52 protein-coding genes are annotated in these 54,842 nt (G+C 64.8%); 31 read left to right on the top strand and 21 right to left on the bottom strand.

Annotated elements, in window-relative coordinates; genetic code table 11:
- Positions 1 to 158: 158 nt before the first annotated feature.
- The 4 genes from BI327_RS34890 (at position 159) to BI327_RS34875 (ending at position 3,169) form a co-directional block, all read left to right on the top strand.
- Positions 159 to 629, top strand: coding sequence for a chemotaxis protein CheW (locus tag BI327_RS34890; protein WP_076865878.1), 471 nt, complete (start codon positions 159 to 161; stop codon positions 627 to 629).
- Positions 630 to 692: 63 nt separating this feature from the next.
- A complete protein-coding gene (locus BI327_RS34885) occupies positions 693 to 1,058 on the top strand; it encodes a response regulator (protein WP_021081912.1) in 366 nt (121 codons plus the stop codon).
- 75 nt (positions 1,059 to 1,133) lie between these two features.
- Complete coding sequence (locus tag BI327_RS34880) at positions 1,134 to 2,300, top strand: protein-glutamate methylesterase/protein-glutamine glutaminase (RefSeq protein ID WP_076865877.1); 1,167 nt, start codon at positions 1,134 to 1,136, stop codon at positions 2,298 to 2,300.
- The gene (locus BI327_RS34875; RefSeq protein WP_076865876.1) at positions 2,297 to 3,169 is read left to right on the top strand and encodes a CheR family methyltransferase; all 873 of its coding nucleotides are present in this window, start codon (positions 2,297 to 2,299) and stop codon (positions 3,167 to 3,169) included. Before BI327_RS34880 ends, BI327_RS34875 begins: the two co-directional genes overlap by 4 nt.
- 167 nt (positions 3,170 to 3,336) lie before the next feature.
- On the opposite strand, the gene BI327_RS34870 is transcribed toward BI327_RS34875, so the two are convergent.
- From BI327_RS34870 to ctrA, 5 genes are all read right to left on the bottom strand, one after another.
- A complete protein-coding gene (locus BI327_RS34870) occupies positions 3,337 to 4,494 on the bottom strand; it encodes a glutathionylspermidine synthase family protein (RefSeq protein WP_076865875.1) in 1,158 nt (385 codons plus the stop codon).
- 41 nt (positions 4,495 to 4,535) lie between these two features.
- The gene (locus BI327_RS34865) at positions 4,536 to 4,754 is read right to left on the bottom strand and encodes a hypothetical protein (RefSeq protein WP_076865874.1); all 219 of its coding nucleotides are present in this window, start codon (positions 4,752 to 4,754) and stop codon (positions 4,536 to 4,538) included.
- A 116-nt stretch (positions 4,755 to 4,870) separates the two neighbouring features.
- A complete protein-coding gene (locus tag BI327_RS34860; protein ID WP_076865873.1) occupies positions 4,871 to 5,287 on the bottom strand; it encodes a hypothetical protein in 417 nt (138 codons plus the stop codon).
- A gap of 16 nt (positions 5,288 to 5,303) precedes the next feature.
- Positions 5,304 to 5,708, bottom strand: coding sequence for a DUF350 domain-containing protein (locus BI327_RS34855; protein WP_074132099.1), 405 nt, complete (start codon positions 5,706 to 5,708; stop codon positions 5,304 to 5,306).
- Positions 5,709 to 5,853: 145 nt separating this feature from the next.
- Positions 5,854 to 6,555 carry a response regulator transcription factor CtrA gene (ctrA, locus tag BI327_RS34850; protein ID WP_016848562.1) on the bottom strand — a complete coding sequence of 234 codons (702 nt, stop codon included), beginning with the start codon at positions 6,553 to 6,555 and terminating at the stop codon, positions 5,854 to 5,856.
- 367 nt (positions 6,556 to 6,922) lie between these two features.
- Between ctrA and fliI the strand changes: the two genes are divergently transcribed.
- From fliI to BI327_RS34830, 4 genes are all read left to right on the top strand, one after another.
- Positions 6,923 to 8,248 (top strand): flagellar protein export ATPase FliI, encoded by a 1,326-nt coding sequence (gene fliI / locus BI327_RS34845; protein ID WP_076865872.1) that lies wholly within the window; start codon positions 6,923 to 6,925, stop codon positions 8,246 to 8,248.
- A 108-nt stretch (positions 8,249 to 8,356) separates the two neighbouring features.
- Positions 8,357 to 8,776, top strand: coding sequence for a flagellar export protein FliJ (gene fliJ / locus BI327_RS34840; protein WP_016848565.1), 420 nt, complete (start codon positions 8,357 to 8,359; stop codon positions 8,774 to 8,776).
- A gap of 213 nt (positions 8,777 to 8,989) precedes the next feature.
- Positions 8,990 to 9,535, top strand: coding sequence for a sigma-70 family RNA polymerase sigma factor (locus tag BI327_RS34835; RefSeq protein ID WP_016848566.1), 546 nt, complete (start codon positions 8,990 to 8,992; stop codon positions 9,533 to 9,535).
- Positions 9,536 to 9,538: 3 nt separating this feature from the next.
- Positions 9,539 to 10,501 (top strand): anti-sigma factor, encoded by a 963-nt coding sequence (locus tag BI327_RS34830; RefSeq protein WP_076865871.1) that lies wholly within the window; start codon positions 9,539 to 9,541, stop codon positions 10,499 to 10,501.
- A 306-nt stretch (positions 10,502 to 10,807) separates the two neighbouring features.
- On the opposite strand, the gene BI327_RS34825 is transcribed toward BI327_RS34830, so the two are convergent.
- Both BI327_RS34825 and flhA read right to left on the bottom strand, forming a co-directional pair.
- Positions 10,808 to 11,008, bottom strand: coding sequence for a hypothetical protein (locus tag BI327_RS34825; RefSeq protein WP_076865870.1), 201 nt, complete (start codon positions 11,006 to 11,008; stop codon positions 10,808 to 10,810).
- Between the two features lie 320 nt (positions 11,009 to 11,328).
- Entirely contained in the window at positions 11,329 to 13,461 is a 2,133-nt protein-coding gene (gene flhA, locus BI327_RS34820) for a flagellar biosynthesis protein FlhA (RefSeq protein ID WP_076865869.1), read from the bottom strand.
- A gap of 785 nt (positions 13,462 to 14,246) precedes the next feature.
- On the opposite strand from flhA, the gene BI327_RS34815 reads away from it, so the two are divergent.
- Complete coding sequence (locus tag BI327_RS34815) at positions 14,247 to 16,688, top strand: bifunctional diguanylate cyclase/phosphodiesterase (protein WP_245335020.1); 2,442 nt, start codon at positions 14,247 to 14,249, stop codon at positions 16,686 to 16,688.
- 33 nt (positions 16,689 to 16,721) lie between these two features.
- Here BI327_RS34815 and BI327_RS34810 read toward each other — a convergent pair whose 3' ends face one another.
- Together BI327_RS34810 and BI327_RS42485 are read right to left on the bottom strand one after the other, a co-directional pair.
- Entirely contained in the window at positions 16,722 to 17,018 is a 297-nt protein-coding gene (locus BI327_RS34810; RefSeq protein ID WP_076865867.1) for a hypothetical protein, read from the bottom strand.
- Positions 17,019 to 17,122: 104 nt separating this feature from the next.
- Positions 17,123 to 17,332, bottom strand: coding sequence for a hypothetical protein (locus BI327_RS42485; RefSeq protein WP_159450506.1), 210 nt, complete (start codon positions 17,330 to 17,332; stop codon positions 17,123 to 17,125).
- Between the two features lie 258 nt (positions 17,333 to 17,590).
- Here BI327_RS42485 and BI327_RS34805 point away from each other — a divergent pair, with 258 nt between their 5' ends.
- Entirely contained in the window at positions 17,591 to 18,049 is a 459-nt protein-coding gene (locus BI327_RS34805; RefSeq protein ID WP_245335019.1) for a hypothetical protein, read from the top strand.
- Between the two features lie 108 nt (positions 18,050 to 18,157).
- Positions 18,158 to 19,393 carry an MFS transporter gene (locus BI327_RS34800; RefSeq protein ID WP_076865917.1) on the top strand — a complete coding sequence of 412 codons (1,236 nt, stop codon included), beginning with the start codon at positions 18,158 to 18,160 and terminating at the stop codon, positions 19,391 to 19,393.
- A gap of 111 nt (positions 19,394 to 19,504) precedes the next feature.
- Here the strand turns inward: BI327_RS34800 and BI327_RS34795 are convergent, their stop codons facing one another.
- Positions 19,505 to 19,996, bottom strand: a complete 492-nt coding sequence (locus BI327_RS34795) for a MarR family winged helix-turn-helix transcriptional regulator (protein WP_159450505.1) — start codon at positions 19,994 to 19,996, stop codon at positions 19,505 to 19,507.
- Between the two features lie 313 nt (positions 19,997 to 20,309).
- Between BI327_RS34795 and BI327_RS34790 the strand changes: the two genes are divergently transcribed.
- The 3 genes from BI327_RS34790 to BI327_RS34780 all read left to right on the top strand — a co-directional run bounded on the left by BI327_RS34790 (position 20,310) and on the right by BI327_RS34780 (position 24,327).
- Complete coding sequence (locus BI327_RS34790) at positions 20,310 to 21,869, top strand: porin (RefSeq protein ID WP_076865865.1); 1,560 nt, start codon at positions 20,310 to 20,312, stop codon at positions 21,867 to 21,869.
- A 376-nt stretch (positions 21,870 to 22,245) separates the two neighbouring features.
- Entirely contained in the window at positions 22,246 to 22,782 is a 537-nt protein-coding gene (locus tag BI327_RS34785; protein WP_076865864.1) for a MarR family winged helix-turn-helix transcriptional regulator, read from the top strand.
- A gap of 447 nt (positions 22,783 to 23,229) precedes the next feature.
- The gene (locus tag BI327_RS34780) at positions 23,230 to 24,327 is read left to right on the top strand and encodes an alpha/beta hydrolase (RefSeq protein ID WP_076865915.1); all 1,098 of its coding nucleotides are present in this window, start codon (positions 23,230 to 23,232) and stop codon (positions 24,325 to 24,327) included.
- A gap of 39 nt (positions 24,328 to 24,366) precedes the next feature.
- Here BI327_RS34780 and BI327_RS34775 read toward each other — a convergent pair whose 3' ends face one another.
- The 4 genes from BI327_RS34775 to BI327_RS34760 form a co-directional block, all read right to left on the bottom strand.
- Positions 24,367 to 24,771 (bottom strand): DUF4864 domain-containing protein, encoded by a 405-nt coding sequence (locus tag BI327_RS34775; protein WP_076865863.1) that lies wholly within the window; start codon positions 24,769 to 24,771, stop codon positions 24,367 to 24,369.
- Between the two features lie 98 nt (positions 24,772 to 24,869).
- Positions 24,870 to 26,402: a lysozyme inhibitor LprI family protein gene (locus BI327_RS34770; protein WP_143271739.1), complete on the bottom strand. Its 1,533-nt coding sequence runs from the start codon at positions 26,400 to 26,402 to the stop codon at positions 24,870 to 24,872.
- A 169-nt stretch (positions 26,403 to 26,571) separates the two neighbouring features.
- Positions 26,572 to 27,582 (bottom strand): hypothetical protein, encoded by a 1,011-nt coding sequence (locus BI327_RS34765; protein WP_076865861.1) that lies wholly within the window; start codon positions 27,580 to 27,582, stop codon positions 26,572 to 26,574.
- Positions 27,583 to 27,829: 247 nt separating this feature from the next.
- Positions 27,830 to 28,378 (bottom strand): cupin domain-containing protein, encoded by a 549-nt coding sequence (locus BI327_RS34760; RefSeq protein WP_018273259.1) that lies wholly within the window; start codon positions 28,376 to 28,378, stop codon positions 27,830 to 27,832.
- Between the two features lie 149 nt (positions 28,379 to 28,527).
- On the opposite strand from BI327_RS34760, the gene BI327_RS34755 reads away from it, so the two are divergent.
- On the top strand, positions 28,528 to 29,856 hold the full coding sequence (locus BI327_RS34755) for an aspartate aminotransferase family protein (protein ID WP_076865860.1): 1,329 nt from the start codon (positions 28,528 to 28,530) through the stop codon (positions 29,854 to 29,856).
- A gap of 106 nt (positions 29,857 to 29,962) precedes the next feature.
- A complete protein-coding gene (locus BI327_RS34750; RefSeq protein WP_076865859.1) occupies positions 29,963 to 31,228 on the top strand; it encodes a D-amino acid dehydrogenase in 1,266 nt (421 codons plus the stop codon).
- Positions 31,229 to 31,252: 24 nt separating this feature from the next.
- On the opposite strand, the gene BI327_RS34745 is transcribed toward BI327_RS34750, so the two are convergent.
- Entirely contained in the window at positions 31,253 to 34,384 is a 3,132-nt protein-coding gene (locus BI327_RS34745) for a multidrug efflux RND transporter permease subunit (protein WP_076865858.1), read from the bottom strand.
- Positions 34,385 to 35,048: 664 nt separating this feature from the next.
- On the opposite strand from BI327_RS34745, the gene BI327_RS34740 reads away from it, so the two are divergent.
- Both BI327_RS34740 and BI327_RS34735 read left to right on the top strand, forming a co-directional pair.
- Positions 35,049 to 35,447 carry a hypothetical protein gene (locus BI327_RS34740; RefSeq protein ID WP_143271738.1) on the top strand — a complete coding sequence of 133 codons (399 nt, stop codon included), beginning with the start codon at positions 35,049 to 35,051 and terminating at the stop codon, positions 35,445 to 35,447.
- Positions 35,448 to 35,483: 36 nt separating this feature from the next.
- Positions 35,484 to 35,669, top strand: a complete 186-nt coding sequence (locus BI327_RS34735; protein WP_076865856.1) for a hypothetical protein — start codon at positions 35,484 to 35,486, stop codon at positions 35,667 to 35,669.
- A gap of 120 nt (positions 35,670 to 35,789) precedes the next feature.
- Here BI327_RS34735 and BI327_RS34730 read toward each other — a convergent pair whose 3' ends face one another.
- On the bottom strand, positions 35,790 to 36,431 hold the full coding sequence (locus BI327_RS34730; protein WP_076865855.1) for a TetR/AcrR family transcriptional regulator: 642 nt from the start codon (positions 36,429 to 36,431) through the stop codon (positions 35,790 to 35,792).
- Between the two features lie 152 nt (positions 36,432 to 36,583).
- On the opposite strand from BI327_RS34730, the gene BI327_RS34725 reads away from it, so the two are divergent.
- From BI327_RS34725 to BI327_RS34715, 3 genes are read left to right on the top strand one after another with little or no spacing between them, the layout of a single operon-like run.
- Positions 36,584 to 37,090 carry a (2Fe-2S)-binding protein gene (locus BI327_RS34725; RefSeq protein ID WP_076865854.1) on the top strand — a complete coding sequence of 169 codons (507 nt, stop codon included), beginning with the start codon at positions 36,584 to 36,586 and terminating at the stop codon, positions 37,088 to 37,090.
- Positions 37,087 to 38,133 carry an FAD binding domain-containing protein gene (locus BI327_RS34720; RefSeq protein ID WP_076865853.1) on the top strand — a complete coding sequence of 349 codons (1,047 nt, stop codon included), beginning with the start codon at positions 37,087 to 37,089 and terminating at the stop codon, positions 38,131 to 38,133. The genes BI327_RS34725 and BI327_RS34720 overlap by 4 nt, the downstream gene beginning before the upstream one ends.
- A 3-nt stretch (positions 38,134 to 38,136) precedes the next feature.
- Positions 38,137 to 40,407 (top strand): xanthine dehydrogenase family protein molybdopterin-binding subunit, encoded by a 2,271-nt coding sequence (locus BI327_RS34715; protein WP_076865852.1) that lies wholly within the window; start codon positions 38,137 to 38,139, stop codon positions 40,405 to 40,407.
- Positions 40,408 to 40,744: 337 nt separating this feature from the next.
- Here BI327_RS34715 and BI327_RS34710 read toward each other — a convergent pair whose 3' ends face one another.
- Positions 40,745 to 41,392 (bottom strand): cupin domain-containing protein, encoded by a 648-nt coding sequence (locus BI327_RS34710; protein WP_076865851.1) that lies wholly within the window; start codon positions 41,390 to 41,392, stop codon positions 40,745 to 40,747.
- 182 nt (positions 41,393 to 41,574) lie between these two features.
- Between BI327_RS34710 and BI327_RS34705 the strand changes: the two genes are divergently transcribed.
- The 7 genes from BI327_RS34705 (at position 41,575) to BI327_RS34675 (ending at position 49,756) form a co-directional block, all read left to right on the top strand.
- On the top strand, positions 41,575 to 42,339 hold the full coding sequence (locus BI327_RS34705) for an ABC transporter substrate-binding protein (RefSeq protein ID WP_076865850.1): 765 nt from the start codon (positions 41,575 to 41,577) through the stop codon (positions 42,337 to 42,339).
- A 167-nt stretch (positions 42,340 to 42,506) separates the two neighbouring features.
- On the top strand, positions 42,507 to 43,160 hold the full coding sequence (locus BI327_RS34700; RefSeq protein WP_076865849.1) for an amino acid ABC transporter permease: 654 nt from the start codon (positions 42,507 to 42,509) through the stop codon (positions 43,158 to 43,160).
- Positions 43,157 to 43,888, top strand: coding sequence for an amino acid ABC transporter ATP-binding protein (locus BI327_RS34695; RefSeq protein WP_076865848.1), 732 nt, complete (start codon positions 43,157 to 43,159; stop codon positions 43,886 to 43,888). The genes BI327_RS34700 and BI327_RS34695 overlap by 4 nt, the downstream gene beginning before the upstream one ends.
- A 14-nt stretch (positions 43,889 to 43,902) precedes the next feature.
- On the top strand, positions 43,903 to 45,195 hold the full coding sequence (locus BI327_RS34690) for an NAD(P)/FAD-dependent oxidoreductase (RefSeq protein ID WP_076865847.1): 1,293 nt from the start codon (positions 43,903 to 43,905) through the stop codon (positions 45,193 to 45,195).
- Positions 45,196 to 45,274: 79 nt separating this feature from the next.
- A complete protein-coding gene (locus BI327_RS34685; RefSeq protein WP_076865846.1) occupies positions 45,275 to 48,505 on the top strand; it encodes an adenylate/guanylate cyclase domain-containing protein in 3,231 nt (1,076 codons plus the stop codon).
- A 45-nt stretch (positions 48,506 to 48,550) separates the two neighbouring features.
- Positions 48,551 to 49,042 carry a hypothetical protein gene (locus BI327_RS34680; RefSeq protein ID WP_083742317.1) on the top strand — a complete coding sequence of 164 codons (492 nt, stop codon included), beginning with the start codon at positions 48,551 to 48,553 and terminating at the stop codon, positions 49,040 to 49,042.
- 18 nt (positions 49,043 to 49,060) lie between these two features.
- Positions 49,061 to 49,756: a class I SAM-dependent methyltransferase gene (locus tag BI327_RS34675; protein ID WP_076865845.1), complete on the top strand. Its 696-nt coding sequence runs from the start codon at positions 49,061 to 49,063 to the stop codon at positions 49,754 to 49,756.
- A 56-nt stretch (positions 49,757 to 49,812) separates the two neighbouring features.
- On the opposite strand, the gene BI327_RS34670 is transcribed toward BI327_RS34675, so the two are convergent.
- Positions 49,813 to 50,337, bottom strand: a complete 525-nt coding sequence (locus BI327_RS34670) for a MarR family winged helix-turn-helix transcriptional regulator (RefSeq protein ID WP_083742323.1) — start codon at positions 50,335 to 50,337, stop codon at positions 49,813 to 49,815.
- Positions 50,338 to 50,600: 263 nt separating this feature from the next.
- Here BI327_RS34670 and BI327_RS34665 point away from each other — a divergent pair, with 263 nt between their 5' ends.
- The 3 genes from BI327_RS34665 (at position 50,601) to BI327_RS34655 (ending at position 52,537) form a co-directional block, all read left to right on the top strand.
- Positions 50,601 to 50,987: a putative quinol monooxygenase gene (locus tag BI327_RS34665; RefSeq protein ID WP_076865843.1), complete on the top strand. Its 387-nt coding sequence runs from the start codon at positions 50,601 to 50,603 to the stop codon at positions 50,985 to 50,987.
- 106 nt (positions 50,988 to 51,093) lie between these two features.
- On the top strand, positions 51,094 to 51,567 hold the full coding sequence (locus BI327_RS34660) for a cupin domain-containing protein (RefSeq protein WP_076865842.1): 474 nt from the start codon (positions 51,094 to 51,096) through the stop codon (positions 51,565 to 51,567).
- Between the two features lie 34 nt (positions 51,568 to 51,601).
- Complete coding sequence (locus tag BI327_RS34655) at positions 51,602 to 52,537, top strand: glutathione S-transferase family protein (RefSeq protein WP_076865841.1); 936 nt, start codon at positions 51,602 to 51,604, stop codon at positions 52,535 to 52,537.
- A gap of 57 nt (positions 52,538 to 52,594) precedes the next feature.
- Here the strand turns inward: BI327_RS34655 and BI327_RS34650 are convergent, their stop codons facing one another.
- From BI327_RS34650 to BI327_RS34640, 3 genes are read right to left on the bottom strand one after another with little or no spacing between them, the layout of a single operon-like run.
- Positions 52,595 to 53,584, bottom strand: a complete 990-nt coding sequence (locus tag BI327_RS34650) for an alpha/beta hydrolase family protein (RefSeq protein WP_076865840.1) — start codon at positions 53,582 to 53,584, stop codon at positions 52,595 to 52,597.
- A gap of 2 nt (positions 53,585 to 53,586) precedes the next feature.
- Positions 53,587 to 53,979, bottom strand: a complete 393-nt coding sequence (locus BI327_RS34645) for a PaaI family thioesterase (RefSeq protein ID WP_394329906.1) — start codon at positions 53,977 to 53,979, stop codon at positions 53,587 to 53,589.
- A gap of 47 nt (positions 53,980 to 54,026) precedes the next feature.
- A complete protein-coding gene (locus tag BI327_RS34640) occupies positions 54,027 to 54,341 on the bottom strand; it encodes an NIPSNAP family protein (protein ID WP_076865913.1) in 315 nt (104 codons plus the stop codon).
- Positions 54,342 to 54,842: the final 501 nt, after the last annotated feature.

The following is a 54,842-nucleotide window of genomic DNA, read 5'->3' as shown; positions in this document are numbered from 1 at the left end:
GTCGGCGATGGTGTCGCCGGCGGCGATCGAGCGCGGCCGGCAGGCCGGCTTCCACGACTACGTGGCAAAATTTGATCGTCCCGGGCTGATCGCGGCGCTGAAAGAGCAGACCGCCGAGCTGCGCCGGGCCGCATGACACGGGATAAGGACGGGGATTGATGACCAGCAAGACCGAGATGAGCGAAGGCGCGATGGCCGAATACGTCACCGCGGTGATCGGCGGGCAGCTGTTCGGCCTGCCGATCTCGCGGGTGCAGGACGTGTTCATGCCGGAGCGGCTGACGCGGGTGCCGCTGGCCTCGAGCGAGATCGCCGGCGTGCTCAATCTGCGCGGCCGCATCGTCACCGTGGTCGACATGCGGGCCCGACTCGGGCTGCCGAAGGCCGATGACGGCAAGCTGCCGATGGCGGTCGGCGTCGACCAGCGCGGCGAATCCTACGGTCTTCTGATCGACCAGATCGGCGAAGTGCTGCGGCTGCCCGACGACGGCCGCGAGGACAATCCGGTCAACCTCGATCCCCGCATGGCCAAGCTCGCCGGCGGCGTCCACCGCCTCGACGGCCAGCTCATGGTCGTCCTCGATGTCGATCGCGTGCTCGAACTGGTGCCTGATGCCAAAGCGGCCTGAGACGGGCCGCTAGAACTGAAGAACTGAAACATCCCACCGGGGATGAGGAAGTAGAGGTCGCAGATGAGAACCTGTCTTGTTGTCGATGACTCAAGCGTCATTCGCAAGGTCGCCCGCCGCATCCTGGAAGGGCTCGATTTCACGATCGTCGAGGCCGAGGACGGCGCCAAGGCGCTCGAAGCCTGCAAGCGCGCGATGCCGGAAGCCGTGCTGCTCGACTGGAACATGCCGGTCATGGACGGCTACGAGTTTCTCGGCAATCTCCGCCGCATGCCCGGCGGCGATCAGCCCAAGGTCGTGTTCTGCACCACCGAGAATGACGTCGCGCATATCGCGCGCGCGCTGCATGCCGGTGCCAATGAATACATCATGAAGCCGTTCGACCGGGACATCGTCACTGCGAAGTTCCAGGAAGTCGGTCTCATTTAAGTTCCTGTTCGATCCGGCGGCAGAAGCCTTCGGCTCAACGGTTGTTATGCGTCGTGTTGCGTCGCTGGTGAAGTCATGAGTGTTGCGTTGACAAGTACTGCGGTTCCGACATCGACCCGTTCCGACAAGGTGCGGGTGATGGTGGTCGACGATTCCGTGGTGATCCGCGGGATGATCTCGCGCTGGATCGGCGCCGAGCCCGACATGGAGGTGGTGGCTTCGCTGCGTACCGGCCTCGATGCCGTCAACCAGCTCGAGCGCATCAACCCCGACGTCGCGGTGCTCGATATCGAGATGCCCGACCTCGACGGCATCTCGGCGCTGCCGCAGCTCCTGGCGAAGAAGCGCGATCTCATCATCATCATGGCCTCGACGCTGACCCGCCGCAACGCGGAGATCAGCCTGAAGGCGCTGTCGCTCGGCGCGTCCGACTACATCCCGAAGCCGGAGAGCACGCGCGAGGCCACCGCCGCGGAAACCTTCCGCCACGATCTGATCCAGAAGATCCGTCATCTCGGCGCCAAGGCGCGGCGCAACACCGTGCACACGACGGCGAGCCCGCCGCTTGCGCCGGGCCTCGACAGAGCGCGCACGGTGGCTCCTGCCGCCGCGCACGTCGCGCCGGCCCAAATCGCGCGCCGTTCGTTCGGCCTGTTGCAGCCGAAGGTGCTGCTGATCGGCTCGTCGACCGGCGGCCCGCAGGCGCTGATGTCGCTGGTCGCGGAGATCGGCCCGGTGATCGACCGCGTGCCGGTGCTGATCACCCAGCACATGCCGCCGACCTTCACCACCATTCTCGCCGAGCATCTGGCGCGCACCAGCAAGCGGCCGGCGCATGAGGGGATCGACGGCGAGACCATCAAGCCGGGCCAGATCTATCTGGCGCCCGGCGGCCGCCACATGCGCATCGCCCGCCACGGCATCGATGCCACCATCGCGCTCGACGACGGGCCGCCGGTCAATTTCTGCAAGCCCGCGGTGGATCCGATGTTCACCTCGGCGATCGATGTCTGGCAGGGCAGCATCATGTCGGTGATCCTGACCGGCATGGGCTCGGACGGCATGCGCGGCGGCAAGGACATCGTCGCCGCCGGCGGCAGCGTGATCGCCCAGGACGAAGCGACCAGCGTGGTGTGGGGCATGCCCGGCGCCGCGGTCAACGCCGGCATCTGCGCCGCCGTGCTGCCGCTCAATCAGATCGCACCGAAGCTTGTTCGCGTGTTTGCGGGAGACCGTTCGTGACGCCGCTGGACTATGAGTATCTGCGTAAGCTGCTGAAGGAACGTTCCGGCCTCGATCTGTCCGCCGACAAGCAGTATCTCGTCGAGAGCCGCCTGCTGCCCCTGGCGCGCCGGTCGAATCTCGCCGGGATTGCCGCGCTCGTGCTGCGGATGAAGGGCGGCGCCGAGATGCTGACGTCGGAGGTGGTCGAGGCGATGACCACCAACGAGACCTTCTTCTTCCGCGACAAGATTCCGTTCGATCATCTGAAGGAAGCGGTGCTGCCGGCGCTCGCGCAGGCGCGTGCCGGGCGCCGCAGCCTGCGCATCTGGTGCGCGGCATCGTCGACCGGGCAGGAGCCGTATTCGATCGCGATGTTGCTGAAGGAAATGACCGCGCTGTTCACCGGCTGGCGGTTCGAGATCATCGCCACCGACCTCTCGCAGGCGGTGCTGGAAAAATCCAAGGCCGGCCTGTTCAGCCAGTTCGAGGTGCAGCGCGGCCTGCCGATCCAGCTGCTGGTCAAGTATTTCGTGCAGAAGGGCGAGATGTGGCAGCTCAACGCCGATATTCGCGGCATGGTGCAGCACCGCCAGCTCAATCTGCTGCAGGACATCTCGCATCTCGGCACCTTCGACGTGATCTTCTGCCGCAATGTGCTGATCTATTTCGATCAGCAGACCAAGGCCTCGATCTTCGGCAAGATCGCAGGGATGCTCGAGCCCGACGGCGTGCTGGCGCTTGGCGCCGCGGAATCCGTGGTCGGCATCACCAATTTGTTCAGGCCCTATCCCGACCGCCGGGGGCTCTATCAGCCGAGTACTGCGCCAGTCGCACGCGCCGGCGCCGCGCTGCATGTGCTGAAAGCGGTTGCGTCCGCCGCGCGGTGAGTTGGAGTTCCGCGAGGAAAGCGACACCGTCTGTTCCGTCACCCTGAGGAGCCGCGAAGCGGCGTCTCGAAGGGTCGACGGCCACAGGCGGGGCCGTGCATCCTTCGAGGCTCGCAAGGGCTCGCACCTCAGGATGACGGGGATAGAGATGTGCGCGTCTCGGCGAACTACAAAATCGCGTGCGGCAGGAAGCGCGAGGTGTTGCCGGTGATCGGGTTCTCGTCTTCGCGGATCGACAGCCCGCACGGCGTATGGTCCACCAGCCAGCTTCCGAGCACCGGATACTGTCCGGAAAAATTCGGCAGCGGCGCCAGTGCCTGGCGGATGAAACCCTCGGCGCCGTAGGGGCCTTGCTCCGCGACCAGCGTCACCCCTGCGCTGACCAGTTCGACATTGGCGCCCTCGCGCGAGTAGATCGGCTTGCGCACGAACGAGGTGCCGAGTTGCGCGGCCTGCGGGTCGTCCTCGAAATAGGCCGGCAGCAGATTGGGATGGCCCGGAAACATCTCCCACAGCAGCGGCAGGATGCCCTTGTTGGACAGGATCGCCTTCCAGGGCGGCTCGATCCACTGCGTCGGCGCGGTCGAAAGGTTCTTGCCGAATGCGTCGTGAAACATCCACTCCCACGGATAGAGCTTGAACGCGAGCCTGATGGTCCGTTCGTCGAGGTCGACGAACTGACCGTCGTCGCGCAGCCCGATCTCTTCGATGTCGAGCAGCGTGGTCTTCAGCCCGGCCTGCGCCGCGGTGTCCTCGAGATAGGCGAGGGTGCCGGCGTCCTCGGCATTGCCGGTCAGTCCGGTGAGATGCAGCGGCTGGGTGGCGCCGATCGCCTTCCAGGCCTCGATCAGCCGGTCGTGGATCGAGTTGAACTGGTCGGCGCGCTTCGGGATGATGTTGCGTTGGATCGCCTGTTCGAGCCAGGTCCATTGAAACACCGCGGCCTCGAAGATCGAGGTCGGCGTGTCGGCATTGTATTCGAGCAGCTTGGCCGGGCCGTTGCCGTCGAATGTGAGGTCGAGCCGGCCATAGAGGCTCGGGTTCTTGCGGCGCCAGCTCGTCGCGATCAGATCCCAGAACGCCTCCGGTATCTTCAACCGGCGCAGATAGCGCTCGTCCTTGATCGCGCGTCCCGCGAGTTCGAGGCACATCGCGTCGATCTCGCCGGTCGGCGCCTCGATCGAGCGCTCGATCTCGTCCAGCGTGAAGGCGTAATAGGCGCGCTCGTCCCAGTAGCGTTCGCCGTCGATGGTGTGGAAGGTGAAGCCGGCGTTCTCGGCGGTCGCCTGCCAGTCGTCGCGCTCGGGACATGCGATGCGTTGCATGAAGGCACCGTGATCTTCAGGTGACGCGCGTCAGCTCCGGGTCAGCTGCCACCATGCGAGACATCGTCAGCGCCATAGCGGGCGATGCTGCGCGGGATGCCGCCGAAGCCGCCGGAGGGCGACGATTGCACGGGCTTTTTCTTCGGTCGGTGCGCAGCATGGTGGTGACTGCGGGCCTCGCTGGGCGTCAGGCCCATCGACGTCGCGCCGACCGCGATACTTCCCATCAGTTTCAGCCATATCCGGCGCGAGCGCTTCATGGACGTAACCCTTGCCTTGGCCTTGCCATCTGCGAAAGCCGCGGCGAGTTTCCATCAGCTGCGATCGACGGGCAAGCGAAACAGGATGACGCAGCGATGACACGGCGATGTGCCCGTCAGCCACCGCCGAAGCCGAACGCATGCGCGAACGAGCCGAAGCCGCCGCGGCTGACCGACGAGCTCGACGAGGACGAAGAGCCGCTCGACGAGGAGTTGCCGCTGTAGAAGCTGCTGCGCGACGAGCCGCCGCTGCCGCCAGAGCCGGAGGACGAACTGCGCGGCGCGCAATCGGCGCCGGGTTGCAATGGGGCCGGCGCGGGGGCGCCCGGTGCGGTGACGCCCGCAGGCGGCGGCTGGATGGGCTGGCAATTCGTCCGCGGCATCAGCGCGTAGGCGCTGCCGCCGACCGCGAGCGTCCCCATCACGAGCAGCGCGACGTGGTTGGAGCGCTTGGAGGGCGGCTCCGGCCGGGCCGGCACCGCCGTCACGACCGGTCGCCGCTTGCCGAATTCCGGGTTGGGTTTGCGCGCCATGGTTCGGCTCAATGGCTCAGTAGATCATGCAGGCCGCATTCAGCGCGCCTGCGGCCAGCGAGGACAGGCCGAGCCAGATCGCCGCCGCCATTTCACCGGAGGCGATCCGCGCCGACAGGTTCGGCACCGGGATCTTCACGATGTAATAGACGATGATCTGCACGATCAGCGCGATGATGCTCCAGATCAGGCAGTCGATCACATTGGCGGAGTGGGCGATGGCGCTGACCACCGGCAGCACGAAACCGAGCAGGCTGAGGCCCAGTGCGATCGCCGCCGCGGAATCGTTGTCGCGGATCAGCTGGAATTCGTCATGCGGCGTGACGCGGGTGTAGACGAAGAGGTAGGCCACCACGGCGATCAGCGCCGTGCAGAAATAGACCAGGAACGCCGGCAGGCCGGCGAGGGATTGCAGGATCATGTCGGGGCGGTCCGGGAGTTCGTCGGGATTCGCACGACGGAGGATTGCACGTTCCCTTGGTCGGCGCATGCCGGGTAGGGGTTCAATCCCAAACAAAAACCCCGCCATTTGCGGCGGGGTTCAAGTCGTAGCCAAGTAGAGAAGGTCAGGCGGGAATGCGTTCGTCGGCCTCGTGCGGCTCGCGCAGCACGTAGCCGCGGCCCCACACGGTCTCGATGAAATTGCGGCCTTCGGAGGCGTTGGCGAGCTTCTTGCGCAGCTTGCAGATGAAGACGTCGATGATCTTCAACTCCGGCTCGTCCATGCCGCCGTAGAGATGGTTGAGGAACATTTCCTTGGTGAGCGTGGTGCCCTTGCGGAGCGAGAGCAGCTCCAGCATCTGGTATTCCTTGCCCGTCAGGTGCACGCGCTGGCCACCGACCTCGACCGTCTTGGTGTCGAGATTGACCACGAGATCGCCGGTCTGGATGACCGACTGGGCGTGACCCTTGGAGCGGCGGACGATCGCGTGGATGCGGGCGACCAGTTCGTCCTTGTGGAAGGGTTTGGTCATGTAGTCGTCGGCGCCGACGCCGAGACCCTTGACCTTGTCCTCGATGCCGGCGAGGCCGGAGAGGATCAGAATGGGAGTCTTGATTTTCGAGACCCGGAGCTGCTTGAGCACGTCGTAGCCGGACATGTCGGGCAGGTTGAGGTCGAGCAGGATGATGTCGTAGTCGTAAAGCTTGCCGAGATCGACGCCTTCTTCACCGAGGTCCGTCGTATAGACGTTGAAACTCTCGGATTTGAGCATCAATTCGATCGACTGCGCGACGGCGCTATCATCTTCAATCAGCAAAACGCGCATGCCAGTCCCCTATAGTCGCCGCTCCGGGCGTCAGGTCGGCCGCACTTGCGGCACTCACAAAACGCCTTTGAACAACTGATTCGGATCCTGACGAGATATGGTTAACAAAAACTGATTCCTCGACGCAAGCTCTAACCGTGCAATTTTTGTCGAATCGCCCTAAGATATTGCGTAGAAGAAGCTTTTCCTAACCGCGCTCGTTCAGTTTCCACATTAAGAGACGGGCCTAACCGACTCTCGCGACTCGCCCTTCTTCTGATGGGCAAGCGACCTCAGTCACCAAAGACAGTGACGCAATGATTAATGATGCGGGTAAACACGAAGTTAAGCGGCTGGAGCAAAATCGCGGAAACTTAAGGTTTTCGCAATGAAGGCCCTCGCGGAGCAGATCGGCGACATCGACGGCGTCAACATTTATGGCCGCGTGGTCGGCGTCCGCGGGCTGATGGTCGAGATCGCCGGCCCCATTCATGCGATGTCGGTCGGCGCCCGCATCGTGATCGACGTCGGCGCCGGCCGCTTCATCCCGGCCGAGGTGATCGGCTTCTCCGGTGAGAACGCGGTGGTGATGCCGTTCGGCGGGCTCGAGGGTGTCAGACGCGGTTGCCGCGCCGTGATCGCCAATGCCGCTAGCCAGGTGCGGCCGTCGCCGGCCTGGCTCGGCCGCGTCGTCAACGCGATGGGCGAGCCGATCGATGGCAAGGGACCGCTGCCGCAGGGCGCCTCGCCGATGTCCTACCGCAACTCGCCGCCGCCGGCGCATTCGCGCAAGCGGGTCGGTCCGCCGCTCGATCTCGGCGTGCGCGGGCTCAATACCTTCCTGACCTGCTGCCGCGGCCAGCGGCTCGGCATCTTCGCAGGCTCCGGCGTCGGCAAGTCGGTGCTGCTGTCGATGCTGGCGCGCAACGTCGATGCCGCGATCTCGGTGATCGGGCTGATCGGCGAACGCGGCCGCGAGGTGCAGGAATTCCTCCAGGAGGATCTTGGCGAGGAGGGGCTGGCGCGCTCGGTCGTGGTGGTGGCGACTTCGGACGAGCCGGCGCTGATGCGACGCCAGGCGGCGTATCTGACGCTCGCGATCGCGGAGTATTTCCGCGACGAGGACCAGGACGTGCTGTGCCTGATGGACTCGGTGACGCGCTTTGCGATGGCGCAGCGCGAGATCGGCCTCTCGGCGGGCGAGCCGCCGACCGCCAAGGGCTATACGCCGACCGTGTTCACCGAACTGCCGAAGCTCCTGGAGCGGGCAGGGCCGGGCACCGGCGACGGCACCATCACCGCGATCTTCACCGTGCTGGTCGACGGCGACGATCACAATGAGCCGATCGCCGACGCGGTGCGCGGCATCCTCGATGGCCATATCGTGATGCAGCGGGCGATCGCCGAGCGCGGCCGCTATCCCGCCGTCAACATCCTCAAGTCGGTCTCGCGGACCATGCCGCGGTCCGCCGATCCGAACTTCCTGCCCTTCATCAACAAGGCGCGGCAGGTGATGGCGACCTACGCCGACATGGAGGAACTGATCCGGCTCGGCGCCTACCGGCCGGGTTCCAGCGCCGAGGTCGACGAGGCGATCCGCCTCCATGAGCCGCTGGAGGCCTACCTGCGCCAGGCCAAGGAGGAAGCCACCAGCCTCGGCGACGGCTACCGGCAACTCGCTCAAATCCTGTCGGGTTTGGAAACGGAACGCTAACTTTGTCAGGCCATCATCCCCGGCACACCATAGCTATGCCGGCGGGGCCCAGCGGGGAGCCGGTTCTGTCCCGCGTTCAGATTTGGGACTTCTGGGGAGTATGAGTCGATGAAGTCACGTGAAACGCTGATCCGCCTGAAGAAATTTCAGGTCGATGAAAAGCGCCGTCGGGTTACCCAGATCGAAGGCATGATCGCCGACTTCCAGCGCATGTCCGTCGAACTCGAGCGCGAGATCCAGACCGAGCAGGAGCGCGCCGGGATCAACGACCCCACGCACTTCGCCTATCCCACCTATGCCAAGGCCGCGATCCAGCGCCGCGAGAACCTGACCCGCTCGGCCGACGAGCTGCGCGCCCAGCTCGACGACGCCAAGGCGCTGCTGTCGGAAGCTTTCGAGGAATTGAAGAAGGTCGAACTGCTCGACGAGCGCGACCAGGCGCGCGAACGCGCCGAGGAGAGCGCCCGCGAGCAAGCCGACATGGATTCGATCGGCCTGATGCGGGCCCGCCTCGGCGTCATCGCCTGAACCTTCGCTCCCTCCGCTGACCAGATTGAGAGCCCGGGCCGATCGCCCGGGCTTTTTGCTTGGGCGCTGTCCACAAGCCCGCGACGTGCCGGCCTCTTCCCAGCCACTTGGCGGATCGTGCTGTCCCAAAATATGCTACCACCGGTCCAGACCGGATGATCGGCGGCACGGTGGCAATGACGGCATGGGGGATGCAGGCTTGGAGGGCGCAAAGTGCTGACGCCGGCTGAGCTGGTCTGGCTGATCGCCGCCGTCGCCAAGGGGGATGAGGCCGCCTTCGAGCGACTCTACGCCGCGACCCGCGCGAAACTCTTTGGCGTCGTGCTCCGTATCTTGCGGCGACAGGACCTCGCCGAGGAGGTCATTCAGGAGGCTTACGTCAAGATCTGGAACAGCGCCGGGCAGTTCAACCCCGCCCTGTCTTCCCCGATCACGTGGATGACGTCGATCGCGCGCAACCGCGCCATCGATGTGGTGCGCAAGCGCGGCGAGGCCTCGTTGGAGGACGAGCCGGCGGCAATGGAAGTCGCCGCCGACCAGCCCGATCCGCTGGCGCGACGGGAGATGACGGAAGAGTTGAAGCGATTGCTGGAGTGCGTCGGTCGACTGGAGCCGGATCGTCAGAAGCTCGTGCTGCTCGCCTATTACAACGGCTGGAGCCGCGAGCAACTCGCCGCAAAGTTCGAGACACCGGTGAACACGGTGAAGACCTGGCTGCGCCGCAGCCTGATGGATATCCGGGAGTGTCTTGGACTGTGATTGATGGCCTATAGCGAAGACCATATCGCGCTCGCCGCGGAATATGCGCTCGGTACGCTCGAGGCCGACGAGCGCACGCAGGTCGAGACCATGATGGCCGTCGATCACGAGTTCGCCGCGCTGGTGCAGGCCTGGGAGTTCAGGCTCGGGCCGCTGAACCAGATGGTCGGCCTGGTCGAGCCGCGTCCGGTGGTTTGGGAGAACATCAAGGCCGCGATCGGCCATGCCGGCACGCCGCAGGCGCCGCTGGTGCTGCCCGAGACTCCGGCCGCGACGGTGACGCCGCCGCCGATCACCGACGATCCGGAGTTCGGCTCGGCGTTCGATCCGGAGCCTCCGCAGCCGCCCGAGCTCCGGCGGCCGGTCGAGATCCGTCAGTCTGCGGTCCAGCCATCTGTTGGCGGCGGCGACGGCAACGTGATCGCGCTTGCGAGCCGCGTGAAGCGCTGGCGCGGCATCGCGTCGGCCGCGACCGCGATCGCGGCCGCACTGCTGGTGACGATTGGTCTGCAGATCTACAAGCCCGACGCCTTGCCTGATGCGATCCGGCCGAAGCCGCGCATCCAGACCGTGGAAGTGAGGACGCCAGCGCCGGCCTTCACGCCGTCGGCGCAATATGTCGCGCTGTTGCAGGGGCCGAATGGCGGGCCGGCCTTCATCATGACGATCGACGGCGCGACCAAGAACTTCACCGTGCGCAAGGTCGAGGCTGCGTCCGAGCCCGGCAAGAGCTTTGAGCTCTGGCTGATCTCCGACAAGCTGCCGCAACCGCGCTCGCTCGGCGTGATCGGTGCCGATGATTTCACCGCGCGGCCGGTGCTGTCAGGCTACGATCCCGATGTGATCAACGGCGCCACCTACGCCGTGACCGTCGAGCAGGCCGGCGGTTCGCCGAACGGCCAGCCGACCTCGGCGCCGATCTTCACCGGCAAGCTGATCGAGACCGTGCCGCCTGCGTCGCGATAGCGACCGCGTATCATCGTGAGAGACTGTCGGCAGTGATGGCTCCGTCATTGCGAGCGCAGCGAAGCAATCCATCGTTCCGCGTGTCCGGTGACAATGGATTGCTTCGCTGCGCTCGCAATGATGTGGATGGAGTTTGCGCGCTCCAAAGTAAGTGACTTGGCTCCACCACTCGCACAAAAAAGAAAACGCCCGTGGGGAGCGGGCGTTTTCGATAGTCAACTTGGGGGTAGTTGGGGGTCTTAAATATCCACGTAGCGACTTTGGGGGGCTGTAAAGAACACCACGTGAATTCGTGAAACTCTCCTGTTAGCGGACCATCGAGGTGCCTGAGCTCGTGACGGCGACCGGCTTGCCGGCCTTCATCACACGCGCCGTCTGGGTGTAACCCTCGTCCGACGAATTGTGCGCCGAGATGCCGAAACCAGCGACCAGAATACCGGCGACCAACGCCACGACCACAATCTTCAGGTGCGTCGTACGATCAGCGCTGTAGATCGAGTGGTTCATGGAAGTCTCCTGCCGCCTTCCTGCTCTCAGTAAATCTGTCGGTCTGCCTTGTTGCCCGGTTCAACGTCTCGTGCCCAGCTAACGTAGGATTTGCCGATTCCGTTCCGTAGGGGTCATCACAAGGGCGTGATGAGACGTGATCGGTCGCGATCAAAAATGACCCTTTGGTAATCTATGATGCATTAAAGCTCTGTAATATCAGTATCTTGAAGTGGCGCTGGAATGCTGCATCCCAGATGGGGCCGTTCCGGCCTGTTCCACATAAATCAGTTGCCTGTGGCGAGAAAACACAGGCGGAAAACCTAAATGATTTGCGGCCGCTAGACGCTTCCGACCGTCTTCAGCCGGGCCCGCGGATGGATCTCGGCCTGCGACAACACGGTGGTCTGCGAGCGGAACCGTTCCACCAAAGAGCGAACGAACGGCCGGATCGCGGCCGACGTCACCAGCACCGGCGCCTCGCCTTCGCGCGCCGCCTGCTCGAAGGCGTTGCGTACGGCGGTCATGAATTCCGACAGCTTCGAGGGCTGCATTGCGAGGCTGCGGTCGTCGCCCTGGCCTACGATCGACTCGGCGAACGCCTGCTCCCAGCGCGCTGACAGCGCAATCAGCGGCAGATAGCCGTTCGGCGAGGTGTTTTGGGCGCAGATCTGCCGCGCCAGCCGGGCGCGGACGTGCTCGACCATGGTGGCCGGATTGCGCGAGAATGCCAGCGCGTCGGCGATGCCCTCGAGGATGGTCGAGAGGTCGCGGATCGAGATGCGCTCGGCGAGCAGCAGTTGCAGCACGCGCTGAATGCCCGACACGGTGACCTGGCTCGGCACGATGTCCTTGATCAGCTCGCCCTGTTCCTTCGGCAGGTCCTTCAAGAGCTTCTGCACCTCGCCGTAGGACAGCAAGTCCGCCATGTTGGTCTTCAGCAGCTCGGTCAGATGCGTCGACAGCACGGTCGCGGCGTCGACCACGGTGTAGCCCTTCAACGCGGCCTCTTCCTTCAGGCCGGCATCGACCCAGGTCGCAGGCAGGCCGAAGGTCGGCTCGATGGTGTGGATGCCGGGCAGCTGCACCTGGTTGCCGGCGGGGTCCATGACCATGAACTGGCTCGGCCAGATCTTGCCGGTGCCGGCGTCGACTTCCTTGATCTTGATGACGTAGCTGTTGGCCTCGAGCTGGACGTTGTCGAGGATGCGCACCGCCGGCATCACGAAGCCCATCTCGATCGCGAGCGAGCGGCGCAGCGCCTTGATCTGCTCGGTAAGGCGGTCGGTGCCGTCGGGGCCGTTGACCAGCGGCAGCAGGGCATAGCCGAGCTCGATCTTGAGGTCGTCGATCTTCAGCGCCGCTGCGATCGGCTCTTCCGCGGCGGCAGCGGCGGCGGCCGCGGCTGCGGCAGGAGCAGCCGCTGCTGCGGTTTCAGCCGCCTTCGCCGCCCGCTTCTGCTTGCGCGCGTTCCAGGCCAGCATCCCGGCGCCGGAGCCGAGCGCCAGGAACGGCAAGGTCGGAATGCCCGGCAGCAGCGCCAGCACCAGCATGACGCCGGCCGACATGCCGAGCGCCTGCGGATAGCCGGAGAGCTGGCGCATCAGCGCCTTGTCGGCAGCGCCGGTGATGCCGGCCTTGGAGACGAGCAGGCCGGCGGCGGTGGAGACGATCAGCGCCGGCACCTGGGTGACGAGGCCGTCGCCGACCGTCAGCACGGTGTAAGTGCGGGCGGCTTCGCTGAACGAGAGGCCCTGCTGCGCCACGCCGATGATGATGCCGCCGACGATGTTGATGCCGACGATCAGGAGGCCGGCGATGGCGTCGCCGCGGACGAATTTCGAGGCACCGTCCATGGCGCCGAAGAAGCCGCTCTCGTCCTCCAGCGCCTTGCGGCGCTCCTTGGCAGCCTTCTCGTCGATCAGGCCGGCGGACAGGTCGGCGTCGATCGCCATCTGCTTGCCCGGCATCGAGTCCAGTTGGAAGCGCGCCGCGACCTCGGCGATGCGGCCCGAACCCTTGGTGATGACCACGAAGTTCACGATCACCAGGATCGCGAACACGATGATGCCGATCACGAAGTTGCCGCCCATCACGAAATTGCCGAACGCCTCGATGACGTGGCCGGCGGCCGCCGTGCCCTCGTGACCATGGCTCAGGATCAGCCGGGTCGAGGCCATGTTCAGCGACAGCCGCAGCATGGTCGAGATCAGCAGGATGGTCGGGAACGACGAGAATTCCAGCGGCGCCTGGATGAACAGCGAGGTCATCAGGATCAGGATCGAGACCGTGATCGAGACCGCCAGGAAGAGGTCGAGCACGATCGAGGGCAGCGGCAGGATCAGCACCACCAGGATGGTGAGGACGCCGAGCGCCAGCGCGAGATCGCCGCGCTTCAAGACATCGGCAATCTCGCCGAAGCTCGGCAACCCGCCTTTGCCTGCCGTGCCCTGACCCGCCGTGACGTCGACCATGGTAGCCGCTCCCCCTCGCGACTGGCGGCTGCGGCCGCCAAGCGTCTGCGCGACGGCCGCAGGGCCGCCGTTCCGAAAGTGAGGCACCGCGCTGGCGTTCACGGGGATCTCCGCCCGTTAGACGCGTTCGACGACACTCGACTTCACTCGGCAATTCTTGCCGGGTGTATGGTTAGCAAAGGGTTAATACGTGCCCCTTATGGGACCGCGCGGGTCGTCACAGGCGCCGGGCCGGGCGATTTCCGGCCGGAAAGGTAGTCAGGCGACCCCAACCGTCCTGGCAGCGGGGCGCGAGCCTCTGCCGGGCTGGCGATGATCAATGGCGCGCGTGATGCCCAATCGGCTGCGACGGCGCACGTCACCGGTATTCACACACGACTGATCGACGAACTGCGCGAGGGATTGCGCCACGGCCAGGCCGGCTGGGTCCGGGCTGAAACGCCCTGCACAACTTGAAATTGTCAGGCGCTGCTTACGGGCGGCGGAAGGGCGTTGACCTGTCCGATATTTGAGCAGCGGAGATCAAGTCGTTCCGCGTACTTGGCGCGGTTGCAGCATTCACCGATACTATACCAAATCTGACGAAGGACGCCGCACTGCCGCCGTTGTCGCTCCAAGGTTGTCGCGCGATGTGCTAACGAATTTGCCGCGTAATTGTACGTTGGGGTTTTGGTTGGGGACCGATGGCCGCTCGTAAATTGCCGCAAGGGCAGGCCCCCACGCGGGAAGCGCGTCGGCGCTGGAATGAGGAGCGGTCGCTGCGGTGCGCCATCAGGATGGCCCGCATGGGCTACTGGGAATCCCACAGCGCCACCGCGACAGACGTCTGGATCTCGCCTGAGTTCGCCACCTTCTACGAATTCGAGACGGTCGACGGTTTCATCCCGATCGCCACGGTGCGCGAGCGCTATTTGCCGGAAAGCCGGAAGGCTCTCGAGGCGCATTACGCGGCGTGCTGGGCGGAAGGCCAGCCCTATGCGGTGCAGACGCGACTGCGCAAATCCGACGGCAGCCTGCTCGACTGCGTGGTGCATGGCGAGCCGGAATTCGACGCGCGCGGTCAGGTCCGGCGCGTGTCCGGAATTGTCCGCGATGTCACCGAGGAGACCTCCGCGCTGCGGCGCCTGGCGGAGAGCGAGCAACGGCTGGCCGATTTCGTCTCGACCGCCTCGGACTGGTGCTGGGAGAGCGACGCCACCCACCGGCTGCTGCCCTATCCGAGATCGCTTCCCGGCAATGCGGCCTTCCAGACCGTGGCCTCCGGAGGGAAAGCGCGCTGGGAACTGGCTTTTTCACCCGAGGACGCGGAAGGCATGGCGCGGCACCGGGCCGATATGGAGGCGCGCCGCCCTTTCCGCGACTTCACCTATACGCTGGTCGGCCACGACGGGTCGCGCGTCAGTATCTGCACGAGCGGCAAGCCCATCTTCGCCGACGATGGCAGCTTTCTCGGCTATCGCGGCACGGCCAGCGACATCACCCAGCTCAGGGCGGCCAAGGCGTTGCTCGACCAGCGCACCCGCGCGCTGGAGGAAGCCCACCGGCTCGGCAAGATCGGCACCTGGAGCTACCGGCTCGACACCGGCCGCACCACCTGGGCGCCCGAGCTCTACCAGCTGCTCGGCTTCGACCCCGACACGTTCGCGCCGACCGATGAGACCATCAGGCCCCGTTTCCTGGGCGGCGATGCCGACCGCTTCCGCGACGTGCAGAAACGGGTCCTGCGCACCCGCCGGACCGAGGCCACTGACCTGCGCATCCTGCACGCGGACGGCACGGCCCGCGACCTGGCTGTGATCTGCAAGGCGGAGGTCGCCCACGACAAGGTCGTCGGCATCATCGGCACCGTGCAGGACGTCACCGAGCGCAAGGATGCCGAGCGCCAGCTCGAGCAACTCGCCTACAGCGACCCCCTGACCGGGCTTGCCAATCGCGCGCTGTTCACGCGCCAGCTCGCCGCCCTGATCGAGGGCTGTACGCTGCAAGACCGGCGCGCCGCGCTGCTGCTCATCGATCTCGATCGCTTCAAGGAGGTCAACGATTCCCTCGGCCATGCCGCCGGCGACAAATTGCTGATCCAGGTCGCGGCGGCGCTGCGCCAGGATTTGGGTTCGCGCGCCTTCATCGCCCGGCTCGGCGGCGACGAGTTCGCCGTGCTGGCGGAGGGATGCGGCATGTCCGACGCCGCGCTGACCGGGCTTGCCGATCGGCTGATCGGCAAGCTGTCCGTCCCCGTCGATCTCAGCGAGGGCGAGGCCTTCGTCGGCGCCACCATCGGCATCGCCCGCCTGCCGGAGCACGGCGCGACTGCGGAGGCTGCCGTGCGCAACGCGGATCTCGCGCTCTACATGGCCAAGGAGGCCGGGCGCGGCCGGGCGCAGCTGTTCGAGCCGGTCTATGCCCAGGCGGTCGATCAACGGCTCGATCTCGGCCGGCATCTGCGGCACGCCGTGGAGACCGGTGCCCTCGAGGCCCATTACCAGCCGCAGCTGGACCTCAGGACCGGCCGCGTCAGCGGGTTCGAAGCGCTGCTGCGCTGGACCCATCCCGAGCGCGGGCCGATCTCGCCGGCTGAGTTCATCCCGATCGCCGAAAGCTCCGGGCTCATCGTCGATCTCGGCCAGTGGGTGTTGCGCGAGGCCTGCCGGCAGGGCCGCGCCTGGCTCGACGCCGGGCTGCCGCCGCGCGCGGTCTCGGTCAACGTCTCGCCGGCGCAGATCTGGAACGTGGATTTCGAGACGTCGGTCGCGGCCGTGCTCGCAGAGACCGGCTTTCCGCCGGAGCTGCTTTGCCTGGAGCTGACCGAAAGCCTGTTTGTGGATCATACCGAGCAGCGGATCAGCCGCACGCTGACGGCGCTCTCCGGTCTCGGTGCCCGGCTGGCGCTGGACGATTTCGGCTCGGGCTATTCCTCGCTCGGCTATCTGACGCGGCTGCCGTTCGACTGTTTGAAGGTGGACCGGGCCTTCGTGGATGGCATCTCCACCGCGCCGGACAAGCGCAAGCTGCTCGGCGGCATCATCGCCCTGTCGCACGGGCTCGGCATGACCGTCGTGGCGGAAGGGGCCGAATTGCCGGCCGAAGTCGACGTGCTCGGCGGGCTCGATTGCGACCTGGTGCAGGGCTTCGTGTTTTCCCCGCCGGTCATCGCCGACCAGGCGCCGCTGGTGGCCGCCTATATCGAGCGCGAGGCAAGCCGGATCGAGCCAAAACGCAGTCGCCGCTGACGCGCGGCGGTTCGCGGTCTCGATCTGCGGCCGCTACCTTAGAGCACCGAGAACGACGCCCGATGCGGCGATGATGCCGAGCGTGATGACGCTGGCGCGCCACATGAATTGCTGCCGCGCAGCGCGCCGGTCGTGAAAGGCCAGCCAGTCGCGAACGAAGCCCGCGGGAATGTCGAACACCACGGCAAGCTCGTCGCGGTGGTGGGTCTCATGCTCGCAATACATCGTCCGGACCGTCGGCACGCCCAGCCGCTCGAGCTCGCAATGCCACTCCCAGGCATGCTTGCCGTTGGTCCAGCGATTTTCGAAAGGGATCGCGTGTGATTCCATGACGAGCCTCCTGGCCCACCCTTGAACCTCACACGGCAACTCTAGCGCAAAATGCGGATCGGCGCGAGATCAGCGTCGGCCGCCTCGCGGCGATCGCAACGCGGCTAACCGGCGGACTGCATCCATTTGCGCCAGTGCGTCGGCTGGATGTCGAGGTGCTTGCTGCCGGCATGGGCAACCCATTCGGCGCCGTCGTGGTGGCACGGAAACATCAGCGCGTGAACCATGCCATCATAGTCGAGGACACAGACCTCGAGCTCGCGGTTCGATGGTGCTGACGCAACGGGTAACCACTCTGCTGACAATGAATGCATGATGATCCTCCGACAGTGTGCGCTTCGATCCTCATACTCTGCGAGTGCGCGCCATCCGGCCGGATGATAGCTCCGGATGGCGAGCTGCCAGTGTGAACCGGCTCGCATTGTATCAGCTTTCCTCGTCAGCAGGGATCGCCGCTGGACCAACGATATTCCCGCGCCGGCTCGGGAGCGGCGGGATTGAACTTGCCGGCCCCCGCGTCCGACGAAGAGCAAACTGATCGACACTGGTCAGGGATGCTGCAGGGATTCTGAATGCCAGACACGATGCGCCGCACCATCACCCTGAAACGCAAGCGTGGGCTCGCGAAGCGAGGCCTCGTCGCGGCGGTTTCCTTCTGCGTTGCGACCGCCGCGGCCGCAAAGCCGCCCGGCGTCGACGCCGTGATGATCCGCATGATCGCTTGCGAAGGCGAGGGCGTCCGGATGGAGGTCTATCTGCCGCTATCGGTCGATCGCCGCATGCGCGGCGGACAATCGGTGATCGGCTACTATGCGCTCGATCTGACCGACGTGAACAAAGGCAAGCCGCTCGAGCCGGTGCGCGTCACCTTGAGCGCCGACGAGAAGGCCGTGACCGTCGATCAGTACCTGCGCGGCCTGCCGCCGACCCGGATCCCGGTCACTGGAGGCACCGTCGACTTCGACCAGCGGTTCGCCAAGCACGCGAAATGCAGCCCGTTCCAGTCGCAGGATCCGAATTTCGGCAATTGAGGCGCCTCGCGCGTCCGTGAGAACGGCGCGTCCCCTTGCTGCTGCATGCCTAATCTCTCGGCAATGTGGCTTGACCCGGAGGCAAATGCCGACGAAGTTCCGCCTGCCGTGGCAATTTCTTCTGAATTTTCCCCTGAAGTCGCAACGTTCATTCCCGACTCGCGCCGGGCATGGCTTCGTCTTGTCGTGGCCGTGGTGATCGGCTCGCTCGGCAGTGTCGGCATGTGGTCGGTGGTGGTGGCGCTGCCGGTGGTGCAGACCGACTTCGGTGCGACCCGCGGAACCGCCTCGCTGGCCTTCACCATGGTGATGCTCGGCTTCGGCATCGGCCAGGTCGTGACCGGCAAGATCAGTGACCGCTACGGCATCGTCGCCGCGATCGGCGCCGGGATCGGCATTCTCGGCCTCGGCTATGTCGGCGCCGGCTACGCGTCGTCGATCTGGGCCTTCATCCTGCTGCATTTCGCGATCGGCCTGTCGTCGGCCGCGACCTTCGGTCCCTTGATGGCGGAAGCGTCGCACTGGTTCGAGCGCTATCGGGGTCTCGCCGTCGCGATCGCCGCCAGCGGCAATTATGTCGGCGGCACGGTGTGGCCGCCGCTGGTCAATTTCGGCATGCAGAGCGTCGGCTGGCGCACCACCCATATTGCGATCGGCATCTTCACCGCGGTCGCGATGACGCTGGCGCTGATGGTGCTGCGTCTGCTGATGGGAGCGGCGACCCGGCGCAGCCATGTCAACGCGGCGCCGCCGCGCGTCGACCTCAGGCTCTCCACCAACGCGCTGACCGCGATCCTGTCGCTGGCGTCGATTTCCTGCTGCGTGGCGATGTCGATGCCGCAGGTCCATATCGTCGCCTATTGCGGCGATCTCGGCTACGGCGTAGCGCGCGGCGCCGAGATGCTGTCGCTGATGCTCGGCTTCGGCATCATCAGCCGGATCGGCTCCGGCTTCCTCGCCGACCGGATCGGCGGCATCCGCACACTGTTGATCGGCTCGATCGCGCAGGGCTCGGCGCTGCTGTTCTATCTGTTCTTCGACAGCCTGACCTCGCTCTACGTCATCTCGGCGATGTTCGGCCTGTTCCAGGGCGGCATCGTGCCGAGCTACGCCATCATCGTGCGCGAGGCGATGCCGGCCGCGGAGGCCGCGACCCGAATCGGCATCGTGATCTTCGCCTCGGTGTTCGGCATGTCGTTTGGCGGCTGGGTCTCCGGCGTGATCTTCGACGCCACCGGCTCCTATGCCGCGGCCTTCGCCAATGGCCTGGCCTGGAACCTGCTCAATGTCAGCATCATCCTGCTGCTTCTGATGCGCTCGCGGCAGCGGCTGGCAATGGCCTGATCCGGAAAAGTGCGACGCGGTTTTCCACGCGACAAATGCGCGGAGCACTTGCGCGGGGATCATGCCCAGATCAGCGCATGATCCGGGACTGCGGCGGATTTCGGCGGCGTCCTAAATGTCCGCCGCGATCCTCGCGATCGCCTTCTCGAGGCGGTTCTTGATCGAATCCATCTTGCCGGTCAGTTGCAGCAACTCACGCAGATCGAGGTCGGCATAGACGAACTCGTTCAACTCCTTGCGTTGCGAGGACAGGTTCGCCATCTGCTTCTTGGCGTGGTCGGTCAGTGACAGGTTGACGACCCGGGCGTCCTCGGTCGAACTCTTGCGGCGCAGCAGATTCTTCTTTTCGAGCAGTTTCGACTGCGTCACCACGAACGACTGGTCGACCCGCAGCGCCCTCGATACGGCGCCGACGGGCAGGCCGACATTGCGGTCCTCGGCATTCGCCAGCACGGTCATGATCATCCATTGCGGGCCGGTGATTCCGATCATCTTGGCCCAGATGCCGCGCAGCTCCTCGAGGCGAACGCTGGTCGAGACGATCTCCCAGGCCAATCGCTCGGCCGCATCCTGCATCTTGTCGGTCGATCTGCGCTCGGTCATGACGTTCCTTAACAAAAATTCATCTTCACAGATGTCGAGCGATTTTTGAAGCGGGCCTGACAAAAATGTTGGTTGATGCGTTGCCTGAATGACACATGGGTGCGCAAACATAGAATGACTAACTAATATAAGTTGAATATGTGACTGCCCAATAGCATTGTTCCGCCCCGTAGATGGGGGGCATCCACCATCTCACGCCTGCAGTGGCCGAGTTGACCACGAGCATCTTGAAAATGGCTGCGCCGCAGCGGTTTTCGGGAAGGGAAACGTTTGTCGCTTTGCCAGCAGTGCAAGGCATCACTTGGAGGATAGCATGAAGATCGTTAAGGGCCTTTTGTTGGGCTCGGTGGCAACTCTCGTCGCGAGCAGCGGAGCCATGGCGGCCGACCTTCCCGTCAAGGCCAAGGCAATCGAGTATGTGAAGGTCTGCTCGCTCTATGGTCCGGGCTTCTACTTCATCCCGGGCACCGACACCTGCATCAAGCTCGGCGGCTATCTGCGTGTCGACGTGCTGGCCAACACCAATTCGGACCACACCGGCAACTACGGTGGCGCGGCCGGCGCACAGAACCGCTTCACCAACGGCTACACCTGGCGCTCGCGTGAAGACCTGAACGTCGATACCCGCACCGCGACCGAATATGGCGTGGTCCGCACCTTCTTCGATGCGACCTTCAGCTGGACCTCGGACAATTACGGCGGCGGCGCTGCTGCCGGTTCGACGGTCTACTCGCCGATCGGAACGTCCGCCGGTCCGAACAATGCAAGCTCGGGCGCGGTCGCTGCCGGCACGGTCGGCGTCTACTACGCCTTCATCCAGTTCGCCGGCTTCACCATGGGTAAGGCGGTTTCGCAGTTCGCGACGCCGTGGGCCAACTATCCCGGCAACAACTTCGACGGTCTGGTCGGCGGCGGCGGCACGATCACCGGCGTGAACCAGTTCACCTACACCGCGCAGTTCGGCAACGGCGTGTCGCTGGCCCTGTCGGCTCAGGATCAGTCGGCCTACACCCAGGCCGGCGTGCAGAATCTCGGCGCGCTCGGGACCGGCGCTCTCGGCATCTACGGCGCGAGCGACTATGCCGGCACGATTGCTCCGGATCTGATCGCCTCGCTCCGCGTCGATCAGGCCTGGGGTCTGTTCCAGGCGTCGTTCGCGGCGCATGACAATCACGCGGCCTATTACGGCGGCACCGAGTTGACCGGTCATCCCGACGACAAGTGGGGCTGGGCGGGTCAGTTGGCGTTGTCGATCAAGAACATCCCGACCGGACCCGGCGACACCGTCAACGTCCAGGGCGTCTACACCAACGGCGCAACGCGCTACAACATCCAGGATCTCTCGGGAGCGGGTGCGTTCACCTACTTCGGCAACACCAGCGTTCCCGGCGCCTATCAGAGCATCGGCTTCGGCATCGCGCCGGACAGCGTGTTCGTCACCGGCGGCCAGCAGCAGCTGATCACGACCTACGGCGTGCGCGGTGCGTACGTCCACAACTGGAATCCGAACTGGAACACCAGCATCTACGGCGCCTGGGCCCAGGTTAACTACAACAGCACCGCCAAGAGCTACATCTGCGGTCCCGGCGGAACTGGTGTGGGTGGATCGTTCGGCATCCTGATCGGCGCCACCTCGAACCTGACCTCGTGCAACCCCGATTACAGCGTTGCCCAGATCGGCACGCAGACCCAGTGGACCCCGGTGAAGAACCTGACCTTCTCGGCAGACTTCACCTACACCCATCTGGATCAGAACTACGCCGGTACGGTGACCTACCCGGGTAGCGCTGCGATCGGAAAGCCGGCCGCCGTGTATGCTCTGAGCAATCAGGATACGTACATGCTGCTGCTCCGCGCACAGCGCAACTGGTAACGCCGGGTCGATCCGGACTTGATCGCGAAGCGAAGCCTCGACGGGAAACTGTCGAGGCTTTGATTTTGAAAAGAAGAGCCTGTTGTATGATTTACTAACATTAGTCTATCATGTACAAACTTGGCGTCGGTTGCTCTGCCGACCATGACGAGGAGATAACAGACTTCTTCATGAACTAACCTCCTAAGCCTCCGGCAATGCCCTGCCGGAGGCTTTTCATTTGAGTGCGGTCCTGTCCGCGTCGGCACGCTCCGTCGTGCGCACGTCTTCGTGAAGTTCGAGATCGGAAACTGCCTTGGATCGTGATGTGCGCTTCGAGTGGAGTTATATGACTATATCATTTAATTGTGGGGCTGATCAGGACGCGTAGCTCGGAATGCCGAAGGCAACTGCAAAACCAAACCACAACCGTAGCCTTGCCAAGGCAACCGAACTGCAATTGCAGCGCCTCGCGGGCTGCCTGCATTCGCTGTCATCGCGCCACCATCATCTGACCCAGGGCTATGCGGCGCATGCCGGTATCGCCGGAATCCAGTACACGGTCCTGACCACGATCCGTTATCTCGAATCCAGCGGCGACGTGTTCCCGGTCACCATTGCGGAATACCTCCGCTTGACCAGCGCGGGTGTCACCAAAGCGATCCAGCATTTGAGCGAGGCCGGGTTGGTCGAGAAGGCCGGCGACCTGGATGACCGTCGCCGGACCAAGCTGACCGTCACCCAAGGCGGCCGCGCGCTGCTGGACTCGCTCACACCCATGCAGTCGAGGGTCAACGCCGTCTGGCTGGGTTGCATGAACGACGAGGAATTCGCGATCTTTCTCGATCTCGTCGAGCGATTCATCAGATCCAGCGATCGAGCGCTGGCGATGCAGGACTACCTGGTTAGGGACAGCGACAGCGTGACCGTCTAGCCGAGCGGGCCTCGCGGTCACGGTCGAGTGACTGCAAGCGTGCTGGCTCTCGCGATTCTGTGAGTGCGTTGCACCGCAGGCGGGTTCGCCACACGCGACCGACGAAATCGGCTGCCGCACGATTTTACCGAGCGTTTGCTCGGCAAACGATTGCTGCGGCAACATGCGCGGTCAGGCATAAGCGCAACGCATTCCTGCGCCGCCATAACGACAATTGCCGTCGCCGAATTACATCAATTATATGAAGCCGCATTTGGAATATTTTGTTGGGAGAGCTGGGTGATTGGCGTTTGCGATTTCGGCGCCAAGGTCGCGCGGCTCCTGAAGCGGCGGCTCGTCGACACAAATTGGCGTTTCGATAACGCGGACCGGCAGCGGAGCCGGGTGCGAACGAGTTGACAACATATGCATGACCACTGTGAGGCGCGCAGTGCCTCGTCAAGCAGCGTGGAGTTCGACGACAAGGGCTGGCCTGCCTGGCCGGATCGAGAGGATCTGTCGGCCGAGTTCGTCAAGCTGCTGGCCGCGGCACAGGAGGGCGGTTCAACCGTTTCCGAATGTTGGCTGACCCTAAGCAAGATCAACCTCGCGTCGGAGAGCTCGTGGTCCGGTGAGTGGATCAAGACCGCGGAACTCAACGAGGCGAGAGCCGAGCTCTCGTTGCTGAACGGAAACACGACAACCGCCCGCCGCAACTGGCTTCGGGCCACGACCTACTTTCACGCAGCCGCACGGCCTCCCGGATACGCCAATGATTTGTTGAAATCCGCCGTCGACGGCATGCGGCGCTGCGCGGCCAATTTCCTGAAGAGCCGCCTTCCGGCCGGCCAGGTGCTCTCGATTCCCTGGACCGACGACCTGTCGCTTGAGGCCTATTACGTGCCGTCGGCTTTTCGCGACGATGGGCCCGTGATCGTATGCATCGGCGAGCCGGGCTCCTACAAGGAAGAGTTGCTCACCAAATACGCCGGCCATGCGAGCGAGCGCGGATTCTCGCTTCTCGCCGTGGATCTGCTGGGGACCCAGACGGCCTTGCCGCCGGAACGGCTCGAGGGCCACAAGTTCGAGGCTGCCATGAGCCGCGTCCTGGATTTTCTGTCTGACATGCCGGGCGTCGATCGTGCGCGGATCGCCATCGTCGCGGACGCGTGCAATTCCTCGCTGGTCGCCCGCGCGGCAGCAAGTGACGCCCGGTTTGCCGCGGCCGTTTGCGACGCCGGAATTTGGGATCTGCACGAGCGAAGTTTCTTCCATCGGCAGGCAGGCGACGACGCGCGAATTTGCTGGATTGAAGAAGCCAACGCGATTTCACGAAGCATCGAATGTCCGTTGCTCGTCACTGCCGGCGAAGCCGGCTGGCTTCTGCCGGGTGCCTTGGCCAAGTTCGGCGATCAGTTGAGCAGCATTCATCCTGACGCCAGATTGATCCTGTTCCGGCGGGCGGAGACCGCCGCCATGCAAGGGCATATCGATAACCCGACACTGGCCAATGAAGTCATATTCGACTGGCTTGAAGACCGGCTTGGACGGAGAAACCTGGGCTGAGAAAGAGCCTGGCCTGAACGGCGGATCCGGTCGCTGCGTTCATACCGACTGGCCGGCCTTGAGCAGCGAGCAGCCGGTGATCTTCAGGCTGCCGTCCGCCTGTCGTTCCAGCGTGTAGAGCGCCTCCCACGCCTCGCCATTGGCGTCGACGATGTGGACGCGCTGCGCGATCCGGTCGCCCGCGCTCTGCGCCTCGCCGAACTCGAAACTCCGGTGCCGATAGACCGGCGCGTATTGGTTCTGCACCATCGACATGAAGATGTCGGCCCGTGGAAAGATCTGCCGGATCGCAGGCGCGGCATAGGAATAGGCGCCAGCTGCGTCGTCGCGGCCGAACGCCTGCTCCTGGGCGCGGATCACATCCTGCGCGCTGCCGACGTCGTCGGCTCCGGCTGGAGAGGCGAGGGCGAACAGAATGGCGGCTATGAGGGCGATCGCGCGCATGCGGGGCTCCATCTCGGACACCGGCAGATACGCATCCTATCACAGGCCGGTTTCGGTCGGTCGAGATGGTGTCCGGCTGGCGCGCGGCCGCGCCTCCGTCAGCGGATCGAGCCCTTGAAATTGTCGATGTCGGGCGAGGGGCGGGCAGGAAACAGCCGCGCGGTCGAGGAGTTGTCGAGCCGGCGCTTGCATTTGGCCTCGTCGGCGTCCTTGTTCTCGGTGCCGTCCTTGTTCGAGTAGCGCTTCTTCGCGAACAAATCGTCCAACCGGTTGACAATCAGCATGGCGTGATCGCGCTCGAGCGTATCGGGATTCTTGCGCTGCTCGTCGGAGCGGAAGGCGCCGCCGACGAGTTTGCCGGTCATCTCGTAGTCGCAGCCGGCCTTCCAGTCACCCTGGTCCCACTTCCATCCGACAGCCTTCAGCGTGCCGTCTTTCTCGGTGGTAACCTTGATGATGGCGTTGGAGGCGAGCCAGACGCCGGCAAGCCCGCTGCGCTTGTCGTCGAAGCCTTCGAGCAGCGCCAGGCGCTCGCGCTGCAAGCCGTTGACGTGATCGCGCGCATCGACGGTGAAGTGCACCTGCGATGACTGCTTGTTCCAGGCCGGGTGCAGGAATTCCGGATATTGCTCGGTCTGGCTCTTCACCCAGTTGCGCTGGTCGTCGATCAGCGCGCGCCGCGTTGCGTCGTCGAGCCGCGGCGGCAGCGCCTTCCAGGCGCGATTCAGCCGCTGGTCGTTGTCGGCGAGATCAGGATCGGCGCAGATTTCCTCGTCGGTCGCCGTCTCCGGCCTGGTGCAGTCGAAGGTCGGTGCGACGAAAGCGGTGTCGGCCTTGTCGGACGCCGCATCCTTGCCGGCGGCGAAATAGCTGCCGGTGACCTGCCACATCGACGAGCAGTCGTTGAGCCCGTCCCAGTCCTCGTCGTCGATCGTCCCGACGATCCGCAAGGTCTCGCCCTGGCGGCGGAGTTTTAGTCTCGGCGGCTTGGCGGGCGCGGCGGCTGCGTCGGCTTTCGTCTTGTCGGCCGGCGTGTCCGTCTCGACCGCCACTTGGCCGGACAGCCAGCCACTCCCCGAAGGCTTCAGGTTGGCGGTCAGCTTGCAGGTTCGCCTGCGGTCGCCGCCATAGTCGCCGCGCAGATCGGCAGCGAGGCGATAGGCGTCGCCTTCGGCCTTCGTCAGCGTGATGCTACCGAAGGCGTTGACCCAGTTGCCGGCGATGCCGGGCCGGCCGGATGCCATGACCTCGAGCGCAGCGGCGCGGCGCCGCAAGGCCTCGGCAAAACTCTGCTTCAGCTCGTCCTCGCCGGCATCCGCCGGCACGTCGGCGGCGTCGATGATCATCTCGTTGAACCAGGCCTGGTCGCGCTTCAGCAGCGGTTTGACGTTCGCCGGCATCTTGCCGAGCGCCACGTCGAACGTCTTGTCGATCTGCGCCACCAGCCTGTCGGTACCGGCCTTCTTGCAGTCGGCGGTCTTGATCGTGCTGTCGCCGCCATCGCCGCACAGCCTGATCGCGGTCGGCGCACTGCTCGATGCGCGCAGGAAATCGTCCAGCGCCAGCGACGACTGGGGTACCAGAACGACGGCGATTGTGGCGAAGACCGCGGGGCGAGGGAGAGCAAACACCGTGACCTGCACCTTGAAGAGGATGACACTTCGACACGTTGGTCGCCGGCGGCGCAATTTTGGTTCAGGAAATGCTTGGCGCTCGCAGCGCAAGGCTGCCGCCGTACGATGGCCGGCGCCGCAACCGAGGTGCTGCAGACGCCGGATCGTAGGGATCGGATCGCAAGGTTCATGCCGCTGCGAGTGGCGGCTGATGCACCTTGGCGATCGCCTTTTGTTGCGCCGTCACCGTCACGGCGTCGATCGCCTTGGCGAATTTCGCGGCGATCTTTCTAGCTGCCGCGTCCTTGCCGTGAAGTTCGTCATACCATTCGGTCTTGCCGATTGTCCCCCGCAGGTCGAGGTAGATGAAGACCGCGTTATATTTCGACGCGAGACCCTTCAGCCTCACGTTATAAGCGTCGATCATCAAGCGGACGATGGCCTGACACAGGTCGGCGTTGAACGTAGGATCAAGTCCCTGCGAGGCCATCGGTGATCCAAGCCACGGTCCCTGAGGACGCGGAATGGCGTAGTCGTAGCCATGCATGATGATCCGCTTGTTCGCATGTCGCGAGACCATCGGCAGGATCAGGCCCGCCTCGATCTTCCCGACGACTTTCTCGAGATTATCGTAGAACGCCTGCTTCACGTAGTAAGGTGCGTCAGACGGCTTGGTATGGTCGACGTCGAACAGGTTGAGGAACGTCGCGAGCCCACCATTCCCGATGATGTCGTTGCCGCCGGCCGAGAACAGCAGCAGATCGTCGCGGCCATCAATGTAGGGCCAGAATTGCCCTGCCAGCAGCATGTCGCCAAGTGTATCGCCCCAATGGGCGAGATTTGTGATCGGGTAGCCCGACTGCACGAGGAAGTCGATGCAGGTCTTGGGAAACGGGAATATCTGCGGAAGCCGAAACCAGGAATCGCCTTCGGCGACGATTGGCGCTGTTGTCTTGGCCGTTGCCAGCTTCTTCCCGGCTGCCGGTGCGACCGGGATATGTCGGGCGAGTTGATCGGCGTCGCGCGCCAGCGATTCAAGATTGCTGACGTCGACATTGTCCGGATTGATGTAGGTGTTGAAATCGAACGGCTGATGGACGTTTGGTTCGACCAGGAAATAGTCCCGTGCCTCTTGCGGTGTGAGCTTGCCGGACTGAATTTTCTCGACCAGTTCGTGCAGTGCAATTCGTTTTGCCATCTGAAATGCTCCTTGAGCCTGGGTTGAATGATGCGGCATTCGCATGCCGACGTGCCGTGGGCTCTGTATCCATGTTGCCGTTAGGCGAAACCTTGAAGGTAGTAGAGGCGCCGGACCGGTCGCGGCGCCGCAACAGGCACATCGTGTGCGGAAGTTTCGATGAAAGCGAAGCTAAAACTGGAAGTAACTTAAGAATGTAAAACAAAACGAATACATGCATAGATAGTCCGGATTGTCTAGCGGTATGCTAGAATGTCGGCGGCGTGCAGGCCGAGATCACCTCGCACGGCTTGGCGCCGATGCAGCGGAAGCGGTGCGGGCGGCGGCTTTCGAAATAATAGGCGTCGCCGGCGTTGAGCACCCGCCGCTCGTCGTCGACCGTGACCTCGAGCCGGCCCGAGACCACGATGCCGCCTTCCTCGCCCTCATGCACCAGCGGCACCCGGCCGGTGTCGCTGCCGGGCTCATAGCGCTCTTTGAGGATCTGCAACGCGCGGCCGAACAGGCTGTCGCCGATCTGGAGGTAGGAGATCGGCTTCTTGCCGATCTCGGTCAGTTCGTCGGCGCGGTAGAACGCCTTGCGCGGCCGCTCCGGCTCGATCGCAAAGAATTCCGCGAGTCCCATCGGGATGCCGTCGAGGATCCGCTTCAGCGCGCCGACCGACGGGTTCATCTGGTTGGATTCGATCAGCGAGATCGTCGAATTGGTCACGCCGGAGCGCTTGGCGAGCTCGCGCTGCGACAGCTTGTGCCGCGCGCGGATGAATCGGAGCCGACCGCCGATGTCGACGCTCATGGACAAAACCCTGTTGCAGGTGTTGCGGATCGAACAAATCTTGGCAGACCGCCCCAACAAGATCAATGGCTTCTGGTGCGGCAGAAAAGGACTTGTTGAGTGCGGCGAAGAGTGGTCCGACTACCATCAGTCAGCAATGGAGCGCCGCCGTGACCGTTCATCAGATTCCGAACACCATCAAGACCGATTCGTTCTGGATGCCTTTCACGGCCAACCGGCAGTTCAAGAAAGCGCCGCGGCTGTTCTCCTCCGCCAAGGGCATGTACTACACCTCGGTCGACGGCCGTCAGGTGATCGACGGCTCCGCCGGTCTCTGGTGCGTCAACGCCGGCCATGGCCGCCCGCAGATCGCGGCCGCGGTCGAGCGGCAGCTCTCGACGCTGGACTTCGCGCCCTCCTTCAACATGGGCCATCCGCTGGCGTTCGATTTCGCCGAGCGCCTTGCCGAGATCGCCCCGAAGGGGCTGGATCGGATCTTCTTCACCAATTCGGGCTCTGAATCGGTCGATACCGCGCTGAAGATCGCGCTGGCCTATCACCGCGCCGCCGGCCAGCCGACCCGCACCCGTCTGATCGGTCGCGAGCGCGGCTATCACGGCGTCGGCTTCGGCGGCATGTCGGTCGGCGGCATGGTCGCCAACCGCCGCCAGTTCGCGACCCATCTGCCGGGTGTCGACCATATCCGCCACACCCATGATCTCGCCCGCAACGCCTTCGCCAAGGACCAGCCGGACCACGGCGCCGAGCTCGCCGACGACGTCGAGCGGATGGTCGCGCTGCATGGCGCCGACACCATCGCGGCGGTGATCGTCGAGCCGGTGCCGGGCTCGACCGCGGTGCTGCCGGCGCCGAAGGGCTATCTGCAGCGGCTGCGCGAGCTCTGCACCAAGCACGGCATCCTGCTGATCTTCGACGAGGTCATCACCGGCTTCGGCCGTCTCGGCACGCCGTTCGCCGCCAACTTCTACGGCGTCACGCCGGACATGATGACGACCGCCAAGGGCATCACCAACGGCACCGTGCCGTGCGGCGCGGTGTTCGCCAGCCGCCAGGTCCATGACGGGCTGATGGTCGGCCCGGACAACGCCATGGAGCTGTTCCACGGCTACACCTATTCGGCGCATCCGGTGGCCTGCGCGGCCGGTCTTGCCACGCTCGACATCTACAAGGACGAGGGTCTGTTGACCCGCGGCGCCTCGATTGCCGACTACTGGCGCGATGCGCTGCATTCGCTGAAGGGCCTGCCGAACGTCGTCGACATCCGCAATCAGGGCCTGATGGGCGCGGTCGAGCTCTCGCCGCGTGACGGCGCTGTCGGTGCGCGCGGCTACGACGTCATGGTCGATTGCTTCAACAGCGGCCTGTACTTCCGCATGAGCGGCGACTCGCTCGCGCTGTCGCCGCCCCTGATCGTCGAGAAGTCGCATATCGACGACATCGTCTCGATCCTCGGCGATTCCATCAAGCGCGTGGCCTGATAATTGCTAGCGATATAGTCGCTAGCTCTACAAATTGCTGTCGCCGTTGCGAAGCAGAGTGGTTTCGCAGCGGCGATTGCGTTTTCGCTGCAGGATGTGAGGAAAAGTGAAGGTCCTGGTTCTCGGCAGTGGCGTGATCGGCGTCACCTCGGCCTACTATCTCGCGCGCGCCGGCCATGAGGTGACGGTGATCGACCGTCAGCCGAAGCCCGCGCTGGAAACCTCCTTTGCCAATGCCGGCGAAGTGTCGCCGGGCTACTCGTCGCCCTGGGCCGGCCCCGGCGTGCCGGCCAAGGCGGTGAAGTGGCTGTTGATGAAGCACGGCCCGCTGGTGATCCGCCCGAAGCTCGATCCGGTGATGTGGCTCTGGCTGCTCAAGATGCTGCGCAACTGCACGAGCGCGCGCTATGCGGTGAACAAGAGCCGGATGATCCCGATCGCCGAATACAGCCGCGACTGCCTGCAGGCGCTGCGCAGCGAGATCGGCATCAAATATGACGAGCGCGCAAAGGGCACGCTGCAGCTGTTTCGTTATCAATCGCAGCTCGACGGCACCGGCGATGATATCGCCGTGCTCAAGCAGTACGGCGTGCCGTTCGAGGTGCTCGATCGCGAGGGCTGCATCGCCGCCGAGCCCGCGCTTGCCGCCGTGAAAGAGAAATTCTCCGGCGGACTGCGGCTACCGCATGACGAGACCGGCGACTGCCACATGTTCACGCAGGCCCTGGCGCTGGAAGCCGAGAAGCTCGGCGTGCGCTTCAACTTCAATGTCGGCATCGACGGGCTGAACGCGGACGCGACCCGCATCACCGGCGTTGCGACCAGCGCCGGGATGATGACCGCCGACGCCTATGTCCTCGCGCTCGGCAGCCATTCGCCGCATCTGGTGCGGCCGCTCGGCATCTCGCTGCCGGTCTATCCGGTGAAGGGCTATTCGATCACGGTGCCGATCAAGGATGCGTCCGGCGCGCCGGAATCGACCGTGATGGACGAGAGCTACAAGGTCGCGATCACGCGGCTCGGCGACCGCATCCGGGTCGGCGGCACCGCCGAGATATCGGGCTATTCGACCAAGCTCTACGCCGCGCGGCGCGCGACGCTGGACCATTCGCTGACCGACCTGTTTCCGCGCGGCGGCGATCTTGCCAAGGCCACCTTCTGGTGCGGCCTGCGCCCGATGACGCCGGACGGGCCGCCGGTGATCGGCGCGACGCGCTTTGCCAATCTGCACCTCAACACCGGCCACGGCACGCTCGGCTGGACCATGGCCTGCGGCTCGGGCCGGGTGCTGGCCGACATGCTGTCCGGCAAGAAGCCCGAGATCGACACCAAGGAGCTGTCGATCAAGCGCTACGATGCCAGGTTCGGCTGAGGCCGCGCCGCCGGACACGAACTCTCATTCGGCGGCGTTCTTCACCGGCGGTTCGGCATCGTCGTCCCGCTTCGTCGCCGTCCAGCTCGACAGCGCGTTCGAGAGCCGGTCGAGATAGAGATAGACGACCGGCGTCGTGAACAGCGTGAGTGCCTGGCTCACGATCAGGCCGCCGACCATCGCATAGCCGAGCGGCTGGCGGATTTCCGATCCGGTTCCGGTGCCCAGCATCAGCGGGACGCCGCCGAGAAGGGCCGCCATCGTCGTCATCATGATCGGGCGGAAACGCAGGATGGCCGCCTTCCGGATCGATTCACGCGGCGACAGATGCTCCTCGCGTTCGGCGGCGATCGCGAAGTCGACCATCATGATGCCGTTCTTCTTCACGATCCCGATCAGGAGGATGATGCCGATCAGCGCGATCAGGCTGAAATCGAACCCGAACGCCATCAGGATCGCCAGCGCCCCGACGCCAGCGGACGGCAGCGTGGACAGGATCGTGAGCGGATGGATGTAGCTTTCATAGAGCACGCCGAGGATCAGATAGACCACGACCAGCGCGGCCAGGATCAAGAGCGGCACTGTGCTCAGTGATTGCTGGAAGGCCTGCGCGGTGCCCTGGAAGCTCGAGCTGAGCGTGGCTGGAGCGCCGAGATTGGCAACGGCGTCCTGAATGGCATCGGTAGCCTGGCCGAGCGCCACGCCTTGCGCGAGGTTGAAGCTGATCGTGGTCGCCGGAAACTGCCCCTGGTGGGCGATCGCGAGCGGGCGAACCGGAATCGTCGTCCACTTGGCGAACACCGACAGCGGCACTTCGTCGCCCGTCGTCGGTGACCTGATGTAGATCTTGTTGAGCGTGTCGAGCTTGCCCTGCAATTCGGGAAGGATCTCCAGGATAACGTGATAGCTGTTGAGCTGGGTGAAGTACTGGGTCACCTGGCGCTGGCCGAACGCGTCGTACAGCGTGTCGTCGATCAGTTGCGGCTGGATGCCGAAGCGCGACGCGGTGTCGCGATCGATGGTCATCGTCAGCGTGGTTCCCTCGGTCTGCTGGTCGGTTGCAACGTCGCGCAATTCGCTCAGCGTCTTCATCTTGGCCAGGATCTTCGGCGCCCATTCGTTCAGCTCGGCGAGGTTGGCATCCTGCAGCGTGTATTCGAACTGCGTCCGCGTGGCGCGGCCGCCGAGCCGGACGTCCTGGGAGGCCTGCATGTACAGGCGCGCACCCTCGACGGCCTCGAGCTTGGGCCGCAACCGTTCGATGATCTGCTGCGCGCTCACGTCGCGCTCCTCGCGCGGCTTGAGCGTGATGTACATGCGACCCGAATTGAGCGCGGTACCGCCGCCGCCGATGAACTCGGCCATGCTTTCGACCGCGGGATCAGCCCGGACGATGCTGCTGAGCTCCTCCTGATGCCGCTTCATGTCGGCAAACGAGATATCTTGCGCCATCTGCGACACGGCGATCAGGAAGCCGTTATCCTGTTGCGGGAAGAAGCCCTTGGGAATGATCACGAACAGGTAGACCGACAGCGCCACCGTCGTGAAGAAGATGCATAGCGTGGTGCGGCTCCAGCTCAGCGCCAGATCAAGGCCGCGCTCATAGCCATGCAGCATCCGATCGAATGCCGCTTCGCTCCATTGGTAGAGCCGGCCGTGCCTGGTCTCGGCATGCGCGCGCAGGAAGCGCGATGCCATCATCGGCGTCAGCGTCAGCGACACCACCAGCGAGACGAAGATCGCCATGGCGAGCGTCACCGCGAACTCGCGGAACAGCCGGCCGATCACGCCGCCCATCAGGAGCAGCGGGATCAGCACCGCGACCAGTGAGATGCTGATCGACAGGATGGTAAATCCGATCTCGCCGGCGCCTTGCAGTGCCGCCGCGAGCGGCCGCTGACCCTGTTCGACATATCGCGTGATGTTTTCCAGCATGACGATGGCATCGTCGACCACGAAGCCGACCGCAATCGTCAGCGCCATCAGCGACAAATTGTCGAGCGTATAGCCGAATACCCACATCAGCGCGCAGGCGCCGAGCAGCGCGAGCGGCACGGTGACGGCCGGAATCACCGTGGCCCAGAAGCTGCGCAGGAAGACGAAGATCACCATGACGACCAGAACGATGGTGATCAGCAGGGTGATCTGCACGTCCTCGACCGCGGCGCGGATGGTCAGTGTCCGGTCGCTGATGATCTTGATCTTGACGGCAGGCGGGATGGCGGCAATGAGTCTCGGAAGTTGCTCCTTGATCCGATCGACCGTGCCGATGACATTGGCGCCGGGTTGCTTGAAGATGACGAGGAACACGCCGCGTTGGCCATCCGCCCACGCGGCCTGCTTCATGTCTTCCGGCGCGGCGACGGCCCGGCCGATGTCGCGGATCCGCAACGGGCCGCCGTTGCGATAGGCGACGATGACGTCATTCCAGTCCTTGGCATCCAGCAGCTGATCGTTGGCGTAGATCGTGTAGGCGCGGCTGGCGCCGTCGATGTTGCCCTTCGGGCTGTCCGTCGTCGTGATGGCGATCTGGCTGCGGATGTCTTCCAGCGACAGCCCCTTGGCGACCAGCTTGGCGGGATCGACCTGCACGCGAATGGCGGGCTTCTGCTGCCCGCCGATGAACACCTGGGCGACGCCCGAGATCTGACTGATCTGCTGCCCGAGCTGGGCGTCGACCGCATCGCTCACCTTGATCAGCGGCAGCGTGTCCGAGGTCGCCGACAAGATGAGGACGGGCGAGTCCGCCGGGTTGACCTTGCGATAGGTCGGCGGCGACGGCAGGTTCTTCGGCAACTGGCCGCCTGCGGCATTGATCGCCGCCTGGACATCGTTGGCGGCGCCGTCGATGTTGCGGTTCAGATCGAACTGGATGGTGACCGCGGTCGACCCGAGCGAGCTCGTCGAGGTCATCTGGGCGATGCCGGGAATCTGCGCGAATTGCCGCTCCAGCGGCTGCGCGACCGAGGAGGCCATGGTTTCGGGGCTGGCGCCCGGCAGGCTTGCGGAAATCTGGATGGTCGGAAAGTCGACCTGCGGCAGTGGCGCGACCGGGAGTAGCGGATAGGCGACCATGCCGACGAACAATATGCCGGCCATCAGCAGCGAGGTGCCGATCGGGTAGCGGATAAACGGAGATGAGATGCTCTCGTTCATTTCTGCAAATCCAAATGAACGGCAGGCGCATCTTTTCCCGAATGCCGGGAGTCGTCCTCGAAAGCTCGAGCGCGAACGCGCGTTTTCCTCGCCATGGCCAATCGGCAGATCGCGGAGTTGTCCCCCGCGTCTACCTGTTTTTGCCAGCATAATCGTTCTTTTGGACGACGCGAATGGAAACATCGGATGACCCATTCGACCTTCGTTCAATTGTCGCTGTTCGGGAGACGCCAAACGTGTGCTTGGCGCACAATATATCTTATTACGATATATCCGTGCAGTTCCGCCAGCTGCGTGATGGAGCAACGAAAAGCCCGGCGCGATGGCCGGCCTGAATCGCAAGTATCGATTGGCATTGGCAATGCCGCGATCTAGCCCGACGCCGGTCCAACCATCTGTGCGTCTCGGCACATTTGCGCGGCCTTCTCCTTGCGGTACGCCTGGCCACCGGCCGCCGACCTATCCGATTGGCCCCTATGCGGCGCATATGCCGCGCGGCGGGCATCGCTCTCGAATTCATATCCCCTCCTGAAGATATTGCTCTCGAAGGCTCCCGCGTCGCGAGTGGCTGGCCTGGGCTCGGCCAAACCCGCGAGAGCGAACCAGAACAGGTGACATCATGACTTCGCTTCAATTGCCCGCCGCCGACAGGATCATTGAGCCGATGATCGCGCTGGCCGGATGCTCGACGCAGCAGCGCATCGTCGTGGCTGGCTCGAAAAGCATCGAATTGATGTTCGAATTGCACCGGCGCGGCTATTTGCGGGCTGCGGCGACCGGAAACTGCGGTCGCCCCGCCGCCCAGTATGATGCCGCGCTGGTCGATTGGCGGCGGCGCACGCTTCACGCGCTCGAGCCGACGCTGGACTGGCTGACGAATTTCCTCAGCGCCCGCGCGGTGCTGGTGGTGTGGGTCGATGCGCAGAAGGCCGTGGCCAACCAGAGCCTGCGCGCATCGCTGGAGCGGCGCGGCTTCGTCGTGGAGCAGGGCATCGTGCATCAATGCGGCTGCGCGCTGTCGGCAAGAAGGTCGCAGGCCCATCCGCTGCGGCTGGCGGCCTGACGCGAAACATCGCCTTTCGGGTAAAGGATCATCGGCATGTCCAAGGTGCGGCGCGCGGTTATTCGCGAGTGGATGACACTGGCGCGCGAGAAGCGGCAATCCAGCGAACAGGCGGCGGCGTTTGCAACGGCCGCGCTGCAGCGGCACCGCCTGCCGCGCAGCCGGCGAACGCCGCATGCCATCATCATGACGTGGCTCTCGCCGCGCACCGGCCGCCCCTAGGTGGCGTGGCACGGCCGTTGCGGCCGCGCCTGCAGCAAGCGTAGCCCGGATGAGCGGAGCGATATCCGGGGCGGCTCGTCCCGCATGTCGCTTCGCTCATGCGGGCTACGGTAGGTGCGGTCAACGTGGCCGCTTTTGGCCGGCCTTCGGCTTCGCGGGCTTCGCTGTTGAGATCGCGACTGCCGGCTGTACGCGCAAGCCATCGACGAACACGTCGAGCAGCCGCAGCGCGGTGGTCTGCCAGCCCGGCTGGTCGTGCATGTAGCACATGCCGATCAGCGCGCGCAGCACGTCCTCGGCGCTGATGTCGTCGCGGATCGCGCCGGCGGCAACCGCGCGCGCGAGCAGGGTGCCGATCGCCCTGGTCAGGCGGTCGAACGAATAGGCGTGCAGCTCGGTCGAGCCGTGCGCGACCAGCGCGAGTGCTGCGACCATGCCTTTCTTGGTGGCGACGAATTCGACATTGGCGCGCAGCCAGCGCCGCAGCGCCTCGACCGGCTCGGGCGCGTTCTGCAACTGCTCGGCAAGGTCGCCGAGCTGCTCGACCTCGCGGCGATAGACCGCCTCATACAGCGCCTCGCGGGTCGGGAAGTGCCGGTACAGCGTGCCGATGCCGACGCCGGCATGGCGCGCGACGGCCTCCAGGCTCGCCTCGCTGCCGCCGGCCGAGAACACGGCCTTGGCCGCTTCCAGCACGCGCTCGCGATTGCGCACGGCATCGGCGCGCGGCTTGCGGACAATTTCTGGTGATGAGCCGGCCATTCCTTTTTCTTTTCCCCCTCCCTTGTAAACGGAGGATGCCTCCGTATATGGCGACCAGCACCGGGCCTGACAAGGCGCGCCGATCATGGATCGGCGGCCACGGGTTCGTGTTGCCTCGATTCAACCCGACCATACACGGATCGGAGCCCTGCATGAATCTTCCTATCAGTCTCACCATCAACGGCGTCCGCCGGGAAATTGCGCTCGACGACCCCCGCGTCACCCTGCTCGACCTGCTGCGCGAGCGGCTCGACCTCACCGGAACCAAGAAGGGATGCGACCGCGGCCAGTGCGGCGCCTGCACCATCCTGGTCGATGGCCGTCGCATCAATTCCTGCCTCGCGCTCGCCGTCAGCCATGACGGCGCCGAGATCGTCACGATCGAAGGCGTCGGGCGCGGCGACCAGCTGCATCCGGTGCAGGCCGCCTTCATCGCCCATGACGGTTTTCAGTGCGGCTTCTGCACGCCGGGCCAGATCATGAGCGGCATCGGCCTGATCAGGGAAGGCCAGGCCGGCGACGATCCGGAGCGGGTGCGCGAGTGCATGAGCGGCAATCTGTGCCGCTGCGGCGCCTATCAAGGGATCACCGAGGCCGTGCTCGAGGCACAGGCCGACATCAACGCCAAGAACACCGCAAAGCAGAGGCGCTCCGCATGATGAATTTCGATTATGTCAGGCCGGCCAGCGTCGCGGACGCGATCGCGGAGGCTTCCGAAAAGGGCGCAACCTATCTCGCCTCCGGCACCAACCTGCTCGACCTGATGAAGGGCGGCGTCAGCCGGCCGAGCCGTCTCGTCGACGTCACCCGTCTGCCCGGGCTCGATCGCATCGAGCATCTCGCCGACGGCGGCTTGCGCATCGGTGCGCTGGTGCGCAATGCCGATCTCGCGCATGACGCGGACTTCGCGCGCAACTATCCGGCGATCGCCGAAGCGCTGCTGTCGGGCGCTTCCGCGCAGCTGCGCAATGCCGCGACCGTCGGCGGCAATTTGATGCAGCGGACGCGCTGCGCCTATTTCTACGACGCCGGCAGCGCCTGCAACCGGCGTTGGCCGGGCGCCGGCTGCGACGCGCTGAAGGGCGAGAACCGGCTGCACGCGGTGCTCGGCTGGAGCGAAGGCTGCATCGCGACCCATCCGTCGGATTTCTGCGTACCGCTGGTCGGGCTCGATGCCGTCGTCGAGATCGAGGGCAAAGGCGGCCGGCGCGAGCTGCCGCTCGAGGCGCTGCATCGGCTGCCCGGCGAGACGCCGGAGCGCGAGACCGCGCTGGAGCGCGGCGATTTGATCGTCGCGCTGCGTCTGCCGACTGAGGCGAAAAACTTCGCCGGGCATTCCCGCTACATCAAGGTCCGCGAACGCACGTCCTATGCCTTCGCCGTGGTTTCGGCCGCCGCGGCCTTGCGCATCGAGGACGGCAAGATCCGCGAGGCGCGGCTCGCCCTCGGCGGCGTCGCCGCAAAACCGTGGCGCGCGCGCGGGGCCGAGCAGGTGCTGGCCGGCGCCGCGCCTGATGCGGCTGTTTATCGCGAGGCGGCGCGCGCCGCGCTCGCGGACGCAAAGCCGTCCGGCGACAACGCCTTCAAGATCGAGCTCGCGCAGCGCATCGTCGTGCGCGCGCTCACCCTTGCCGCCGCAGGCACGCCGGACCGGATTCCGGCGCTGCCCGGCTCTCCCTTCTCATCCGTTGCAGGAGCGTAACGCATGACGGTTGAACTCAATCTGACCCGCGACCCCGCCCATCTCAGGCATGGCTCGAACATCGGCCAGCCGCTGAGGCGCACCGACGGCGCGCTGAAAGTGACCGGCAAGGCGCGCTATGCCGCCGACAACCACCCGCCCGGCATGGTCTATGCCGTGATCGCGACCAGTTGCATCGCGCGCGGCCGCGTCACCGCGCTCTGCGTCGACGCCGCCAAGCGCCACCCCGGCGTGATCGATGTGATGACCCCGGCGCACAAGCCGGAGCTGGCGGAAGATCCTGACGCCAAGGGCAATCCGTTCGCCTTCCGCATGGAGCTGTTGCAGAGCGACGAGGTGCGCTACGCCAACCAGGCGATCGCGGTCGTGATCGCCGAGACGCTGGAGGCCGCCACCGAAGGCGCGGCGCTGCTGTCGCCGCGCTACCAGGTCGAGATCGCGCGCGTCGGTCTGGATGCCGGCGAGACCTATGTGCCACCGGCGGTCGGGATCGGCCATCCCGCCGAAGTCCGCCACGGCGATATCGATGCCGGCCTTGCCGCGGCGTCGAAACGGATCGACGCCACCTACGAGACGCCGGCGCAGTATCACAACGCGATGGAGCCGCATGCGATCGTCGCGGTGTGGGACGGCGACCGCCTGTTCATCGACACGCCGAGCCAGGGGATGGCGATGGCGCAGATGCGGATCGCCGGGCTGTTCGGGATTCCGCCTGCAAACATCCACATCAACAGCCCGTTCCTCGGCGGCGGCTTCGGCTCCAAGGGGCTGGTCTCCGGGCCGCAGGTGCTCGGCGTCATGGCGGCGAAGCTGGTCGGGCGTCCGGTCAAGCTCGTGCTGCGCCGGAGCCAGATGTACGGCCCGGTCGGCCATCGTCCGCCGACCCGGCAGCGGATCCGGATCGGCACCGGTGACGACGGCCTGTTGACCGCGCTCGAGCATGAGGCGCGCATCACGACGTCGAGCTTCGACGATTTCTACGAGCCGGCGGCCGACGCTTCGCACACGCTCTATGCGAGCCCCGCGATCCGCACCGCGCATCAGGCGGTGCGCGTCGACACCGGCACGCCGCTGTTCATGCGCGCGCCGGGCGAGGCCACCGGATCGATCGCGCTGGAGAGTGCGATCGACGAGGCGGCGTTCGCCTGCGGCATCGATCCCTTGGAGTTCCGGCTGAAGAACTATGCCGAGGTCGAGCCGACCACCGGCAAGCCGTTTTCCTCCAAGGCGCTGCGCCAGTGCTACGCCAAAGCGGCCGAACGCTTCGGCTGGGCGGGGCGTCCGTTGCAGCCAAAGCAGATGCGCGACGAGAACGGCTTTCTGGTCGGCTGGGGCATGGGCACCGCGACGTTCCCGGCGCTGATGTTCCAGGGCAATGCCCGCGCCGTGATCCGTGCCGACGGACGCGGCGTGATGGAGAGCGGCGCGCACGACATGGGGCAGGGCGCCTGGACCGCGCTCACGCAAATCTCGGCCGATGCGCTCGCGCTCGATCTCGACCAGATCTCGTTCCTGTCCGGCACGTCCGACCTGCCGGATGCGGGCATCGCCGGCGGCTCGGCGCATACCGCAACGGTGGGCGCCGCGATCCACAATGCCGGCGCGGCGGTGATCGCCAAGCTCGCCGAGCTTGCGACCTCGGACGAGCGTTCGCCGCTGTTCGGCGCCGGCAATGCCGGCGTGGTGGCGCGGGCCGGGCGGCTCCATCGCCGCGACGACGATGCGCGCAGCGAAAGCTATGCCGAGATCCTGGCGCGCGCCGGCGTCGCCGAGGTCGAGGCGAGTGGCACCGGTGCGGCCGATCCTGCCGCGCAATCGCAATATGCGATGCACGCGCACGGCGCTGTCTTCGCCGAAGTGAAGGTCGATCCGGAACTCGGCCAGATCCGCGCCACGCGGCTGGTCGGCGCGTTCGCGGCCGGCCGCATCATCAATCCACTGATGGTGCGGAGCCAGCTCTACGGCGGCATGATCTGGGGCCTCTCGTTCGCGCTGCATGAGGAGGCGGTGATGGACAAGCGGTCCGGTCGCATCCTCAATGCGAACCTCGCCGAGTATCATGTGCCCGTGAATGCCGACGTGCCGCCGATGGAGGTCATCACGGTCGACGAGCACGACCCGCATGTGAACCCGCTCGGCATCAAGGGCGTCGGCGAGATCGGCATCACCGGCAGCGCCGGCGCCGTCGCCAACGCCGTCTTCCACGCCACCGGCATCCGGGTGCGGAATTTCCCGATCAAGATCGAGGAAGTGGTGATGGGGCTGGGCGGCTGACGAACTTCACCCTCCCCTGGAGGGGGAGGGTCGTTGCGCATGCAGCGAAGCGCAATGCGCAACGGGGTGGGGTGAAGGTCTCTCGTATCGGGTGCTGCCCGTGGTGAGAGATCACCCCACCCCGGCTCACGTTTCGCTGCGCTCAACGCGATCCGACCCTCCCCCTCCAGGGGAGGGTAGACCCGTCGTCATTGCGAGCGAAGCGAAGCAATCCATTGCTCCGCGCATGCGGAACCATGGATTGCTTCGTCGCTTCGCTCCTCGCAATGACAACACGCGAAACGGCTATCACCGTCGTCCCGGCCTGCGCCGGGACGACGGTGGTGTAGGGGGCGGACTACCCCGCCGCCGTCACGCAATTCACCCACAGCACGACGGCCTTGACATCGCACGCCGGATTGGAAAACCGGTGCGGCCTGCGGCTGGCGAAACGAAAACTGTCGCCCTGTTTCAGCGTCCAGGTCTCGGTATCCACGGTCAGCGTCATCTCGCCCTCGAGCACGAGGCCGGCCTCCTCGCCGTCATGGGTATAGAACTCGTCGCCGGTGTTGCCGCCGGGATCGAGATGCACCAGGAACAGGTTGAGCCGGCTCTCGCTGCCGGCCGGGCTCAACAGCTGCTTTGAAATTCCGGTGCGCCACAGCTTCAGCTCGGCGCGCTGCACCTCCCGGGTGACGACACCATTGGTGTTGTCATCCCGTGGCGCCGCCCCGAACAGGGCGGCGATGCCGACGCCGAGCACGTCGGCCAATGTCGCCAGCACGCGCAGCGAGGGCGACGACAGGCCGCGCTCGATCTGACTGATGAAGCCGATCGATAGATCAGTGCGCGCGGCAACCACCTCCAGCGACATCTCCTTGGCTCGGCGCAGGTCGCGGATGCGGCGTCCGACCGCGAGGTCCATCGCGGGCTCGGCCGGCTTCTTCACCGGCTTTTTGACCGCACGGCGTGCCGTCGCGGGCTTCGCTGCCGCGCCTTTGCGCATTCTCCTGCCGCCGCTCACGTCACTCCGCTTCCTTCATGTGCATGAAAACCGCTTGCATTGGCCGCGGTTTCGTGACCACAATTTCATATTGGTGAAAATAGGCCGGAACGGCGTCGCCCGCAACCAAAACCGCGAAACTCGCGGACGACGCGGCGCCAAGGCCAGCTTCGGGAGGTGTTGCGATGTCGTTTCAGCGTCTCGTCCAGGCCGCGGTCGCGGCGCTTGTCCTCGTCGCGAGCGCGCCGTCACAGGCGCAGCAGGTGCTGAAGGTCGGCTCGACGCCGACCGGCATCCCCTTCACCTTCGTCGACACCAAGACCAACTCGATCCAGGGCATCATGGTCGATCTCGCCACCGAGATCGGCAAGGACGCCGGCTTTACCGTGCAGATCGAGCCGATGCAGTTCTCGGCGCTGATCCCCTCGCTGACCGCGAACAAGATCGACATCATTGCCGCCGCGATGTTCGCCACCGCCGCGCGCAAGGAGGTGATCGACTTCTCCGACCCCGTCTACACCTATGGCGAAGGTTTGGTGGTGCCGAAGACCGACACCAAGGCTTATGCCGTGCAGGAAGATTTGAAGGGCACGGTGGTCGGCGCCCAGGTCGGCACGGCGTTCGTCGACGCGCTGAAGAAGACCGGGCTGTTCAGCGAGGTGAAGGTCTACGACACCATTCCCGACATCCTGCGCGACGTGAATGCCGGTCGTCTCAAGGCCGGCTTCGCCGACTATCCGATCCTCGCCTACAACCTGCAGCAGGGCAATTTCGCCGACGTCCGGCTGGTCGACGGCTACAAGCCCGTGACCGTCGGCACCGTCGCGATCGGCGTGCGCAAGAGCGACACCGAGCTGCTCGGCAAGATCAACGCCTCGCTGGCGAAGCTGAAGGCCAACGGCACGATCGCGAAGATCCTGGAGAAATGGGGCCAGAAGGCTGCGTCGTGAGGGCGTGACCCGTCACCCTGAGGCGCTCGCGCAGCGAGCCTCGAAGGGTCGACGGCCACCAGCCGGGCCGTGCATCCTTCGAGGCTCGCCGAGCGGCGCAATTGCGCCGCAAGGCTCGCACCTCAGGATGACGGTCGAACGTAACGAGACTGGACAAATCTGAGCCGATGCAAAAATTCTTCCACGACGCCGTCGAGTTCGTGCCGATCCTCTTGCAGGGTGTCTGGCTGACCATCGTCGTCACCGTCGGCTCGCTGTTGCTGTCGACCGTGCTCGGGCTGGTGTGGGCGCTGATGCGGGTGTCCGGCATCCGCGTCCTGGCCTGGCTCAGCGCCGCGCTGATCAATGTGATCCGCGGCATCCCGATCATCGTGCTGCTGTTCTACATCTATTTCGTGATGCCCGATTTCGGCATCGCGCTGACGGCATTGCAGGCCGCAATCATCGGGCTCGGCATCGCCTATTCGGCCTATCAGGCGGAAAATTTCCGCGCCGGCATCGAGGCGATCGACAAGGGGCAGATCGAGGCGGCGCAGACCATCGGGATGGGCTGGTGGCTCACCATGCGCCGCGTGGTGCTGCCGCAGGCTATCAGGATCATCCTGCCGCCCTACGGCAACATCATGATCATGATGCTGAAGGATTCCTCGCAGGCCTCCACCATCACGGTCGCCGAGCTCGCGCTGCAGGGCAAGCTGATCGCCTCCTCGACCTTCAAGAACACCAGCGTGTTCACCCTGGTGGCGCTGATGTACCTCACCATGAGCATTCCGCTCATCCTGCTGGTTCGGCACTTTGAGAACAAGGCGAACCGCAAATGATCGAGCTCAACGACGTTCACAAGAGCTTTGGCAAGGTCGAGGTGCTGAAGGGCATCACCGCGTCGGTCGCCAAGAGCGAGGTGGTCTGCATCATCGGCCCGTCGGGCTCCGGCAAGTCGACCATCCTGCGCTGTATCAACGGGCTCGAAAGCTACGATCGCGGCGAGATCAGCGTCGAGGGCGCGCGCGTCGACAGCAATGATCGCTCGATCGTCGCGATCCGCACCCAGGTCTCGATGGTGTTCCAGCGTTTCAATCTGTTTCCGCATCGCACCGCGCTCGAGAACGTCATCGAGGGCCCGCTCTATGTGAAGAAGGAGCCGCGCGAGCAGGCCGTCGCGCGCGGCCGCGCGCTGCTCGCGCAGGTCGGCCTCGCCGACAAGGCCGAGGTGCATCCACCAAAACTGTCCGGCGGCCAGCAGCAGCGCGTCGCCATTGCGCGCGCGCTGGCGATGCAGCCGAAGGCGATCCTGTTCGACGAGCCGACCTCCGCGCTCGATCCCGAACTGGTCGGCGAGGTGCTCTCGGTGATGCGCAAGCTCGCCGATGACGGCATGACCATGGTGGTCGTCACCCATGAGATGGGCTTTGCCCGCGACGTCGCCGACCGCGTGCTGTTCATCGACGGCGGCGTCATCGTCGAGCAGGGCGCCGCCAAATCCGTCCTCAACCAACCGCAGCACCCGCGCACCCAGGATTTCCTGCGCCGCGTGCTGCATCCGCTGTGATCCGGTCCTGTCTAATGAACGCTCCCGCCCGCCTGCCGCTGCCCCCGAGCCTCTATGCCGACACTGCGGTGGAGGCGTCGCCAACGCCGCCGCTAACTTCGGACGAGAGCGTGCCGGTCGCGATCATCGGCGGCGGCTTTACAGGGCTGTCGACCGCGCTGCATCTCGCCGAGCAGGGCGTGCATGCGACGGTGCTGGAGGCGCAGGAGCCGGGGTGGGGTGCCTCCGGCAACAATGGCGGTCAGACCAATCCCGGGCTGAAGCACGACCCCGACCAGATCGAGCAGGATTTCGGCGCCGATCTCGGCCGCCGCATGATCGAGTTCTCCTACGGCACCACCAACTTCACGCATGATCTGATCCGCCGCTACCAGATCCCCTGTGAGGCCAGGCAGAACGGCACGCTGCGCGCCGCCTATAACGAGGCCAGCGCCGCCGCGATCGAGACCACCGCGCAGCAATGCATCCGGCGCGGCATGCCGGTGAGGCTGCTCGACGCCGCCGAGATGCGCGCGATGACCGGCAGCGACCGCTACCTCTGCGCCATGCTCGATGCCCGCGGCGGCGATCTGCACCCGCTGAGTTATGCCCGTGGCCTGGCGCGCGCCGCGATCGGGGCCGGCGTTGCCGTCCATGGCGAGACGCCGGCGCTGTCGCTCCGCCGTGACGGCGGCCGCTGGCGGATCGAGACCCCGCGCGCAATCGTGCATGCCGACAAGGTGCTGCTCGCGACCAATGGTTTCACCGATGATCTCTGGCCGGCGCTTCGCCGTACCATCGTGCCGGTATTCTCGTCGATCGCGGCGACCGCGCCGCTGCCCGACGCGGTCGCGCGCGCCATCATGCCGGGCCGCCCGGTGCTCTACGAGAGCGGCCACATCACGGTCTATTACCGCATCGACCAGCACAACCGGCTCTTGATGGGTGGCCGCGGCCCGATGCGCTGGATCAGCAAGCCGGCCGACGTCGCCTATCTGATCCGCTACGCCGAGCGGCTGTGGCCGCAACTCAAGGGCACGAGCTGGACCCATGGCTGGAACAGCCGTCTCGCCATCACCGCCGATCACTATCCCCACGTCCATGCGCCGGCGGACAATCTGCTGATCTCGCTCGGCTGCAACGGCCGCGGCGTCGCGCTCTCGACCGCGATGGGCGCGCAGCTGGCCCGGCGCCTGATCGGCGGTCCCAAGGCCGAGATCGACATGCCGGTGACCGGCATCAAGCCGATCCCGCTGCATGCCTTCTGGCGGGTCGGCGTCACCACAGCGGTGCTGACCGGGCGGGTGCGGGACCGGCTGGGTGTGTGAAGCGGCTAACACAATTGCAGAATGTGTTGGGTTAATCTGATGTGTCGGATATGTTCGCAGTCTTATTGAAAGGCTGTTCATGCAGTGCGAGCGATGCGGTCATGCGAACCGGGCTGGCAACGATTATTGTGAAGATTGCGGTGCGCCGTTAGGCCTCAAATGTGATTCCTGTCACCATGTGAACGGGCCCTCCAGCCGCTTCTGCGGCCGCTGCGGCACCGCGCTTGCCGCGGCAGGCGGGCGTCCCGACATGCCCTCGCAGCGGATGCTCCGCTCGCTCAGCAGCAAGGGCGGCGAACGCAAGAACCTCACCCTGCTGTTTGCCGATATCCGCAACTCGACCAATCTGATCGACAGCCTCGGCGACCCCGAACTCGGGATGCGGCGTCTCGAGCCGGTGCTCGACCTGATGAAGGAGGCGGTCCACCGCTACGACGGCATCGTCAACAAGATCCAGGGCGACGGTGTCATGGCGCTGTTCGGCGCGCCGCCGCGCCCGCATGAGGACCATGCGGTCCGCGGCTGTCTCGCCGCCTTGGCCATGCAGGACTCGGTTGCGCGGCTTGCCGACCCGGGCATGCAGATCCGGGTCGGGCTGCACACCGGCGAGGTGGTCGTTCAGACGGTGGAAAACACCATCTACCAGACCTACGACGCCGCCGGCGCCAACGTCCACATCGCCAACCGGATGGAGCAGATGGCGGATGAGGGGGCGATCCTCATCACGCGGGACAGCTATCTCGGCGCCAGGCAGTTCGTCGAGGTGACGCCGCTCGGCATGCAGACCATTCGCGGCATCTCCACCCCGGTCGAGGTGTTCAGGCTGACCGGGCTGCTCAGCGCGCCCGCGAGCGACGTGTTCCGCAGCGGCCGGCGCCTGACCTCGATGGTCAACCGGACCGAGCAGATGGCGGCGCTGGACCACGAGCTGTCGCGCGCGGTCGGCGGCGACGGCCGGGTGGTCGGCATGGTCGGCGACGCCGGCATCGGCAAGAGCCGGCTCTGCTTCGAGTTCGCCGAGAATTGCCGCCGCAAGGGCATTCGCGTCTATGAGGCGCGCGTGCTGGCGCACGGCCGCGCGACACCGTTCCAGCCGGTGCTCGAGCTGTTGCGCGACATCTTCGGCATCCGCGTCAAGGAGCCGGTCGAGACATCGCGGCGTCGCGTCATCGACCGCTTTGCGGCAATGGCCTCGTCGGACCAGGAGCTGCTGGTGCTGCTCGAGTTTCTCGGGCTGGCCGATCCCGAGCATCCGGCCCCGAAGCTCGATCCGCGCGCGCTGCGGCTGCAGTTGCTCGATCTGGTTCGAACGCTCGTGCGGGCGCGCCCCGGCGACACGCCGACGGTCGTGCTGGTCGAGGACCTGCACTGGATCGACGCGGCGAGTGAGGAGTTCGTCGAGACGCTGGTCGATGCGATCGTCGGCACTGCGACGCTGCTGGTGGTCAATTTCAGGCCGGGCTTCAGCGCACCGTTCATGCAGCGTTCGCACTACCGCCAGATCGCAGTCCCGCCGCTGCCGTGGTCGGATTCGAACGAGCTGCTGCGCGAGCATTTTGGCAAGCATCCCTCGCTGGTCTCGCTGAGCAGCAATGTCATCGAACGCGCGCAAGGCAATCCGTTCTTCATCGAGGAGCTTGCCAATTCGGTCGTGGAGCGCGGCAATGTCGAGGGCGAACGCGGCAATTACCGGCTCAAGCACGGCGTCGATGCAGTGCCGCTGCCCGCGACGGTGCAGGCCGTCGTCGCCGCGCGCATCGATCATCTCGAGGAGGTCGCCAAGCAGGTGCTCGAAACCGCGGCCGTGATCGGCCGGCTGGTCGCGATGTCGGTGCTGCGTCCGGTCGCAGCGCTGCCGAACGACGATCTCCAGAACGCCATCGCGCAGCTCCGGCAGGCCGAGTTGCTGTACGATTTGCCGCCCTACGACAAGGGACTGCTGGCATTTCGCCATCCGTTGATCCAGGAGGTGGCCTATGCAACCCAGCTGCGGTCGCGGCTGACCACGCTGCATGCGACCGTCGCAAAGGCGATCGAGGGCTTCGACTGGGGCAAGCTCGACGAGTTTGCCGGGCTGCTCGCCTACCACTACGAGGCCGCCGGCCAGCCGTTGGAGGCGGTCTCGCATTTGCAGCGCGCCGCGCGCTGGATCGGCAAGACCAACTCCGCCGAGGCGATGAGGAGCTGGAAGAAGGTTCGCGCGCTGCTGCAGGACCTTCCCTCGTCCGAATATGTCGACCGGTTGCGGGCGATGTCGAGCGGCCAGATCCTCAACTTCGGCTGGCGCGAGGGCATGTCCGCCGAGGAGGTCAAGCCGTACGCCGAAGAGGCGATCAAATACGCCCGCGCGGCGGACCCGATGCACGAGCCGATCCTGCTCGGCGCCTATGGCCGGATCCTGGCCGCGACCGCGGCCGCCGACGACTATGTCAATCTCGTGCAGGACGCCTTGAAGCTCACGTCCGGCACCGGCGACGTCGGGCGGTTTGCGACCGTCAACGCCATGCTGAGTCAGGCGTTCCTGCTGTCGGGCCGCCTTGGCGAGGCGTTCGACGCCGGGCAGGTGGCGCTGGCCGCGATTGCCGAACAGGGCGGCTTCCACAACAACGTCACCCTCGGTCTCAACCCGAACCAGATTCTCGGCTTCGACGTCGAGCATTGGATCAGGTGCGTCAGTGCCCGAATCCTGGTTCGCCTGGGCCGGTTTGCCGAAGCCGAACAACAGATTGCCGAGCTGTTGCGGGCAGGGCCTGAAGGTTTTGCGCCGGTGGTGCAGTTCATCCCGCATCTTGCAATGGTGGAAATGGCCTGGAGACGCGGCCGGCCCAATCTTGCAAAACCACACGCCGCCAAGGTCGCCGAGTTGGCCGAGCGGTCCGGGATGCCCTACCTCCGGGTGGCCGCCCTCTCCAGTGCCGGCCTCGCCAGCGGTGCCGCGGGCGACTTCAAGGTCGGTGCGGTTCAACTTCGGGAGGCGCTCGACCTTGCGCGCTCCGCGCGCGCCGGCCTGGAATTCGAGGCCACCATGCTCGCGGATCTGGCCGAAACCCTTTATCGCGCCGCCGACCATCACGCAGCTCTGCAAACCGCCGACGAGGCACTGATGGTGGCGCGGCGAAGAACCGATCGCGTCGCCGAGTTGCACGCGACAGTGCTGCGCGGCCTGATCGTCTGCGCCTTGGGCAGCACGTCACATGATGAGCTTGACGAGCTTGTCGGCGGCGCTCAGAATCTGCTTGGCGTCTCCGGGGCAGTCTACTTCACGCCACTACTCGATCAGCTTCGATTGCACCTCGAGCGACGTCGCTGACGCGACGATTTTTCATTCTGGAAACAAGGTACTGAGGGGGTTTTGATGGGAGCGTTCATTAAGGACGAAACGACGCGGGATGTGCTGGACCTGCTGAACAAGCGGTTTGGCCCGGACGGCATCAAGGAGATGGTCGAGCTGCAAAAGGAATTCGACATCTTCTCGGCCGATCATCCGCTCGAGCAATCCTTCAAGCTGATCGGGATCGAGCCGAGCGACCGTGCTGAGCGGCAGCGTTGGTACGCCTTCCTCGGCAAGCTCAAGAAGTATCCGTCGGATATGGCGAATGTGAACGGATACGATCGGGTGATCCAGGCATTCCGGCAGGCGCTGACGCAGGGGTCCGCCTTGCCGGTCCATGTCGGCGTTCACACCATGAAGGGCAACCCGCAGGTGACGTTCTCGTCCGAGGGCAGCTCGCCGCTGATCTACTCGACCCAGTCGTTCCGGGTGCTGTCGATTCCGACCAAGCCGAGCAAGGTCGCTCGCAAGGATGCGGCGGCTGCGGCCAAGCAACGGCGGGCCAAGAAGAAGTGAGTCAGAGATGAGCAAGACATGAGCATCGCAGCGGAGGCCGCGGGCCCCGGCGCCGAGGGCGACCGGGCGCGGTTCTCCGACCTCTATGCCAATGTCGAGTCGTACTACAGCGCGCGGGTCGCCAAATACGGCGCCACCCCGCGCGGGGTGGACTGGTCCTGCCAGGCCACCCAGGACCTCCGCTTCGTGCAGTTGCTGAAGATCTGCGATTTTTCCGCGCCGTTCAGCCTGAACGACATCGGTTGCGGCTACGGCGCACTGTGCGCCTATCTCGCATGGCGCCATCCGCAGGCCGAGATCGATTATCTGGGGACCGACCTGTCGCGCGCCATGATCAGCCGTGCGCGCCGCCGCTTCTCGGTGCCGGGACGGCGGTTCAAGGTCGGCAAGGGCAGTCCGCGCCGCGCGACCTATTCGGTCGCGAGCGGCATCATGAACATCAATGTCGGTGGCTCCCGCGCATCCTGGGAGGCGTTCGTCGCGGAGATGCTGGCCGATTTGCGCTGCGCCAGCCTGCGCGGCTTTGCCGTCAACTTCATCACCGCCGGCGCGGAAGGCGCGGCGGATACGGATGGCGCGCCGACGCAGCTCTACTGCACCAGCCCCGAGCCGTGGATCCGCTATTGTGAACGCGAACTCGGCTGTACCGTCGAGACCATCGACGGCTACGGCATGAACGAAGTCACGCTGCTGGCGCGCTGCAACGATAGCTGATCGAGCCGAATTGCGGCCCTGCCTGGCATCACCGGCCGCCGTGTTGCGCTATCGTCTCAAAACGCCGGCTCCGGTAGCTTGGCAGGCGGCGTTGCCGTCTCCTTCGGTCCGGCCGAGTTCACGAAATGACGCAGCCTGTCCTTCAGGTCGAAGAGTTCGTCGAGCGGCATATTCAGGAAGCAATAGAACTCTCCCAGCATCTGCTCGGTTCGTTGGCGAAGCGACACGCCCTTCGGCGTTAGATCGACAAGCACGCGCCGTTCATCGTTCGGCTGCCGGCGTCGTGTCACCAATCCTTTGGCCTCAAGACGTTTGAGCATCGGCGAGAGCGAGCCGAGGTCCATTTGCAGCGCCGTGGCAAGATCTCCGACGCCGCGCGCCCCGCGCTCCCAAAGCACGACCAGCACCAGATATTGCGGATAGGTGACACCGAGCTTTTTGAGGAACGGGACGAACAGCCGCGTCATGTGATTGCTGGCGGCGTAGAGCGCAAAGCAAAGATGGTTGTCGAGGCCTGGCATCTCGACCGGCGCGATGGCGCTCCGACCGTTTCGATTTCTTGCATCGCCTCGCGCGTTCATCGTTCGTGTCTTCATGCTCGTCGGCCCGCTCTCGGAACAGATGATTTGCTGAGCCGAATCCTATCGTTAGCCGCCGCGCCAGCCAAGCCGCACGGCCGCAATTTTCTGTTGCTACAGAATATAATACCTCAGATATTTGACTCTTAATATTTTGTGTGCAAACTATTTGTACCTCAGTGATATGAGGCGTCCGGCCAAGCGCCTGCGCAACCGCCGGATTTGCAAATGAAAACAATATCGAGGGGAGGAATTGCATGTCGGAAATGGATCGCCGTGCGTTCGTGGGAACGGCCGCCATTGGTTCTGTGGCGGCCGCGGTTCTCGCTGCTTCGTCTGCACAGGCCGCCGGACAGGGCGGCTACTTCGTGATCGCAGAAATCGTATCCAGGAAGGACAAGGCGGATGAGCTCCGTGCGTTGCTCGTGCCGTTCGCCCAGACGTCGGCCAAGGAGCCGGGATGTCAGGTCTACACGTTGATGGAAGTGATCGGCGAGCCGGGCCGCTTCCTGACCTTCGAGCGCTGGACGGACAAGGCTGCGCTCGACGCCCACATGGTCACGCCTGACATCAAGGCCATCGTGCCGAAGCTCGAGCCCGTTCTGGCCAAGCCGTTCACGCAGCTCTTCCTGGATGCGCGCACCGGAGGCTGAACCGGTGCCTCTTGCACGCTATCGGCGGGTCGTTGCCTTGGCAGCGGCCCGAAGCCTCGCTCAACTCGTGACCTGAACCGAGAGCAAATCAACAGGGAGGGAAGAAATGCGTGGTCTATTTTGTGCTGCGGCGTCGCTGATTGCGCTTGGCGCCACGATGCCGGCTTGCGCCGGCGGAGTCTATGTCATCGAGAACGGCGAGGGAAACAAGGCGATCGCCGTGAAGAAAGAAGCGGCCGTGCTCGCCGCCGTGCCGGTCATGCCGAACGGCAAGACGAACCAGGGCTTCAACTATGGAATGCTCTACGAACTGCCCGGGGCCGCGGCGCACGTGATGCGCGGGCATGTGGATGCGAAGGGCTCGATCGCAATTCACGAAGGCCCGTTGCCCTACGTTCTCTATGTCATCAGCGGAAGCGGCAAGCTGTCCTTGAACGACAAGGGCGGCGGGCAGATCGGCGAGATCACCTACAAGCCGGATGACGTGATCGTCTTCCAGCCGAATACGCTGCACGGTTGGACCAACGGCGACACAGCGTTCGAATTTCTCGGCGTGGAGCTGTCCGCAGCGCAGAAATAGGCCAGTTCAAGCTCAAACCCAGGGAGAGAAGCCCATGTCCGAGGTCATTCTGCACCACTACCAGCTCTCGCCTTATTCGGAGAAGACGCGCCTGGCGCTGGGGCTCAAGGGCCAGGGCTGGCGCTCGGTCGAGATTCCGATCTGGACGCCGCGTCCCAAGCTCACGCCGATGACGGGAGGCTACCGGCGCACGCCGATCCTCCAGATCGGAGCGGAGTTCTACTGCGACACGCTTCTCATTCTTCGTGTCATCGAGAAGCTGGGCGGATCGGGCGCACTCTATCCCAAAGGACAGGAAGGTCTCGCCAAGGCCTTCGGCTGGTGGATCGAGAAAGGCTCGTTCATGAACGCCGTATGCCTGACCATCGGCAACATGAGTGGTAAAATTCCCCAAGAGCTCGTCGACGAACGGCGCCCGCTGTTCCGTGTCAATCTGGATCCGCAAGCGCTGCTTCCCAAGCGGGCGATATACCTGCAGCGGCTCAATGCGCATCTCGCCTGGCTCGCCGAAGTTCTGGCCGATGGCCGCGAGTTCGCCCTCGGCAGCGATCCTTCCGCGGCGGACTTGTCGGCCTATCATCCGATCTGGTTTGCACGCCAGAATGGCGGTCCGGAGATCGCGGAGCTGATCGCGTTCTCCGGCCTCGTCGATCCCTGGTATGCGCGCGTTGCGGCTCTCGGGCACGGCAAGCACACCGACATGACGCCGGACGAGGCGATCGAAATCGCCCGCGCCCATCAACCGAACGACCCTGACGGCTGGTCATCGGAAGCGAAGAACGTTGGAATTCGGCGGGGCGACCGGGTCAGTGTCACGCCGGATGATTACGGCAATCCCGTGCATGGGAGCCTGCTCGCCTGGACCGCCGACGAGATCGTGATCCGGCACGAAGACCCCTCGGTTGGCAAAGTGAATCTTCACTTTCCAAGGGTCGGCTTCGATGTGGCTCTCGCGGAGGAAGCTGCCTAAGGCAAATGAGCTACGAGGAGGAGCCGGCAGACTTCATCCTTCTCCGTCCGATGTTCGCTATCGCGTTCCAGCTTCGCCCAGATGCGTTCTGAAGAACGCAATGGCCTCGGCGTGGAAGCGCTGGTGAAACGCGGCGCGATCGAAGCCGGGCGCGTCTGTGCAGATGCTCGGCATCTTCTCGGCCTCCTTCGACGTGCAGAGCGCGAGGAAGGAGAAGTGTTTTGCGTCCTTCACCGGGTGAAAGTCCGGCTTCGACGGCAGCTTTTCCTTGATGTCGGCCGCGCAGCAACCGGACAGGCCGTCGCTGCCTTGCGCGGGGTCCGAGCTCCAGAGCTGCACCGGTATCGTGACAGCTTTCAGATTCTCCGCCGGAAAAAACAGCACCGGGTAGGGATCGACGATGATTGCGGCCTTGATCCGTGGATCGTGGATCACCGGCCCGCTCGGGATCTGTCCTTCTTCGAGTTCCTTGCAGGCCCGCAAGCTCGACGTCTGGCAACTCGGCAGGCCCTTGCGGAGATCGGGTACGGCGCCGATCGCGGCAAGGCCGGTGTATCCGCCCCAGGAGAAGCCGTAGAGACCGATCCGCCCGGCATCGATGCGCGCCGCATCAGGCCAGCCTCCGAGTGCGTAATCGATCGCACGCTTGATGTCGGCGGGCCGCTCGACCGTCACGGCAAGACTGTCGGTGCCGCTGGTGTCGCGTTCGGTGTCGGTCGGATGGTTGATCGTCACAACGATGAAGCCGGCATCCGCCAGTGCGCCCGCGGTGTCGTGATGACCGCCAAGCCATCCGCGCCTGCCATGCGAGATCACGATCAGCGGCAGCTTGGTTCCCATGATAGGGCAGTCGCTCACGCCGAAGAACGTTCTGCCGCCGCGGGCATCGATCTCGCGTGGCGTCTCGGCGCAGGGGGCCCATGCCACTCCCCGGATCGCAGGCCCGTCAGGGCCGGCGGGAACGTCGAAAAACCGTAGTCCGGCCGCCTGTGCGGCGGATGCCGCAAGCAACAGCAGAGCCGACAGCACGAAGGATTGACGGCGCATGGCTATCGCTTGTCCAGAATCCGCAGCTCGGCGGTCGCGGTCGCGACCGTCACGTTCTCCGCGTCGATCAGGTCGGCCGCGACGACCATGTCGTGGTCGGTTTGCGAAACGATTTTCGCCTTGGCCATGATCGGGCCGACGCGCGCCGGCTTGAGGAATCGCGTGGTGAGGGTTTTGGTCACCACGGTGCGCGTCGGAGGAAGCGCCGCCAGCGCGCCGAGCCCCGTGGCCGAGTCCAGCATCGCGGCGAGGAAGCCGCCCTGGATCGTGCCATGCCGATTCGTGAACGAGGGCTGCGCCTCGAAGCGGATCGAGGCGGTTTCACCGTCGAAGCCCAGCCACTCGCGTCCAAGGAGTTGCGCGCCGGGCGGCGCGTCTGCGCTTGCATTGCTCAAGCCGATCACCCTTGCTTGTCATCAGGCCCAGTGGACCGTCCCGGACCTCAAGCCGTCTTCGGAAACAATGGCCGGAAGAACGACCGATCATAGCGCGTGAAGCAGCCGGTCTCCTTTGCGAAAGCGATCGCTTTCTGAACGTCCGGATCGGCAGCGGAATCCTTCCGGTATTGCTCGTAGGCGGCGAGGCTCGGAAAGCTGAACATCGCCAGCGCGACGTCGCTCGCGCCTTCGGACGGCAAGAAATAGCCGTGATGGATACCGCCAAACCGCGGCACCAGCTCGAGCCACATGGCCGCGTAAGTTTCAAAGTCGGCGAGCTTGCCCAGTCTGATCTCGTAGCGCAGGTAGCAGGTAATCATCCGGCTGTGCTCCAGCTCATCGTTGAACATGGCTTCCGACTATATCTCAGCGACGGATTCGCGGCTACATCGCGGCGTCCGCCCGATCGCGTTGCCGATTGGACACGACGGGCAAATCAGCAAAACCTGTCAGGCCCCGCGCGTGCCACATATTCGATGTCGTCCCTGCGAAAGCAGGGACCCCATAACCACAAATGGTTGTTGTTGAATGATGGTGGAACGACGAGTCCCGATTACAATATCCGCCGCGGAGTATGGGTCCCTGCTTTCGCAGGGACGACGCGGGGAGGGAGTCTTGTCCCCATCTACACCGGTCAAGCCGGGCGATGACAGACGAGGTGCGCAATGAAGCGCGCGGTACCCTGCGAAAACCATCCTCATCGTCGTCCCGGCGTAAGCCAGGACCCATTACCCCAAATCTCACTTGTTGCGTGAGGCGGGGCCACGATCCCGCTCATCATCAAATGCGGTGGTTATGGGTCCCGGCTTGCGCCACGACGA

The organism is Bradyrhizobium mercantei (assembly GCF_001982635.1).
In the GTDB taxonomy this organism is placed as follows: domain Bacteria; phylum Pseudomonadota; class Alphaproteobacteria; order Rhizobiales; family Xanthobacteraceae; genus Bradyrhizobium; species Bradyrhizobium mercantei.
Note: the sequence above shows the minus strand (reverse complement) of the source record. Positions and strands in the feature narration are given on the sequence as shown.

What these genes read in the sequence shown, in the direction of transcription:
- BI327_RS34795 (WP_159450505.1), bottom strand. Translation starts at nt 19,996, where the DNA reads ATGACCGAGCGCAGATCGACCGACAAGATGCAGGATGCGGCCGAGCGA.
- BI327_RS34665 (WP_076865843.1), top strand. Translation starts at nt 50,601, where the DNA reads ATGGATCGCCGTGCGTTCGTGGGAACGGCCGCCATTGGTTCTGTGGCG.
- BI327_RS34775 (WP_076865863.1), bottom strand. Translation starts at nt 24,771, where the DNA reads ATGCGCGCGATCGCCCTCATAGCCGCCATTCTGTTCGCCCTCGCCTCT.
- BI327_RS34760 (WP_018273259.1), bottom strand. Translation starts at nt 28,378, where the DNA reads ATGAGCGTCGACATCGGCGGTCGGCTCCGATTCATCCGCGCGCGGCAC.
- BI327_RS34730 (WP_076865855.1), bottom strand. Translation starts at nt 36,431, where the DNA reads ATGGCCGGCTCATCACCAGAAATTGTCCGCAAGCCGCGCGCCGATGCC.
- BI327_RS34890 (WP_076865878.1), top strand. Translation starts at nt 159, where the DNA reads ATGACCAGCAAGACCGAGATGAGCGAAGGCGCGATGGCCGAATACGTC.
- BI327_RS34675 (WP_076865845.1), top strand. Translation starts at nt 49,061, where the DNA reads ATGAGCATCGCAGCGGAGGCCGCGGGCCCCGGCGCCGAGGGCGACCGG.
- BI327_RS34640 (WP_076865913.1), bottom strand. Translation starts at nt 54,341, where the DNA reads ATGATTACCTGCTACCTGCGCTACGAGATCAGACTGGGCAAGCTCGCC.
- BI327_RS34765 (WP_076865861.1), bottom strand. Translation starts at nt 27,582, where the DNA reads ATGGCAAAACGAATTGCACTGCACGAACTGGTCGAGAAAATTCAGTCC.
- BI327_RS34725 (WP_076865854.1), top strand. Translation starts at nt 36,584, where the DNA reads ATGAATCTTCCTATCAGTCTCACCATCAACGGCGTCCGCCGGGAAATT.
- BI327_RS34690 (WP_076865847.1), top strand. Translation starts at nt 43,903, where the DNA reads ATGAACGCTCCCGCCCGCCTGCCGCTGCCCCCGAGCCTCTATGCCGAC.
- BI327_RS34790 (WP_076865865.1), top strand. Translation starts at nt 20,310, where the DNA reads ATGAAGATCGTTAAGGGCCTTTTGTTGGGCTCGGTGGCAACTCTCGTC.
- BI327_RS34720 (WP_076865853.1), top strand. Translation starts at nt 37,087, where the DNA reads ATGATGAATTTCGATTATGTCAGGCCGGCCAGCGTCGCGGACGCGATC.
- BI327_RS34700 (WP_076865849.1), top strand. Translation starts at nt 42,507, where the DNA reads ATGCAAAAATTCTTCCACGACGCCGTCGAGTTCGTGCCGATCCTCTTG.
- flhA (WP_076865869.1), bottom strand. Translation starts at nt 13,461, where the DNA reads ATGGTCGACGTCACGGCGGGTCAGGGCACGGCAGGCAAAGGCGGGTTG.
- BI327_RS34785 (WP_076865864.1), top strand. Translation starts at nt 22,246, where the DNA reads ATGCCGAAGGCAACTGCAAAACCAAACCACAACCGTAGCCTTGCCAAG.
- BI327_RS42485 (WP_159450506.1), bottom strand. Translation starts at nt 17,332, where the DNA reads ATGCATTCATTGTCAGCAGAGTGGTTACCCGTTGCGTCAGCACCATCG.
- BI327_RS34705 (WP_076865850.1), top strand. Translation starts at nt 41,575, where the DNA reads ATGTCGTTTCAGCGTCTCGTCCAGGCCGCGGTCGCGGCGCTTGTCCTC.
- BI327_RS34710 (WP_076865851.1), bottom strand. Translation starts at nt 41,392, where the DNA reads ATGCGCAAAGGCGCGGCAGCGAAGCCCGCGACGGCACGCCGTGCGGTC.
- BI327_RS34745 (WP_076865858.1), bottom strand. Translation starts at nt 34,384, where the DNA reads ATGAACGAGAGCATCTCATCTCCGTTTATCCGCTACCCGATCGGCACC.
- fliI (WP_076865872.1), top strand. Translation starts at nt 6,923, where the DNA reads ATGAAGGCCCTCGCGGAGCAGATCGGCGACATCGACGGCGTCAACATT.
- BI327_RS34860 (WP_076865873.1), bottom strand. Translation starts at nt 5,287, where the DNA reads ATGGCGCGCAAACCCAACCCGGAATTCGGCAAGCGGCGACCGGTCGTG.
- BI327_RS34650 (WP_076865840.1), bottom strand. Translation starts at nt 53,584, where the DNA reads ATGCGCCGTCAATCCTTCGTGCTGTCGGCTCTGCTGTTGCTTGCGGCA.
- BI327_RS34805 (WP_245335019.1), top strand. Translation starts at nt 17,591, where the DNA reads ATGCCAGACACGATGCGCCGCACCATCACCCTGAAACGCAAGCGTGGG.
- BI327_RS34810 (WP_076865867.1), bottom strand. Translation starts at nt 17,018, where the DNA reads ATGGAATCACACGCGATCCCTTTCGAAAATCGCTGGACCAACGGCAAG.
- BI327_RS34865 (WP_076865874.1), bottom strand. Translation starts at nt 4,754, where the DNA reads ATGAAGCGCTCGCGCCGGATATGGCTGAAACTGATGGGAAGTATCGCG.
- BI327_RS34885 (WP_021081912.1), top strand. Translation starts at nt 693, where the DNA reads ATGAGAACCTGTCTTGTTGTCGATGACTCAAGCGTCATTCGCAAGGTC.
- BI327_RS34735 (WP_076865856.1), top strand. Translation starts at nt 35,484, where the DNA reads ATGTCCAAGGTGCGGCGCGCGGTTATTCGCGAGTGGATGACACTGGCG.
- BI327_RS34695 (WP_076865848.1), top strand. Translation starts at nt 43,157, where the DNA reads ATGATCGAGCTCAACGACGTTCACAAGAGCTTTGGCAAGGTCGAGGTG.
- BI327_RS34825 (WP_076865870.1), bottom strand. Translation starts at nt 11,008, where the DNA reads ATGAACCACTCGATCTACAGCGCTGATCGTACGACGCACCTGAAGATT.
- ctrA (WP_016848562.1), bottom strand. Translation starts at nt 6,555, where the DNA reads ATGCGCGTTTTGCTGATTGAAGATGATAGCGCCGTCGCGCAGTCGATC.
- BI327_RS34670 (WP_083742323.1), bottom strand. Translation starts at nt 50,337, where the DNA reads ATGAACGCGCGAGGCGATGCAAGAAATCGAAACGGTCGGAGCGCCATC.
- BI327_RS34830 (WP_076865871.1), top strand. Translation starts at nt 9,539, where the DNA reads ATGGCCTATAGCGAAGACCATATCGCGCTCGCCGCGGAATATGCGCTC.
- BI327_RS34855 (WP_074132099.1), bottom strand. Translation starts at nt 5,708, where the DNA reads ATGATCCTGCAATCCCTCGCCGGCCTGCCGGCGTTCCTGGTCTATTTC.
- BI327_RS34680 (WP_083742317.1), top strand. Translation starts at nt 48,551, where the DNA reads ATGGGAGCGTTCATTAAGGACGAAACGACGCGGGATGTGCTGGACCTG.
- BI327_RS34715 (WP_076865852.1), top strand. Translation starts at nt 38,137, where the DNA reads ATGACGGTTGAACTCAATCTGACCCGCGACCCCGCCCATCTCAGGCAT.
- BI327_RS34655 (WP_076865841.1), top strand. Translation starts at nt 51,602, where the DNA reads ATGTCCGAGGTCATTCTGCACCACTACCAGCTCTCGCCTTATTCGGAG.
- BI327_RS34815 (WP_245335020.1), top strand. Translation starts at nt 14,247, where the DNA reads ATGGGCTACTGGGAATCCCACAGCGCCACCGCGACAGACGTCTGGATC.
- fliJ (WP_016848565.1), top strand. Translation starts at nt 8,357, where the DNA reads ATGAAGTCACGTGAAACGCTGATCCGCCTGAAGAAATTTCAGGTCGAT.
- BI327_RS34880 (WP_076865877.1), top strand. Translation starts at nt 1,134, where the DNA reads ATGAGTGTTGCGTTGACAAGTACTGCGGTTCCGACATCGACCCGTTCC.
- BI327_RS34740 (WP_143271738.1), top strand. Translation starts at nt 35,049, where the DNA reads ATGATCGCGCTGGCCGGATGCTCGACGCAGCAGCGCATCGTCGTGGCT.
- BI327_RS34660 (WP_076865842.1), top strand. Translation starts at nt 51,094, where the DNA reads ATGCGTGGTCTATTTTGTGCTGCGGCGTCGCTGATTGCGCTTGGCGCC.
- BI327_RS34685 (WP_076865846.1), top strand. Translation starts at nt 45,275, where the DNA reads ATGCAGTGCGAGCGATGCGGTCATGCGAACCGGGCTGGCAACGATTAT.
- BI327_RS34870 (WP_076865875.1), bottom strand. Translation starts at nt 4,494, where the DNA reads ATGCAACGCATCGCATGTCCCGAGCGCGACGACTGGCAGGCGACCGCC.